The following is a 57,671-nucleotide window of genomic DNA, read 5'->3' on the forward strand; positions in this document are numbered from 1 at the left end:
AACATAGAAAAATATAGTGATTACAATTGATTGCTAACGCAACAATTGCATAAAAGCTACTAAAGATTAAAATCTAAGTTGCTTTAAAGGATTACAGTTATCACTATTTGTGCAACTGCATAGGGACCCAACACAGAAAAATTCTTAGCAAAGAATTTTTACAATAATGTGCAAGTTGGGCAAGAGCTAGTAAAGATTGTAAATCTAACTAGCTCTAAATGTGCAAGCTAGGGTACGAGGCTTGAAAAATTAATTATATATTAGTCCAATTTGTTAGAGAACCGACAATGATTAGTCCACTTTTTTAGAGAATCAAACAGTAAAGTTAAAAAAAACTTTAGGATTGAACACCTAAAGCTAAAAAACTTAAGACATCCATTTATAATAAACACTATATACAAAGCTTATAATGAATAACTACTTTAGCAAAATATCCTTGTTAATTTTGCTGAGATGAGTAAGTTATTTTTATTATAAAATTATTGTCTTCCTAACATTATTTTATTTGTCTTTGAAAAATTCATATAATAAACTACGAAAGTTTATGTTGACTTAAAGTAGTTAATCCTAAGCTTATAATTAAAGCATTATCTACTTCCTTCATTTTACTTTCTGATAAATACGTTAACTTTTCTTTTAATCGTTTCTTATCAAGCGTTCGTATTTGCTCAAGTAAAATAACTGAATCTTTATCAAGTTTATATTTCTTTTTTTCAATTTCTACGTGTGTTGGTATTTTGGCTTTATTTATCCTACCTGTTATTGCCGCCACAATAACAGTAGGACTATATTTATTACCAGTATCATTTTGTATAATGACTACAGGTCTTACTCCCCCTTGTTCAGACCCTTGAACTGGTGATAAATCCGCTAAATAAACATCGCCTCTTTTAATCATTCATTCGACGAGTTAGAAGATAAATATGATTCATTACAATCACATGCTTCGCACTCTATTGGGAAAGCTTCGTTCGCTAGGGAGAGATTTAAATCTGCCATTTGTGAATATCCTTCTTTTAAAGATTGTTCTAAACTATGACTTCTATTTTGGCTAAATGATAACATATGAGAACCTCCATCCGAGTTCAAAAGTTATTAATTGTACTTTAATTACTTTTATGATAACAAATTTTAATAATACTGACTATATTATTTTAATAATTCATTTGTCACATCTATGTCATCACCATCATGATAGACTCTTGGTAATCTTCTTGATAAATTACAAAGTACTTCATAAACAATTGTTTGCTGTTTATGAGCAGCTTGTTCAACAGACTGTTTACTGTCGCGATGATTATCAAATAAAATAACTGAATCACCCGTTTTAACATTTTCAGGTGCTTTAACAATCATTTGATCCATGCAAACTCGACCAATAACTTCGCATTGATGTCCATTTACGTTGACATAACTTCCTTGCATCACTCTCAAGTAACCATCAGCATACCCAATTGGTAAAACTGCTATTTTTGTTGCTGCTGTTGCAGTATAAGTGGCACCATAGCTAACTGATTCACCTGCCAATAAAGATTTAACTTGAACAACATTAGTTACTAGTTGAATACTAGGTCTTAAGTGTACTTTAACATTATCTTTCACATATTCAGATGGATAATATCCATATAAAGCTATTCCCGGTCTGACGGCATTACAAAATTGACCATCCATTAATAATGTTGCTGCTGAATTTTGACAATGTACATATTGAGGCTTTTCAAATTGATTCACCATATCTTTAAATAATTGATATTGTTCAGTCGTATATTCGCCTGGTTCATCGGCGCAAGCAAAATGAGTATATACACCTTCAAAGACAAGTTGTTCTTGTTGAGCAATTATATCAATCACTTCTTGATACTCATCACTCTCTTTAATACCTAGTCTACCCATACCCGTATCTACTTTGACATGTAACCAAAGTTTCTTAATTTGATCACTTGATATGTTCTTAATCATTTCTTTTAACCATTGTTTGGATGGTGCTGTTAATGCTACACGATGCTGAATAGCTTTATCAACGTCTTCTGGTGGAATAACTCCTAACACTAATATTTTTGCAGTGATACCATGCATGCGAAGTTCAATTGCTTCATCTAATGTTGCCACTGCAAAAAATGTTGCCCCATGGTTCATTAAATGCTGTGCTACTTTAACACTACCTAATCCATAAGCGTTGGCTTTAATTACTGCAATAACTGTCTTATTGTGGTGTAACGTGCTAATCGTATTAAAATTTGCAGCTACTGCATTTAAATCTACATTGATATATGCCGAACGGTAATATTTATCTGCCATAATTATTCCTCCTATTATTAATTATTCTATCTTCATCTGCTCAAGTTACTTAATATAGTTTGTTTATTTTTCTATTTCTAATAACACTTGGCTCATTGCGTAATTTTCTGTATGTGTAATACTAACATGTACTTTGTAACCAGGATAAGTAATACATGGTTTCCCTAAGTCATCGTTATAACAATCAATATCATTAAATGAGACTTGTTGTCCTAATCCTGTTCCTAAAGCTTTACTAAAGGCCTCTTTAACTGCAAAACGTCCAGCTAAAAATTCAATTTTACGTTGTTCATTGCTAAATTTATAAAATTTCTGTTGTTCATTTGACGTTAAAATACGTTCTACTAACTTTGGTTGTTTAGCGTACACTTTTTTTATTCTTGCTATTTCTATTAAATCAACACCTATGCCATAAATCATAATATATCCTCTTTTACTAAAAATTGTTTTGGATTATACAATTACATCTAACTTATTGTCCGCTTTTCGTTAATTACTTGTTTTAATATTTGTGCTTGCTTATTTTTAATCAACTCAATATGTGAATTTCCACCAGCTGTTGATAACGTTAATGTTGCTAATTGATAACGTCTCATTAACAAGCCTTCTTTTATATCAATATTTTGAATACGAAAATACGGAATGATATTTTCTTTCACAAAAAAGATACCTCTCCTGATGCGAATTTCATCTTCATCAATAATATAGCGAAAATAATGATAGCGATAATTCGGCATTATCAATAACATAACTATCATTATTAATAGCCATAATATAATACTTAATATTATTACTATCCTATTTGACATGATATGCCAAAGATAACCATTTAGTAAGTTAAAAGCAATTAATACTATCGTTATTAAGGTAACCCATATTAACAACGCACCTAATCTCATTACTTTTTTGGCATTGGGTGCCATAAAATTAATTTCTTTCATGACTTTCACCTCTTTCAAACCAATCTTTAAGTATGAGAACTTGCTTCTCTGTTGCAAACTTCAAACCTATTTTCTTCTTATCTAAACCTTTGGCAATAATCACTTTAAAGTTAATTAAATGACTACGTTTAAGTAGCGGATGTTGAAAGGTGTCAAATCCAATTATTTTATTTCTTTTTAAATAATATGTTCGACGATTGAATAAAGTTATAGTTCGTATAGTTAGTTCATTATTAGTTATTTTTAATCCAGCATTTTTAGTATAAATGATAGCTTTGACAATAAATAATAAAATCACGATTGTTGCCATAGACACTATTAACCATAAAAATTGTGACCAAAAATATAAACAGCATACTGTTACAGCTATAACAACAAGCGTTGGAATTAGAAAATGTCTATGAAACCCTTTCCTTGGCATCCCTGGTACTATCTGCTGAAATTCCATTTCTGGAATTAATTTTTGAATAACTTGATATGCGTGTTTTCTTTTTATAAAAGGAAGAACTATAATATTACCATTGTTATTACCGTCATCATTATCATTATTGATGTTAAAATCACTAGTTATTATAAAATGAATGGCTGTGTACCCAAATATTCTTCTTACATATGATTGCTGCTCAACGATAGCTTGAACTCTTTCTGTTGGAACCGTTATTTTCTTTTTGTTAAAAAGTCCATACGTAATTTTTAATTGCTTGGCATCATATGTAACACAGAAATCAAAGTATCTCATGATATTCAAAATTGTTCCGACAACATAGCTTATAGCGATAATACAAACAACTATCGCTATTATAGTGATAGTTAAAGCATGCGCAATCACTCCAAATGTCTCACCTAGTTTTGACCATGGGATAAAGTTAGAGAATACACCAAATGTAGGTCCGATTGTCGCAAATGCTAAGCCAATGGCACCACTTGTCAGTGACATAAAAAGTAACTGTTTAAATGGCATATGATAAATTTGCTGTTGTAAAAGCTTATCATTGGTATTGTATTTATCTTTGTCTTGGACCCTATCTTTATTAATTTCAATATCAACTTTATCTTGATTTATTTGGTTAACTTCTGTATTTTTACCGTTTAATATTTCTAACTGCAGATGATCGATTTGTTGTTCAATGAGTTCACTTTGTTTTTTAGTAATAACACTCAACTCAATACCATCACTCGGCGTCTTAATTTTAAGTTCAACCCCACCTATCAATTGATTAATAAGTGTTTGTGACGTATCAATTGATTGAATTCGTTCAATATTTAATTCTTTTCTTTCTTTATTAAATAATCCTTTAGTAAGGATAAATTTGTCGTTGTCAATCCAATATCTCGTCGTATATGCTTTAATAATTTGACTGCAATAAGTTATAACAAAAATAGTAAATAACAAGCCAGGCCATATGTATGATTTAGGATTTGAAAAATCAAAATCTTTCAACTGAAAGAATATAAAAACAATAAAAACAAAGAAATTTTGTTTAATGGCTGTAATTAAACCATTTACATATGAAATCGGGTGAAGTTTATTTGGACTAGACATCATCATCCACTCCCCTCAATTGTTTAAAAGTTACTTCTTGAATAATATTCGTTTGTTGTTCATCTAGAATTGGTAAGATGACTTCATGTCCTGCAGTCACAAAGACTATTTGATATAACTTAAACATTCTGCTTATAGGGTTTGTCTTTACTTGAAGATATTGTAATCTTTCTATTTTTGTAGCTTGTATGGTTTCTATAAAGCATTTAGAACGATATTGAATCATATTAGGAGCTACTGAATAAGAAAGACAGCGATACTTATATAATGGCGTAATTATAAGTTGACCTACACTTAATATAAATAATAATAGGAGAACATAAATCAAGTAAGGGTGCCAATCGAAATGTCGCCATAATAAATAAAATATGACATACCATGCCATATCTTGTAAAAATTTAATGATACTAATCACTATATAATATGATAAAGCTGATTTAGGACTTTTCTTAAAAGCGTGTACTGATGACATATTGACAACACTCCTAACTAAAAGATCACAATGTCATTCATTTTTCACTTCTTTTTCTTCACTATTACTTGATATTATAGCATATCTCATACATGTATCTTAAGAGGACAATGATGAACATAGCTTTCATTTTTAGTTCATTCAAACCTTCTAACAACTTATGATGATAAATTTCATTTACTACAACATTTATTGTCGAATATTAAATATAATAGTGTTAAATTTTATTGTAAGGTTTTTCCTAGTCATCGCTGTACTTTCATGAAAACAATGACGCCTTGATGTATCATTATAGTTTTAGTTATAGGCCATCAATAAAAAATCGGTTCTCTAACAAATTGGACTGATACATAATTATTTTTTAAGCCTCGCACCCCAGCCTGCACATTATAGTTAAAATTCTGTTGGCAGAATTTTTCTTTGCTGGGACCCCAATGCCCAACTTGTGCGTTACATTAAAAATTCTATTTATAGAATTTTTCTATGTTGGGGCCCAATGCTCAACTTGCATTTCTTGTAGAAACTGTTTCACAATTTCTCTGTGTTGGGTCCCTACCTCAGGAGTCTCGGCTTGAAAATAATTTATATTTTAAATTATTCACTTTTTATTTATCAGTCCTGAAAAATAGAGAACCTTTATCAGTCCTAAAAATAGAGAACCTTTATCAGTCCTAAAAATAGAGAACCTTTATCAGTCCTAAAAATAGAGAACCTTTATCAGTCCTAAAAATAGAGAACCTTTATCAGTCCTAAAAATAGAGAACCTAAAAAATCTCGGATACATTAGCATCCGAGATTTGAAAATATTATCTATTTTTGATGGTCAGCAAATGTGCGACCTTTCATTGATTTGTTACCGTTCTTATTGTCTTTACGGTCAAATTTTTTGTTAGATTTCTTTTTATTATTTGAATAGCCACCTTTTGAAGGTTTTCTTTTACTATCAAATTTATGGTTTCCACGTTTATTATTTCTTCCACGTGAACCACCATTTTTGCCGCCACGACCTTTACTAGCTAATGGCTTTTCAAAAGTTAACTGAACTTCAACTTCATCATTCGCTTCTACTAATTCTTGTAGTAATGCAGCTACTAAATCAACATCATTATATTCATTTAATAATTCAGTTGCGATGCGTTTTAAACGAGATTCAGTTTCTTTCGCCATCCAGCTTTCAACTTTTTCTTTAATGTCATCTTCACGTGCTTGTAATACTTCTTTACGATGCGGTGGGCGCAATGCTGTCATTCTTCTACCACTAGCATCCTCAATTTGTCTGATATAATCCATCTCAATTGGATTAACGAATGTTACAGCAATCCCTTCTTTACCCGCACGGCCTGTACGTCCAATACGATGAGTATAACTTTCTTTATCTTGTGGGATGTCAAAGTTATAAACATGACTAACACCTGAAATATCCAGTCCTCTTGCTGCTACGTCTGTAGCGACTAAGATATTAATTTGATCATTTTTGAATTTCTTCAAGACTTCTAAACGTTTCGCTTGTGTAATATCACCATGTAAGCCTTCAGCTTTATACCCTTTTGAAATTAACGCACTTGTTAATTCATCAACACGACGTTTAGTACGTCCAAATACGATTGCTAATTCAGGTTGATGAACGTCTAAGAAATTCGTAAATGTTTCAAATTTCTCTAACTCTTTAACAATTGTATAGTATTCTTCGATTTGTGGGTCAGACATTTCATTATTCATTGTCTTAATAATTTTTGGTGATTTCATAAATTGTTGTACTAAAGCTTGGATTGCTTTAGGCATAGTTGCAGAGAACAACATTGTTTGACGTTGTTGTGCTGGAATCTTATCCATAATAAATCTCATATCATCGATGAATCCCATATTCATCATTTCATCCGCTTCATCCAATATTAAGGTATGGATACCGTCTGTTTTTAATGTGCGGCGGTTAAGATGGTCGATGACACGTCCTGGTGTACCAACTACGATTTGTGGCCCTTTTTTCAAGGCTTTAATTTGGCGTTCGATAGGCATTCCACCAAATACAGTAACTACTTGAACATTTTGTCCACGGCTAAATTCTCTTAATTGTTCAGCAACTTGCATTGCTAATTCTCTAGTAGGTGCTAGAATTAAAGATTGAACCCCTTGTTTACCTACTACTTTTTCAATTAAAGGAATTCCGAATGCTCCTGTTTTACCTGTACCGGTTTGAGCTTGTCCAAGGATATCAATTCCTTGTAACGCATAAGGGATACTGTCTTTCTGGATAGGTGTTGGTTCCTTGAATCCCATAGATTCAAGTGTTTGAACCGTATTATCCGAAACCCCTAGTTCTTTAAAATTTTGCAAAATAATTCTCCTTTTTACCTGTTTATTTCTCAATATACTTTTGCATATAAGTTCATTAATATTTCATCAACTTCTTTATAGTACCACCAAAAATTTTTAATCGCAATAAAGCAATTCACGAATATAATGTCAAATTCGCCTTATTTTTTGTCATAATTTTGTCAAAAAGCTAGGGTTTAATTAGATGTAAGCGTTACTTTATATTATCGTTAAACGTTAGAAAAAATATTTTTACACTATCACCGATTTAACTATTATTTCAAATTTAAGTTTTACCTTTGTATCATCATTATCAGAAAAACTGTTTTATTACTATATAACGATGAATTGCTGCTTTTTAACATTGGGGCCCCAGCAAAGAAAAATTCTGGCAACAGAATTTTTACAATAATGTGCAAGCTGGGGTGCGAGGCTTAAAAAATAATTATGTATCAGTCCAATTTGGGAGAGAACCTAAATAAAAGCCCCAGATAAACAATCTAGGACTATAAGTTCATATATAATAATTTTTGTTATTTTAATAAAGCATTAACAATATCTTCTAATTTCATACCTCTTGAGCCTTTAACCAAAATATTATCTTGTGGTTGTAAAAGTTGTTGCAAATCATCAATCAATTGTTGTTTATCATGATAATGTGTTGCACTCGCAACATGATGTTGTCCTGTCTGATGAATAAATTGAGCATCATCCCCATAAGTGAATAGCATATCGATATGTTTATGTTTTAAATATTCTCCGACTTCTTTATGCATCATTTGACTATTAGGACCTAATTCTAGCACATCAGCTAAAATGATAATATTACGCCCATGTAATGCACTTAATGTATCAATTGCAGCTTTCATACTCGTAGGACTTGCATTATAAGCATCATTAATAATTGTAATATTATTAGCTAAAACATGCTGTTCCATTCTCATCCCTGTTAATGTTACATGTTTAATATTGTTATAAATCACATCATATGATAGACCTAACGTTTTACCTACTGCAATAGCAATAGTGGCATTCTTCATATTATGTACACCTAATATAGGTAGTTCATAACTTTCTTCATTATTAATAGTAAAAGCAATACCATTCATTTCTTTATCTTCAATATGACAAACTAAATCATTTTGGTTATTCAAACCGATACTTATACATTTGGCATTAGCTACTTTATCAACATGTGGCTTCAATAGTGGTTCGTCACCATCATAAATAAATGTGCCATTTTTTTTCAATCCAATCGTTATTTCAGCTTTAGCTTGAGCGATGCCTTCTCTCGATCCTAAATCTTGCATATGAGATTCACCGATATTTGTAATAATTGCTATATCTGGTTTAGCTAAATTTGATAATAACTCAATTTCATGGAAACCTGACATCCCCATTTCTAGAATAGAAATTTCAGTATCTTCATTAAGATCTAATATCGTTAATGGTAAACCAATTTCATTATTATAATTACCTTGTGTCTTTTTAACCCTAAATTCTGTATGCAAGACACTTTCTATCATATCCTTAGTTGTTGTCTTGCCATTTGAACCAGTCACTGCAATCACTTTAGGGTCAACATAACGTAAATATGCTTCAGCAAGTTGCTGTAAAGCCGTTAATGTATCTTCGACCCAAATAATTGGTCCTACCACATCATCTGATAATTCAGTTCCTTTTTGATAAAACGATGCACCAGCACCATCATTCAGAGCTTGAGCTACATATTGATGTCCATCGACGTTCTCACCTTTAAAAGGAATAAATAACATATCTTTGGCGATTGCTCTTGAATCAATTGTTACACCATTGATTGCTCTATCTAAAAATTGATTATCTATGTCGCAAGGTATCCATTCTTTTACTTGTTGTAATGTCACATTAATCATAATAACAACCTCAATTAGTCAATTTTATATTTGTTTTTCTGTTTATCTTCATAACGTTCTTTTGCTAGATCAATTAATTTAGTTATCAATTCTGAATATGATAATCCCATATTTTCCCATAATTTAGGATACATACTAAATGCTGTAAATCCAGGCATTGCATTTGTCTCATTAATGTAGATTTGGTTATCTTCAGTAACAAAGAAGTCTGCACGTACTAACCCAGAACAATCTGTTGCTTTAAATGCTTCTAGTGCCATATTACGTAAAGTTAACTGTACATCGTCATCTAATTCTGCTGGAATTTGTAATTGTACATTACCATCTTTATATTTTGATTTATAATCATAAAATGCAACGTCTTTGACCACTTCACCAGGCCATGTTGCTTCAGGATAGTCATTCCCTAAAACTGCTACTTCAATTTCACGTGCATTAACACCTTGTTCGATTACAAGTTTGCGGTCAAATTGAAATGCTTCATCAATACCTTGCTTTAGTTCTTCCTCATTATTACATTTACTAATACCAACACTTGAACCTAAATTGGCTGGTTTAACAAATACTGGATAGGTTAATTTATCGTTAACTAATTTCAAAATATTATGTTGATACTTCTCATATTCAGAACGTAAAAAGCTAATATATGGTAATTGAGGTAGCCCTCTATGTTCAAATAATTGTTTCATTACAAGTTTATCCATTGAACTTGCAGCCGATAATACACCATTACCAACGTATGGTACGTCTAAGACTTCAAATAGTCCTTGGATGGTGCCATCTTCACCGTTTGGTCCGTGTAATAATGGGAAGACAGCTACATACGGTTCACCTGAACTACTTTCTTTAATTAACTTAGAAATTTCGCCACTTTCCCCATTTGCTAATTGTAAATCATCAGTTGATTCAATATGTTCAGTGATATCACTTTGTTTTCGCCATTCTCCATCGTTCGTAATGTATATAATGTCAACGTGATATTTTTCTTTATCAATTGCGTTTAAGACATTTTGTGCAGTTAAAATTGACACTTCATGTTCTGCACTTTTACCACCAAAAACGATACATATATTTTGTTTGGTCATGTTAATTTCCTCCAATGATATATTAATAGCATAGCTATCATATATTAAAATTGATGTGGTTATTAATTATTTTCATTTAATCGACGCATCTTTGAACCTTAATAGTATCATATTTTATTGTTATTTTGCATTTCAAAATAAGCGCTATAATGTGAATATTTACCGTCCCTATCTAATTATGTTACAGTTCTCTTTAAGATTATCAATGTTATTTCGTTATGTATTCTAGTTGTTTTATCATCTGGATATTCTAGCTAATTTAGTAAAAGTCATGTAAAATTAAAATAACTATAAGTGTGGTTAAAAGGAGTAAGAAATGAACTATTCATCTCGTCAGCAACTGGATAAACATTGGTTACGAAAAATAGACTGGATATTAGTAGCAACGATTACAGTATTAGCTATATTTAGTGTATTACTCATTAATTCAGCAATGGGTGGTGGCCAATACAGTGCTAATTTCGGTACAAGACAAATTTTATATTATATATTAGGCACAATATTAGCAGTAATAATTATGCTAATATCACCTAAAAAAATTAAAAATTACACATATATTTTGTATATTATCTTTAATATATTACTTATTGGTTTATTGATAATTCCAGAATCTCCAATTACACCAATCATTAATGGTGCAAAAAGTTGGTATAGTTTTGGTCCAATTAGTATACAACCATCTGAATTTATGAAAATTATACTTATTTTAGTACTTGCTAGGGTTGTAGCTAAACATAATCAATTTACTTTCAATAAGTCATTTCAAAGTGATTTATTGTTATTCTTTAAAATTATCGGTGTGTCTTTAATTCCAAGTATGTTAATCCTATTTCAAAATGATTTAGGTACAACTTTAGTATTAGCAGCAATTATAGGTGGTGTCATGTTAGTTAGTGGTATAACTTGGCGTATACTTGCCCCTATTTTCATCACTGGTATGGTAATAGGTGCTACAGTTATATTAGGCATATTGTATGCTCCTTCACTAATTGAAAAGTTATTAGGTGTTCAAGTTTATCAAATGGGACGTATCAATTCATGGTTAGATCCATACACATACAGTAGTGGTGATGGTTACCATTTAACAGAATCGCTTAAAGCAATTGGCTCTGGACAATTAATTGGTAAAGGATACAACCATGGTGAAGTTTATATTCCTGAAAATCATACTGACTTTATTTTTTCAGTTATTGGTGAAGAAATGGGGTTTTTAGGCGCAGTATTATTAATCTTAGTCTTTTTATTTTTAATCTTCCATTTAATTAGACTCGCTACTAAAACTGAAGATCAATTCAGTAAAATTTTTATTGCTGGTTATGTAACTTTACTTGTATTCCATATTTTACAAAATATTGGTATGACGATTCAGTTACTACCCATCACAGGTATACCATTGCCATTTATCAGTTACGGCGGTAGCTCTTTATGGAGTTTAATGGCTGGTATTGGTGTCATATTATCTATTTATTACCACGAACCAAAAAAATATAAAGACCTATATTATGCTAAATCCTAGTAATTGAAACTTAGACAACATCATATATAATTATTTTTAATCCTAGATAGTCAGCAATTTTGTTGACTATCTAGGATTTTTTCGTTGCAAATTTTAAGTATTAAAGATAAATTGATAGGTTCATGAACACTTTGTACGAGTTGTTTATAAATCGAAAAAAGTGCTAATCATGACGCTCATATTAGGTCATTAATTAGCACTTACAAACTTTTGTATTCAACATAAAAAGTTATTTAATTATATTTCTCATATACAGTCAATTATTTTAATTCATGACTTACCTTATTAGATGCTGGTAGCGTATTAATAATATCTAAACGAGATTTAGTTTTTTTAATATTCACACCTAATGATGACAATAGTTTGACTACATTTTGAATCTTTTCTGGACGTTTCATTATTATCACCTCGTTTGGATAGCTTTCATTAATATCTTACCCCATTCATCCTACCTTTACTACATAATTTACAAATTTTTTAATAAATTTTACATTTTTGCAGTATATTGTATACTTTCCATTTAATAAATAACTTTATAGCCTGCGTCATAGATTTCTTTTTCAATGCTATCAAGATTTGATGGTGTTTCATATTCAACCTCAACACTGCCATCAACGATGTTAACATTAGCTGATTTTACACCTATCATTGCTTTTAGTATTGCAGATACATGTTGTGCCTGTTCTTCTGTTTCAATACCTGCAGTATGAATTACACTATTGTTTATCATATAACGTCTCCTAATCTTTCATTAATTTTTGAAATGTAACTAACAGTTCTTCCATTGCTTCTTCTTGAGCACCTTGATTGACTTTATTCATAATACAACTTTTCATATGCTGCTCTAACAATACTGTTGCAACACTGTTTAAAGCAGATCTAGTAGCCCTAATTTGTGTTAAAACATCATCACAATAGACATCATCTTCTATCATACGATTAATGGCACGTACTTGCCCTTCTATACGATTTAATCTTGATTTCAGATTTGTTTTAATTTGTTCAGAATGATGTGCATTATCTTGTTCTGTCATGATATTCACTCCCTATTCCATTCTTGTTAATAGTATATCGCACAAACTTAGTAGTCAACATGATTCATTTTTTAGTGATTCTATGCTTAATTAACATTACCATGATAATTCATGTACTTCATGATACAATTAATGAGATTTAGTCATTCAATTGTTAATTCAGAATTACGGAGGTTCCTAATGATAGAGTTATTATCCATTTTCTTTAGACACTCGAATATTATTTTAAACGTCATTTTATTAAGTGCATTTATTTTAAATTTAATTTTTGCATTTACTATCATATTTATGGAACGTCGTTCGGCTAACTCTATTTGGGCTTGGTTACTCGTTTTAGTCTTTCTACCTTTATTTGGTTTTATTTTATATTTACTATTAGGTCGACAAATACAGCGCGATCAAATATTCAAACTAGATAAAGCAGATAAGCAAGGTCTTGAACTTATCGTAGATGAACAATTAGTAGCATTACAAAAGAACAATTTTTCCAATTCTAATTATCAAATCGTTAAATTTAAAGAAATGATTCAAATGTTGCTATATAATAATGCAGCCTTTTTAACCACTGATAATGATTTAAAAATATATACAGATGGACAGGATAAATTTGATGATTTAATTCAAGATATTCGTAATGCCACTGATTATATTCATTTTCAATACTATATTATACATAGTGATGACCTTGGCAAAACCTTATTACATGAGCTTTCTCTTAAAGCAGAACAAGGTGTAGAAGTAAAAATATTGTATGATGATATGGGATCTAGAGATTTACGTAAAAAAGATTTAAAAGCCTTTCGTAACAAAGGTGGACACGCAGAAGCTTTCTTTCCGTCTAAACTACCTTTGATTAATTTACGTATGAATAATCGTAACCACCGTAAAATAGTTATTATTGATGGTCAAATTGGTTATGTTGGCGGCTTTAATGTAGGTGATGAATATCTCGGTAAATCTAAAAAATTCGGCTATTGGCGTGATACGCATTTAAGAATCGTTGGAGATGCTGTCAATGCGTTACAATTAAGATTTATTCTTGATTGGAACTCTCAATCTACACGTGACCATTTATCTTATGACGAACGCTACTTCCCAGATGTTAATTCAGGAGGTACCATTGGGATTCAAATTGCTTCAAGCGGACCGGATGAAGATTGGGAGCAAATTAAATATGGCTATCTAAAAATGATTTCATCAGCAAAAAAATCTATATATATCCAGTCTCCATACTTTATTCCCGATCAAGCTTTTTTAGACTCTATTAAAATTGCAGCATTAGGTGGGGTTGATGTCAACATTATGATACCTAATAAACCTGATCATATGTTTGTCTTTTGGGCTACTTTGAAAAATGCAGCTTCTCTTTTAGACGCAGGTGTTAACGTTTATCATTATAATGATGGGTTCTTACATTCTAAAACATTAGTTATTGATGATGAAATTGCTAGTGTCGGTACCGCGAATATGGATCATCGCAGTTTTACTTTAAATTTTGAAGTCAATGCATTCATTTACGATGAACAAGTTGCTCAAAAATTAAAACAGGCTTTCCAAAAAGATTTAACAGTATCCTACCAATTAACTAAAGAACGTTATGCTAAACGTAGTTGGTGGATTAAATTTAAAGAAGGTATTTCTCAATTATTGTCACCTATTTTATAATATTATATTTTTCAAGGAGTATTTATGAATAATCAAGAACGTATTAAATCTGCACAGCAATTTATGGAAAATATACATCAACATGACTTTTCAGGACATGATATTGCGCACGTTTATCGTGTAACTTCATTAGCTGAGTATATTGCTGAACATGAACATGTAGCGCAACCCTTGGTTATCACTTTAGCAGCTCTACTTCATGATACAGTTGACGATAAACTGGTTGACTCAAACATACAGTTACAGTCTTTAACACAATTTTTACAGACACTTGATTTATCACAAGACATGCAACAACATATTTTGCATATTATTCAACATATGAGTTACAACAATGGTCAAAATAATCATGTTACATTATCTATTGAAGGACAAATTGTTAGAGATGCAGATCGACTTGATGCTATAGGAGCCATTGGTATTGCTAGAACATTTCAATTTGCAGGACATTTTAATGAGCCAATGTGGACAGAGCAATTAACTGATGCTGAGATGGCTCATCAAGATGTTAATCAATTGCCACCTTCAGCAATCAAACACTTCTATGAAAAATTATTTAAATTAAAAGATTTAATTCACACTACAACAGCACGTCATATTGCTCAACAACGACATCAATTTATGGCGTCATTTGTTAAACAGTTTTTAACAGAATGGAACCATTCTAAGGATTAGTACACAATAGACATCTTTATTCTTTTTTTAAACTCATTGCCAAATTCGGTTGATAAAATAATGTGAACTTTTTCTTATCAACCGAATTTATTATAAAGCCTAAATAAAAGCACTTAGACAGTTCATCCGTCTAAGTGCTTTTATAATTAATGTCATCATTTTATTTCTTTTTCTTTTTTGACACAACTTGATTGCCTTTGGCTTTCTTTGCTTTACCGTGTTCTCTTTCATACTCTTCAATGAACGGTTGTACTTCTTTTTTAGCAACTTTTTCGTAATGAAGATTTGCAAAGTGAGTTTGTACAACTAAGAATGCGGCACTGACTGACCAATATAAGCCAAGTGCAGATGCTGAACTTAATGAAATCCAAATAATCATAATTGGAGATATAATCATCATCATGTAACCCATTTGACGTTGTTCTTGTGGCATTGTTTTACTAGATACATATGCTTGAACAAAGTATAGGATACCGGCAATAATTGTAATCCAAATATCTGGACGACCAAGATTAAACCATAAGAAATGTGGATACTTAAATAATCCATCTACTAATTGATCTTTTAATACAAAGTATAATCCCATAATGATTGGCATTTGAATTAACATTGGTAAACAACCCATCATGCTCTTCATTGGATTCATATCATATTTTTTATATACTTGCATTAATTCTTGGTTTGCTGCCATTTTTTCTTCTTGCGTACGTGCACGTTTAACTTTTTCTTGAATTGCATCAACTTCAGGTTTAGCAACCTTCATTTTTTGACGCATCATATGACTATTTTTATAGTTTGATAACATGAAAGGTAATAAGATAATACGAATTACTAATACCAAAATAATAATTGCCAAACCATAATTGTCATTTAATAAATGACTTCCTAACCAATCCAATACATTTTTCATTGGATCTACGAATGTATTGTAGAAAAACCCACTACGTTTTTCAGGTTTAGAATAGTCACACCCTGCTAAAAAGACCATAATACCCAAAAACAAAGGTAGTAACGCTTTTTTCTTCATTTTTCCACCTCTATCATCATATTCACATAGGATTTATTCTATCATATTAATGAGTACGTATGAAACAATAAGTGGAAAAATTTAACTAATTATTAAAATAACTTCTAAAATCTTTAACAGTTTGTGTGATGTTGTCACTCTTTGAGATGGCTGAAATAACAGAAATACCATCTGCACCTGCTTTAACAATATTTTGAGTGTTAGCTACTGTAATACCACCTATAGCTACAATTGGCATATGTGAATTGTAACTTTTCAATTTAGTAATCATTGCAGGACCCACTGGTGGATGTGCATCTTTTTTAGAAGGCGTATCATACATCGGTCCTACGCCAATATAATCAACTTCACTCAAGTCAGAATGCTGATATTCTTGTTCATCACTAATACTCAACCCTATAATCTTATCATCAAATCGCTCAATAAATGTTGAAATTGTGTCATCATCTTGGCCAACATGAATACCATCTGCATTAATACGTAGCGCTAACTCTACATCATCATTGACGATAAACGGCACCTTAAATTGATGACACAGGTGCTTCAATTCTAATGCTAAATGTTCTTTATCATCACCTTTTAGTGCTTTATCACCCTTTTCTCTAAATTGAAATAATGTAATGCCCGCTTCAAGTGCTTCTGTTAGGACATTTGTTAACGTGGTATCTTGTCTTACATCTTGTGTTCCACATATAAAATAGACTTGCAACATATTTGGTGAAAATGTCATGATTTAACCTCTTCTTGTTTTAAATTATTTTTATAATGTTCAGTTGTAAAGTGATAAATGGAATCTAGTAATAAAGGTAAAAATGTTCCTGGTCCGGTACAATGTGGGTGATGCTCAGCCATTTCTGCAGCAATATTATATACACTAACGGCTTCTACTAAAGCTTCGCTCGTCGGTTTATCATTTTTTAAAGTAAAACTTGCAATGATGCCTCCTAATAAACACCCTGCTCCAGTAATTTTAGCTAGTAAAGGGCTGCCATTAGATAAACGTATGACTTGGCCATCTTGCACAATGATATCTTCTTGTCCTGTAACTACAATAGCAGTACGATATCGTTCATATGCTTGTTGAGCAATATTTACTGTATCTAATTGACTGTCACTATCAGTCCCTTTCATAGTGGCTGTGTCATCTATAAGTGCCAATATTTCTGATGCATTACCTTTAATGACAGAAACATCAATTTCCTTTAAAAATGTTTGACAAAATTGTTTACGATATGTCGATGCTCCAACTGCTACAGGGTCAAAAACAATTGGTAACCCTACATCATTTGCAATATGTGCAACTTTTAATATATCTTGCTCATTGCTGTTAGTTAGCGTTCCAATATTAATTAATAGTGCACTGGCCACATTATAAAAGTCTTGTGCTTCCTCAGGTGCTTCACTCATTGCAGGACTTGCGCCTAAACTAAGTAAGCCATTTGCTGTAAAATTCTTTACTACATCATTGGTATAGCAAATAACTAAAGGTTGTTCACTTCTAATTTGATTAAGATATTTCATCATCTAACCCCACTTTCTTCATATAAGCAAAATGATTTACGGGACCTCTTCCTTGACCAATTTCTGGCGTATATTGAATACTTAATGAAATGTATTGTTTCGCTTTAGCAACAGCTTGCTCAATTGTTCGCCCTTTGGCAAGTTCTGCTGTGATTACTGCTGAAAATGTACAACCAGTTCCATGTGTATGTTGAGTAGCAAACCTTTCGTTTTCAAAAATTAGTACATTATCTTTAGTAAATAAATAATCTTTGGCGATATCCATATCGGAAGCATGTCCTCCTTTGATAACAACACCCTTACTACCAATGTCATTAATAAATACTTTACCTGCTTGGTATATTTGTTCTTCGCTGTCAATTTTTAAGCCCGTAATTTCTTCCGCTTCAGGCAAATTAGGCGTTACAACATCAGCAAGTGGTAATAATGTATGTTGTAATTTGTTTTTCGTAGTATCGTCCATTAGAGAATCTCCACTTTTAGCTAACATGACTGGATCAATGACATAAGGTATATCTGGATATGTCAATAAATATTGACGTATGACTTGCATAGTTTCATGAGTGGCAATCATGCCTGTTTTAATTGCATGTGGCAATTCGTCTATAAAGACGCTCGTTAATTGTTCTTCAACCCAAGAAGATTCTAAGTTATGTATATGTTGAACACCTAAAGTATTTTGGGCAACTATACTCGTTATCACGCCCATACCATAGACACCACAGGAATGAAATGATTTAAGATCTGCCATAACACCGGCACCACCTGTTGGATCCGTTCCAGCAATGGTTAAAGCTATTTTGGGTTTATTCATCATTTTGTCCTCCAAATCCCCATTGTTCGAGTGTATCAGCCATATTAAAGAAGTTTCGTTCATGGATACAACTTTCTAAAAATACACGTTTAACTTGTTCAATATCTGTACGCGATAGTGTTTGGCTTAAACGATCTATCAATTGATCAAATATGTCAATAATGTCATCCATTTCTGTACTATAAAATTCAAACCATTGTGCAGTCTGACTTTCCCTATTTAAATGTTTATCTTGTAATGCCCTTTTAGCAATTTCAGCATATATGTAAGGACAAGGTGCCATCGCTACAATTGTGTATACAGCATTTTCACGACTATAAGCTTGAAAATACATATGTTTTATATAATGATCCCCACTTGGCGGCCATACTTTTTGTTGAATAATATCTTCATATAGTTCACCAATAAACTGAGCCAAAATATCGTGTGCAGCAACTTCACCATCAACCATAAACTCAATTTGTTCTACTAAAAATTTAACATCTGTCATACTTGGCATTTTTGGTATTAATAAGGCATACAAATTAGTAAATTCTTTTAAGTAAGCTGCATCTGCTTGTAAATAATGACGCAACACTGCTGGACTAATTTCTCCCGTCAATAACTTTTGAACGAAGTTATCGTGATAAATATCATCAATGATTGGTTGTGCTAATTGTTTCAAATCTTGAGATAGTGTCAATGTTTATTCCTCCAATAAAAAAACTACTTCCAACAATTAGGAAGTAGTTATATGACAAAAAGACAGAATCGAATCTACCATCAACTACTTTCCTACGTTGGTATTAACCAAATCAGGTCATAAGGGTCTGATTACATCATCTCAGCCTAAATAGCTCCCCTAGTAGTATTTTATTTAATTTTAATGATGACTTAATTTTAGCAAACGTTTTCAATCTTTTCAAATATTGCAATTATTGATAAGAACAGTCTTTATATTTTTCTTCTTAATATATAATTCAGTAACAAATTGGAATGATGGTTAGGATTGCCATGCAGCGTTGTAAGTTGTAACGTCACGTGCACATTAAATTGTTTATTAATATACCTGGTAACAAAGAAAAAGTGATTGGACTTATCCAACCACTTCGTTATTTAAATTATGCAGTTACCCAATGACCAGGGCCGCCTGTGTTATATAATTTTACAGCTGCAGCATCTTGAACATGTTCTGGTGCTTTTGCTGGTGATACACCTTTATATGCTGCAGGTGCTACTGAATCCCAAGTTGATTGTAAGAATTGATATTTACCTGCCGCACCTGAACTTGGATTAATAGCATGAATGTTGCCACCAGATTCACGTTGTGCGATTTGTTGTAAATGACTGTTTACATTTACTGATGAACCACTGTCAGCTTTTGAATCATTTGAACTTGCTTGACTAGATTGTTGTTGCGTTGCTTGTTGTGTATTATTTGATGATTGCACTGATTGTTGTTGTGATGAACCTTGTTGTTGTGTGTCATTGACAGCTGTAGTTTGAGGTTCATTTATTTGTGATGTTTGTGGTGCTGAAACTTGTTGTGGTTGTGCGCTATTTGCTTGTTGCGTCGCAGACACTTGTGAAGGTGCAGTTTCATTTGTTGCTGTTGTTGCTTGTGCACTTACGTCAGCATTTGCTGCACCAGTTGCATGATATTCCCAACTAAAGTGCGTACCATCAGATTCAAAATGATAAGTAAATCCTTCATAGTCAAAAGTATAATTATAAGCGCCAGCTTCAATTGGATTTTCATTCAATGATTGATCATTTGATTGTGCCATCTGAGCTAAAGCTGCTTTATTCAAGTCTGCCTCGCTTGCATGTGCGTCATGACCAGCATTTCCAGCCACTACGCCTAAACCAACTGCTAATGATGAAGCAATTAATGTTTTTTTCATTATATAAAATCCTCCTGTGATTGCTTTGTTTTCTTTAAAAATTCTACAATGCATACCATAACATCTGTGATTTTATAGTAGGTTACAGTGAAATAAAAAAATAACCCCGAATTTTACACTGCATTTACAATAGATTTAAAGTTTGTACTGTTAAATATGACTTATACATTTGGCTATGAAAGTATTTTTTATAAAACATTTATTTTTGTTATGTAACATTCTTGAAATATTGTATGTATTTCACCTAAAAAATTACACAATCAAGTCGAAGTAGAACAGAAAGCAACATGTTATAAAATAGTTCTATTGTTCTACCTCGACTGAGAATGCATAGAATTAGTAGTGGGACATAAATAAATTTTTCAAATTCATTCATCTTGGCAAGACTATCTAAACTTATAAAACAATGATTTATCAACATGGTTTAATCCAGTCCATTACTGTCAATTGTAGCATATTAAGTATAAAATGCTTTCTGTCCCACTATGAGTATCACTGCCAAATTCATTATTAATCTTTAAAATGAATTAAATAATAGCAGCAACTTTATTGAGTATAATTGAAGTGAGTTAAGTTAAATTAGGATGATTTAAATGATTTAAGGTGGATTGGGAATATTAAATTTCTAGAAAGTCAGGATTGTCTATATTATTGGAGTTAATATCATAAGCATTATCTGAAAGAATTTCATTATTTTTAGATTTAGGGGACATAAATTTAATCGTTTCAACATATAATTCAGTTACAAAATGTGTTTGTTCATCTTTGACATATTTTCGTGAGCGCATTTGGCCGGTTATGCCGACTAATGAACCTTGGTTTGTATATTTTTCAATATTTACTGCCAATTTACCAAAAGCTTTACAAAAAATATAATCACTTACAAACTCATCGTTTTCGTCTTTATAATTTCTTTGAGTTGCAACACAAAATGTTGCTATTTTACTACCCTCCTTGTCGAATATTTGTACATCTTTGGTTAGTCTTCCGACTATGACGATTTTGTTTAACATATCGTGTGTTAATCACCTCCTTATCAAACATATTAAATACTTTCTTTTATAAGGTCAAAATAGCAATTTTACAAATATTGATAGCTTTAACACCTAAAAATTTGTTATATTTAAAGAAATTAATGATATTTTAGCTTCATTTTTCATGAATTTTTTAAAAATCATATAAATAAAACAATTTGGATGTGAAAATATGAAAACTTTTAAAGCCGTACGATTTCAGATTGTCAATGAACATGGCGGAATTATTGAATATGAACTAGAAGATGGTGTCATAATTAATAAAGAGCGTAGTGGTACTGGATGGCTGTTAGAAATTGTTATTTCAAATGAACATATAGATACCTTTAAAACATATCAACAAAACGATCAATTATTAGATATACGCGTTGTTATCACTAGACCATCTAATGATCCTGCTCTCTTTGAAGCTTCTGTTAAAAGTATACGAAATTTTACAACAACGATGTCTATTGTTTTTGAGTGTCATATCTACACTTTACGTCAACAATATGCTGAAGGTTTATTAGAACAATTAATTGATGATGGTTTATCTGGGGAAGAACTAAAAGTCACTTTTAATCGTATGATGCAGTCAAAACCAAAACTAAAAGAAGAAAAAATCGAACCATAAGTAAAAATTTAAAATTTTCCACAAAAAAAGAAGGAGCTTCGGCTCCTTCTTGTTATTTTACATCTTGTATAGCGAACGTTAATTCACAACTACAAGCTAATTGACCATCTACAGTTGCTTTGGCACTACCTTTGCCTATTGGTCCTTTAATTTTGGTAATTTCAACTTCTAATGTTAATGTGTCTCCAGGTACAACTTGTCGTTTAAAGCGACATTTATCTATGCCTGCAAATAAAGCAATCTTACCTTTATTTTCTTCGCTATTCAAAATAGCAACTGCACCTGTTTGCGCAAGTGCTTCAGTAATTAACACACCTGGCATAACTGCATAATCAGGAAAATGACCTTGGAAAAATGGTTCATTACCTGAAACTTGTTTAATAGCAACACAGCGTGTACCTTCTTCATACTCAACAACTTTATCAATTAATAAAAATGGTTGTCTATGAGGTATAATTTGTTTAATTTGGTTATAATCAAAAATTGTTTCCATTTTAAAAATGCCTCCATTAATTGAACTATGTTTGATTAATCGTTAATTCTGACGATATCTGCACCTAATTGCTTTAATTTACCATGTAAATCTACATAGCCTCTGTCTAAATGTTTTAATTCAGTAACTTGTGTTGTACCATCAGCAACTAAACCAGCTAATATTAATGCAGCCGCTGCTCTTAAATCCGTTGCTTTAACTTGAGCACCTTGTAAACTACTTTTACCTTCAATTTTTGCACTACGACCTTCAACATTAATATTAGCATTCATACGTTTAAATTCAGCGACATGCATGAAGCGATTTTCAAATACAGTTTCAGTAACAACTTTATGACCATTAGCTGTTAATAATAATGCCATCATTTGAGATTGCATATCTGTTGGGAAACCAGGATGTGGTAAAGTTTTAATATCAACTGGTTGTAGTTCATCATCTGCTGTAACACGAATTGCGTCTTCTAAGTATTCAAGTTGAACACCCATTTCTTCTAATTTATAAACTAAACTAGCCATATGTTCTTTGATCGCACCGTGAACTAATACATCACCACGCGTAATTGCACCTGCAATTAATAGCGTTCCTGCTTCAATTCTATCTGGAATAATCGCATGCTCAACACCAACTAATCTATCGACACCATTTATCGTAATCGTATCAGTTCCTGCTCCAGTTATACGACCACCCATTTCGTTAATATAATTAGCTAAATCAACGATTTCTGGCTCTTTAGCGGCATTTTCAATGACTGTTTTACCATTAGCTAAAGAAGCTGCCATAATTAAATTTTGAGTTGCTCCAACACTTGGGAAGTCCAAATGAATAGAGGTACCTTTTAGTCCATTTTTAGCATTAGCATAAATATTACCATTTTCAAGGTGAATATCTGCACCAAGTGCTTCAAAGCCTTTAATGTGTTGTTCAATAGGTCTACTGCCAATCGCACAACCACCTGGTAAAGCAACAATAGCGTGACCTAATCTTGCAAGTAATGGGCCCATAACTAAGATACTTGCGCGCATTTTACTTACATATTCATATGGTGCTTCTTCATTTAATGTACTTGTTGCATCAACAATAACGGCATTTTCTTCTTTTTTATATGTTACATCCGCATTTAACGTTGACAGCACATTGTTGATCGTTTCTACGTCACTTAAAGCTGGAACATTAACTAATTTACTAGGTTTATCAGAAGCCAATAATGAAGCTGTTAGTATTGGAAGAACAGCATTTTTAGCACCTTCAACTTTAACTTCACCTGTTAATCTATGTCCACCTTTAATTACTATTTTATCCATCATTTATCCTCCACTTATAACTCCTATTACTTTTACATTTCCCTAATTTAAATTCTATATAATTATTCGATTATTATTTAATTATAGCTATTTTTAATAATAAATAATAGAGTCTACTTTATTTTATTAAATATTTCACTTGCGTTGAGTATTGTAACAAATCTACAATAAAATTGCTTACTGCAGTACCTAACAATATTGCAATAAAAATCATACATACTTGCAATTGTAATGTATAGCCTTTTTTGAAAAATTGGTCTAATCTTACTGAATGTAAAGCCCAATATGCTATGCATATACATACTACATGTAATACTAAATGGATAACTGCAAATTGACCTAAATAATCCATTAATGTCACCTCTTATGATTACTGTATTACATTGTACATGAAATATTTAAATAATGATATAACATTTATACCCGTTTTTAGATTTCTTAACTTCAAAATTAGCTAAAAATAAATAAGTGAATGGTGAACTGAGCTGACCCAAATTAATGGTAATAAACGTATTAAGCATTATTCATTTAAATTTTGTCCATATTGAGATATTTGTGAGAATGCTATCAAACTAAATTTTCCAAACAACTTAGATTATAATATTCTTTGACAGCACTAATTACGCTTAAAAATACTGATTAAACAATATTTTTCAATCCTGATAGTTACTACTATTCATATCATATTAAGTATAAGATGATTTTGTCCTAGACTTCATTATTTCTTATGTTACCTTTACTCTAAATACCTTGTCTTTCGCTATATTTACATACAGCTATAATAGTTAAATATAGATGTAACGATAAATTTCACTATAACAAAAAAGGTCGAAGATGATCCTTGTCATCTCCGACCTTTTTAATTTGTTATGTTAATTCAGCCACACGCAAACGGTTATTTGCTCTTTGTAAAGCTCTTTCAGCTCTATTAATATCAGTATTATCGTCTTCATTTTCCAAATGAGACTCTGCTCTGGCTTTAGCTAATTTTGCACGTTCAACATCAATTTCTGCAGCAGTTTCAGCAGTTTGTACTATGATAGAAACTTTATGTTGTCTTACTTCTACGAAACCATCGCTAACTGCTACATATTCAGTTCCATTATGGAAGTTTACTTTTACATAGCCAGTTGTTAAAGCAGCTACAGTTGGAATATGTCCACTCATGATACCCATTTCACCAGCTGTTGTTTGCATAACAGTAAGTTCAACGTCATCGCGATCATAAACAGAACCATTAGGAGTGACAATATCTAGGTTTAATGTATTCATTATCCATTCCTCCTAATTTTATACTTCAACACCCATATCTTTTGCTTTTGCAATTACATCGTCCATACTTCCTACTAAACGGAAAGCATCTTCAGGAATATGGTCATATTTGCCTTCTAAAATATCTTTAAAGTTTTGTACTGTTGTTTTAACAGGTACATACGAACCTTGTTGACCTGTAAATTGTTCAGCTACATGGAAGTTTTGAGATAAGAAGAATTGAATTCGACGTGCACGTTCAACAGTTTGCTTGTCTTCATCTGATAATTCATCCATACCTAAAATAGCAATAATATCTTGTAATTCACGATATTTTTGTAATGTAGATTGTACATCACGTGCTACTTCATAATGCTCTTGTCCAACAATTGAAGGTTCTAGTGCTCTTGAAGTAGATGCTAATGGATCTACTGCAGGATAAATACCCATTTCAGTTAATTTACGCTCTAAGTTTGTTGTAGCATCTAAGTGCGCAAATGCTGTTGCAGGCGCAGGGTCAGTATAATCATCGGCTGGTACGAATACTGCTTGAATAGATGTTACTGACCCTTTAGTAGTAGATGTAATACGTTCTTGTAATTGACCCATTTCAGTTGCAAGCGTTGGTTGGTAACCTACGGCTGATGGCATACGACCTAATAAGGCAGAAACCTCAGAACCAGCTTGAGTAAATCTGAAAATGTTATCGATAAATAGTAAAACGTCTTGACCTTGTTCATCACGGAAATATTCAGCCATTGTTAAACCAGATAAAGCAACACGCATACGTGCACCAGGTGGTTCGTTCATTTGACCGAATACCATTGCAGTTTTCTTAATTACACCACTATCGCTCATTTCGAAGTATAAGTCATTACCTTCACGTGTACGTTCACCTACACCAGCGAATACTGAAATACCACCATGTTCTTGGGCGATATTATTAATTAACTCTTGGATTAATACAGTTTTACCTACTCCGGCACCACCGAATAAACCAATTTTACCACCTTTAATGTAAGGTGCTAATAAATCTACTACTTTAATACCAGTCTCAAGAATTTGAACTTCTGTTGAAAGTTCATCAAAAGCTGGAGCTTGACGATGGATAGGGTCACGACGAACTGAGTCAGGAACATCACCTTTTAAATCAATCGCATCACCTAATACATTAAATACTCGTCCTAAAGTTTCATCACCTACAGGAACACTAATTTCTTTACCTGTATCTTGTACATCCATGCCTCTTTGAACACCGTCAGTTGAGTCCATTGCAATCGTACGTACAACATCATCACCTAATTGAAGTGCCACTTCTAAAGTTAATTGAATTGTGCCTTCTTCTTTAGGGACTTCAATAACTAAAGCATTATTAATTTTAGGAACTTCATTATGTTCAAATCGAACGTCAATTACAGGACCCATAACTTGGGTTACACGGCCAATTCCCATGCTATTTTCCTCCTTTAAATATTACTCAAGTGCTGAAGAACCACCAACAATTTCAGTGATTTGTTGTGTAATTTCAGCTTGTCTTGCTCTATTGTATTGTAATGATAAATCATCAATAAGTTCAGTTGCATTATCAGTAGCATTTTTCATTGCAGTCATACGAGTAGCATGCTCACTAGCTTTTGCATCTAATATCGTTCCATAAATTAAACTTTCTACATATTGAGGAAGAATTACACTCAAAATAGATTCTTTATCAGGTTCAAATTCATATGAAGACATTTGTCCTTGACCTTTACTAGAATCTTCTTGAGATAATGGTAAAACTTGTCTCTTTGTAGGTTTATTTTCAAGAACACTTACATAATGACTATAGTATATATTTAATTCATCGATTTCCTCTTCACTATATAAATCTATTGCATGGTTAGCTATTGCTTGAATAGATTTAAATGATGGTTGATCAGGTACATCAACTTGAGAATACTCAACTTCATAACCTCTATTTTTTAGAAAATCAACACCTTGTTGACCTAAGACTACAATACTGTATTCACTGCTATCTTGGTGCTTAGCTTCAATGTCACTAATCATTTTCTTAAGAACATTGGCACTATATGCACCAGCTAAACCTTTGTCACTAGTGATGACTAAATAACCACTTCTAGTTATTGTTCTAGGTCTTAGCATTGGATGGTTAGTATTGCTACTTCCGCCTGCAATCGCAGTAATCGCATCTTGCATTTTATCCATATATGGTGTGAATTGTTTTGTATTTTTCTCAGCTCGACGAAGCTTTGAACTAGAAACCATGTTCATGGCTTTAGTAATTTGCTTCATTTTTTTGGTTGATTTTATTCGACTATCAATTTCTTTAAGAGAAGCCACTATCTCACCACCTTATACTAAACTTGTATATTATTCAGATTTGCTAAAGCTTTTTTTGAAATTATTTATAGCTGTATCAAATTTATCAGCATCTGGTAAGCTACCAGTTTCTCTGATTTCATTTAACAGTTCAGTAGCATTTTGATCTGCCCAGTGGTTTAATTCATCTTCAAAACGACTAATATCAACAACTGGAATATCATCTAAATATCCTTTAGTTAACGCATAAATAATTAATACTTGATACTCTACTTGTAAAGGTTTATTTTGATCTTGTTTTAAGACTTCAACTGTACGTTTACCGCGTTCAAGTTTGCTTGCTGTGAATTCGTCTAAATCAGAACCAAATTGCGCAAATGATTCAAGTTCTCTATATGAAGCTAGGTCTAAACGTAATGTCCCAGCAACCTTTTTCATAGCTTTAATTTGTGCAGAACCACCAACACGTGATACTGATTGTCCAGCATTAATGGCTGGTCTTACACCTGAGAAGAATAAGTCAGATTGTAAGAAGATTTGACCATCAGTAATAGAAATAACGTTTGTTGGAACGTAAGCTGAAATATCCCCAGCTTGTGTTTCAATGATAGGTAATGCCGTAATTGAACCGCCGCCTAAATCGTCATTAAGTTTTGCTGCTCTTTCAAGTAGTCTACTATGCAAGTAGAATACGTCACCAGGATATGCTTCACGACCTGGAGGTCTACGTAAAAGTAATGATAATTCACGATAAGCTGCTGCTTGTTTTGTTAAATCATCATAAACAATTAATACATGTTTACCATTAAACATGAACTCTTCACCCATTGTTACACCTGAATATGGTGCAATATATAATAATGGTGATGGCTCAGATGCTGATGCAGCTACGATAATTGTATAATCTAGTGCTCCAGCTTGTCTTAGTTTTTCTACGTTTGCTCTTACTGTTGAATCCTTTTGACCAATAGCAACATAAATACAAATAGTTCCTTGATCTTTTTGATTTAAAATTGTATCAATAGCAATAGTAGTCTTACCTGTTTGACGGTCACCAATGATTAACTCACGTTGACCTCTACCAATTGGAACTAAGGCATCAATCGCTTTAATACCTGTTTGTAATGGTTCATCAACAGATTTACGATCCATTACGCCAGTTGCTTTTTTCTCAACTGGACGTGTTTTTGTTGTATTAATAGGTCCTTGTCCATCTATAGGTTGGCCTAATGGATTTACAACTCTTCCAATTAATTCTTCGCCTACTGGTACTTCCATAATGCGGCCAGTACGTTTAACCTCATCACCCTCAGTAATATCTGTATATGGTCCTAAAATAACAACACCTACATTAGACTCTTCAAGGTTTTGTGCTAAACCTAAAACACCGTTATGGAATTCAACTAGTTCCCCAGCCATAACGTCATTTAATCCGTGTATTAATGCAATACCATCACCAATTTGTAATACAGTACCGACATCTGTTACGGACATTTCTGACTCATAATTTTCAATTTGTGAGCGAAGTAATGCACTGATTTCTTCAGCTTTGATGGCCATCTATGTCACTCCTCTTTAATATTAATTAGCTCTTTTAAATTTTCTTTGTAGTTGGACAAGATCATTTCTTACACTTCCATCTAAAACAGTAGTGCCAACTTTAACTCTAAAACCACCAATTAAATCTGGGTTTATTTTAGTATCTACAATCACTTTAGATAACTTTGTTTGTTGAGTAATAAGGTTAATAATCTTATCTAATTCTTCTTGACTCAATTCGTAAGTTGATTCAATTGTTGCATAATCTTGATTATAGTATTTATTATAGAATCCTTGAAATGCATTAAACACATCGCTTACTAATGCAATATGTCTATTATCTGCTAATACATATAGCATATTTTTAATGTATGGATTAACATCTACAAATACATTATCAATTAAGTTACGACGATCTTGTGCAGTTTGCGTCGGATTACTATCTACCATTTCTAAGTTTTTAATATTATCTGATACAGCTTGATTGATTATTTCAAATTGTTCATTAATGACTTCTAAGTTATTTGTATCTAGAGACACATCAAATAATGCTTTAGCATATTTATTAGCTACTTTAACCATTATTTATCGCCTGCCTCTTTTAAATACTTATCAACCAATTCTTTTTGATCTTGCTCAGAAATTTCTTTTCTAAGCACTTTAGAAGCTATTAATACCGATAATTCAGATACTTGATTATTGATATCAGCAATAGCACGCTCTTTTTGGCTATTAATTTCACTTTGTGCTGTTTCAATCATACCGTTTGCACGAACATTAGCTTCATGAATAATTTGTTCTTGCTGTTCACGTGCTTGAACTTTTGCATCTTCTAATATTCTTTGAACTTCTTCTTGCGTCTCTTTTAATTTTTGTTTGTTTTCTTCTTCAAGTTTTTGTGCATTTAATTTTGCTTGTTCAGCGTCATCGATATCTTTATTAATATCTCTTTCACGTTTGTCCATCACTTGTTTCAATGGACCCCATGCGAATTTTTTAAGTAACGCCAGTAAAACGATGAACGTTAGGACTTGTACGATAACAGTTCCCCACTCAACACCGCCAGCTGCACCAAGAACGAATAAGTTAGCTGTTTCAGTCACGGGTTCATGACACTCCTTTCATAAAAGTAATCGCTAGTGTTAAATAAAAACGAATGGCGAAAGTCTATTTGTATGAGACTTCGCCTTTATCTGTAAATTATCCAGCAAATGTCATGAAGGCAATAACTACACCGATGATAGGTAATGCTTCAACTAAACCTACACCAATAAACATAATACCCATTAATTGACCACGTGCTTCAGGTTGACGTGCAACACCTTCTACTGTTCTTGAAACGATAAGACCGTTACCGATACCTGCTCCTAATGCTGATAAACCAATTGCGATTGCTGCTGCTATTAAATTCATAATTTATTTTCCTCCTGTGATTGTATATAATTTTAAAATTTGTTAGTGTTCATCTGCCACTTTATGTGACATATAAACCATTGATAGCATAATAAAGATATATGCTTGGATAGTGCCTACAAATATTGAGAATGCTTGCCAAACGATAAGGCCTGGTATACTAATAATCCAACCCCATGCTGGTTCATTAAATACTAAACCTGCTAATAATGTTAACAGTATCTCACCAGCAAAAATATTACCGTACAAACGCAAACCAAGCGTTAACGTTGAAGTAAATTCTTCAAAGACATTAATAATTGCCAGTGGCCAGAATGGTTGAACATAACCTTTAAGATATTTCTTAGTACCTCGCATTTTAATACCATAAAAGTGAGTCAACAATATTACTGTCGTAGACAATGTTAAAGTTACTGTCGCATCAGCTGTAGGTGATTTCCACCATAATGTGTGATCTTTTGTCACAATTGAAAATGGAAGTCCTAACATATTAGCAACAAAGATATAAAGTATCAAAGTAACTGCTAAGAAGTGGAATTGACCACCTTTTTTCCAAGCCATGTTTCCTTCAATGATTCCCCTCACGAAATCAAAAATCCATTCAATGAAATTTTGTTTACCAGTTGGTCGTTTTTGTAAATTACGTGTACAGATGATAGCTATAAATAAAACAATAAGCGCAGTTACCACTATCATCAGTATACTAGCTAAATTAAAAACGATATCAAAACCGAATAAATTCCAACTCACTAGTGGGGATTTGTGATCCATAATCTCACCTCTTTCTTCCTTTATTTACTCACCTTTAGTAAAGGACGTATGATAACTACAACGTAAGAAATCATCAAACCAATAATAATACCAATAATATTGATAGATTCTTTGTTAAAATACCAAATAATACAAGCTAATATCGCAACTAAATATCGCCACATATTACCGGTAGAAATATGCATTGTGTCATCTTTTTTTGCATTATCTAAGTATATTTCAAAGATGTATGTATTGATCATAGAAGCTATAACGCCAATCATCAAACCTAATATAAAAGGAAGATGATTAAAAAAATACACAATCGCTAATATTAACAATAAATATAAATAATATTGGATAAATTGTTTGAAAATGTTGTAGAAACGACTCATTTTTATGCCTCCGTGTGACTGTAATCGATCATGAAAACCGTTCCACTCATACAATCTAAATGATAATATAGGCGATATACGGTGTCAATTCTATTCAAATGGTTGTCGAAAATTCGAAATATCCAGACACAATTTAGACATATTTTATTAATTTATATTATTTTTATTGAAAATCTACTGGTTTATCATCAATAAGTCCTAAATAAAACTTAATATGCTTTATTATCCGGTCAGATGCTTGACCATCTCCATACGGATTTTGTGCTTGACTCATTTGTTGATACAGTTTGTCATTTTCAATCAATTGTTTAGTTGCGTCATAGACATTGTGTTGCTCTGTACCTACGACTTTTAATGTGCCTGCTTCTACACCTTCAGGTCGTTCAGTAACTTCCCTAAGTACTAATACAGGTTTATGCAGTGATGGTGCCTCTTCTTGAATACCGCCAGAATCAGTCAAAATTAGAAATGCTTCCTTAGCAAAATTATGAAAATCAACAACATCTAACGGTTCTATAAGTTCAATGCGTTCATTATGTCCTAGATATTTATAAGCAAGTTCTCTCACTTTAGGGTTTTTGTGCATTGGATATACTAACGCTAAATCGTCAAATTCTTCAATTAATTGTTTAACTGCTTTGAAAATATTCACCATAGGTTGCCCTAAGTTTTCTCTTCTATGTGCAGTCATCAAAATATATTTCTTATGACTATATTTATCAATAATTGTAGATTGATAGTTATCAGCAATGGTATATTTCATTGCATCTATAGCAGTGTTCCCTGTTATAAAGACACTATTTTTATCTTTTTGTTCATCCAACAAGTGCTGCGCTGCATCCTTGGTAGGTGCAAAATGCAAATCAGCTAAAACACCAACCATTTGTCTATTCATTTCCTCAGGATAAGGAGAATACTTATCATAACTTCTTAATCCTGCTTCAACATGGCCAATAGGTACTTGATTATAAAAAGCTGCTAACCCTCCTGAGAAAGTCGTCATTGTATCTCCGTGTACAAGTACCATATCTGGCGCTTCTTGTTGAATTACATTTTCAAGCTGTGTCATAGCTTTAGTTGTCATTTCAGACAGTGTTTGGCCTTGTTTCATAATATTCAAATCATATTTTGGTTTGATGTCAAAGGTATTAAGCACTGAATCCAACATTTCTCTATGTTGCGCTGTAACTACAACAACAGGTTCAAGCATGTCATCTTGTTCTAGAGCTTTAACTAAAGGTGCCATTTTTATAGCTTCTGGTCTTGTTCCAAATACTGTCATAATCTTTTTCATCAAACTATCAATCTCCGATTCTTCTATTTAGTACCAAATAATCTATCTCCAGCATCTCCTAAACCTGGAGTGATATAAGCTTTTTCATTTAACTTATCATCTAATGCAGCAATATAAATATTGACGTCAGGATGAGCTTGTTGCATTTTTTCTACACCCTCAGGCGCTGCGATTAGACACATAAAGCGAATATTCTTAGCACCACGTTTTTTCAATGAAGAAATAGCTTCAATTGCTGATGCACCAGTTGCTAACATTGGGTCTACTACAATGATTTGTCTTTCACTAATATCTTGAGGTAACTTAACGAAATACTCCACAGCTTTAAGCGTTTCAGGATCACGATATAGACCGATGTGTCCTACTCTTGCTGCTGGAACTAAGCTTAAAATACCATCTGTCATACCTAAACCAGCACGTAAAATTGGTACAATAGCCAATTTTTTTCCAGCTAAGCGTTTGGCAGTCATTTTTGTAACTGGTGTCTCAATGTCAACGTCTTGAAGTTCTAAATCTCTAGTCACTTCATAAGCCATTAACATACCAACTTCATCTACAAGTTCTCTAAATTCTTTAGTTCCTGTATTAACATCTCTAATATAACTCAACTTGTGTTGAATTAATGGATGATCAAAAACGTGTACTTTACTCATAATATTACTCCTATCTTGTCTATATTTAATGATATAACGGATATTTTGTTGTTAATTTTGCCACGCGATCTTTAGCTTCTTGAAGTTTTGCTTCATCATCATGATTTTTTAAAGCTAAGCTGATAATTTTAGCCACTTCTTTAAAGTCTTCTTCAATAAAACCTCGTGTTGTTGCAGCAGGTGTACCTAAGCGAATTCCACTTGTGACAAAAGGTTTTTCTTGGTCAAAAGGAATTGTATTTTTATTACATGTGACACCAACTGCATCTAATGTTTCTTCTGCTACTTTACCTGTAAGTCCAATAGAACCTTTTACATCTACAGCTACTAAATGATTATCTGTCCCTCCAGAAACAATTCTAAATCCTTCAGCGATTAACGTTTCTGACAGCGCACGAGCATTATCAATCACTTGTTGTTGATATGCTTTAAAATCATTTTCTAAAGCTTCTCCAAATGCTACTGCTTTGGCAGCTATTACATGTTCTAAAGGTCCACCTTGAATACCTGGGAAGATTGTTTTATCTATGTCTTTTTTATATTGTTCTTTACATAAAATCATACCACCACGCGGACCACGTAATGTTTTATGTGTTGTTGTTGTTACAAAGTCTGCATATTCAACTGGATTAGGGTGTAATCCTGCTGCTACTAACCCTGCAATATGTGCCATATCAACCATTAGTTTCGCATTAACTTCGTCAGCAATTTCTTTGAACTTTTTAAAATCAATCGTTCTTGAGTATGCTGATGCACCAGCAACAATTAATTTAGGTTTATGTTCTAAAGCTAATTTGCGGACTTCATCGTAGTTAATTAATTCAGTATCTTTATCAACACCATATTCGACAAAGTTATAAAACTTACCACTAAAGTTGACTGGAGACCCATGTGTCAAATGACCACCATGACTTAAGTTCATACCAAGTACAGTATCACCCATCTCTAATGCTACTAAATACACAGCCATATTAGCTTGTGATCCTGAATGTGGTTGTACATTGACATGTTCTGCCCCAAATAAAGCTTTAGCACGATCAATAGCAATACTTTCTGTTACATCTACAAACTCACAACCACCATAATATCGTCGTCCTGGATAGCCTTCAGCATATTTATTTGTTAAAACTGACCCCTGGGCTTCCATGACTGCTTCTGATACAAAATTTTCTGATGCGATTAATTCAATGTTGGCGTTTTGTCTCTGAAATTCTCTTTCAATAGCTTCTGCGATTACTTTATCTTGCTTTGCGATATAAGACATAAAAATCTCCCCTTCTTTCAAAAAACTTATTGGTATTTAGCACGTTCGCCACCAATTTTTTTAGGTCTTGATGAAGCAATGGTTACATTTGCTTGACCAATTTGCTTAATAGTCGTCCTTACTGGCACGCAAACATGTCGAATATGCATACCAATAAGTGTCTGACCAATATCAATTCCACATGGAACCGTGATATGCTCCACAACTATTGGATCCTTCATATGCTGATAGGCAAAAGTCGCTAAACTTCCACCAGCATGTACATCAGGTACAACAGAAACTTCTTCCATTGTTAAAGGATTAAAATCAGCCCTTTCTATTGTGACAGCCCTATTGATATGTTCACATCCTTGAAAAGCAAATGATACACCAGTTTCTTCACTCACAACATCCAATGCTTTAAAGATTGTTTCTGCTACTTCCATTGAACCAACAGAACCAATTTCTTCACCAAGAACTTCTGATGTTGAACAACCAATAATACATAATTCACCTTTGTTAAAAAATGACATTTCTTTCAATTCATTTAGTAACGATGTCACTTCTTGCATTTGGAGCCCACCCTTCTGTAAAAATAAAAAAGGAATATAGCAAAGTGCTACACTCCTTTATTATAACTTATTTAATCTTTAACATATACTAATTATACAGAATTCATATTCGTTAATTTTTCTTTCAAATCTTTAATTAAAGATTCTAATTGTAGATATGTTTCTTTATATGTTTGTTCATCGCCTCCAAAAGGATCGTGAACTTCATAATCATTATTTACAAACTCACTCAGTGTATAGACATGTTCCTGGTTGCCATACTGGTGCTTAATTGTTTCTTTATGTTGAGAAGACATTGTTAATATTAAATCTGCATCTAAATCTGCTATTGTAAATTGTTGAGAACGTGTTGCTTTTGATAAACAATGAGCTGCAATAATTTGTTCTACATACATTGATACATTTTGACCATCCGAAGCAAATATACCTCTAGATTCAAATTGATGCTCTGGCATTGTCGTTTGTGCAATACTTTCTGCTAAGGGACTACGGCAAGTATTTCCTGTACAGACAAAAATGATGTTCATATTTCTCTTCCTTCTACACTTTGATTAGCAGCAGCTTTAGTTATTCTATTAATAATAGCTTCTGTTTGATCATTCAATTCAAAACGATAAATATAAGCTTCTTTTATATCATCATTCTTATCTATATCATGTAATATACTATACAGTCTATGATTTGCAGTTCGTATGTCTTGATCATTATTACATAATTCAATAAATTTGGCTTCTTTAGGCAAAAAGCGTTGTTTATCTTTAGGTACTATAAAAGCTACTGCTGAGAAATTTGTCATCGATGATTGTGCAATAGATGCCAAATCGGTAATCATCTTTAATGACGTCTCAGGTGAATAATGTTTGTATTTCATACCTGGTGCTATTGGCTGTGCCGCATCATTATAATTTGATTCAACTACACTGTTAGGTATCACTTGTTCAATCATCGATGCAGTAATTGAACCCGGACGAGCAATTTTAAATGGAAACGATGTACAATCTAAAACGGTACTTTCTAATCCTTCTGCACTTTGATTCGCTTGAATTATACCATCTATTCTACCATTCAAATCATGATATACATGTTCAAAAGTCGTTGGCGAAGGTCTCCCACTCAAATTAGCACTTGGTGCAGCCAAAGGTTCATTAATAGCTTGTAAAATTTGTCTTCCAACTGAATGACTCGGCATTCTAACAGCTACAGACTCAAGTCCACCAGTTACTTTTGAACACAGGTAACCTTCTTTTAACGGTAAAATAAATGATATAGGTCCTGGCCAAAACGCTGTCATTAATTCAATGACTCTAGGATCAATATTATAAGTAAAATCGTGTAATTGCTTCATGTCATGTATATGTACAATAAGTGGATTATCGGATGGTCTACCTTTAGCTTTATATATTTTGCTCACAGCTTGCTCATCTTTGGCATTAGCCGCTAAGCCATAGACTGTTTCAGTTGGCAAACCTATTAATCCACCTTGTTCAACAACATTTTTAATTTCCTTAATATCTGGGTGTTGCGTTACATCATTATGACATGCTCTCATATCCCATATTTTCGTTTCCATATATAGCCACACCTTTCTTTTCAATCATAATATAAAACAAAGAGGTTAAGACAATAAAGTTTTACGATTCAATACAAACAATATACAACAAAGTTGTTAAAAATTATTTGTTATACAAGTATACTCACAGAAATATACAGTATTTGTTACAAATTTAAAACACTGTAAAGAGCTACTTTTATTGTGAATCTAACTACCAGCGCACAGTATAGTGTACTAGAGTTTAACTTTTGTCCCAACCTCTTATTCATCGTCATTACCATCTGAATGACACAATTCTATCGTGCCCATTAATATCTTGTACGATGTGTACATCTTTATCAGGGTATTTCTGTAGAATCATATTTTTTAAAGTAGTACCTTGTTGGTATCCTATTTCAAAGACCACTACTCCGTTTGTCTTCATGACTAATGGCAGATCATCGATAATTGATTCATAAACAGCATACCCATTATGCTCAGCGAATAATGCTTGATGTGGTTCGAACTTTGTGACAGTTCTCGCCATGGATGACATTTCGCTTTTAGCAATATATGGTGGATTAGATATCAATCCATCAAGTTTAATACCTTCAGCAATTAATGGTTTCAGAGCATTCCCATGTAAAAATTGAATGTTCACTTTGTGCTTTTCTGCATTACATTTTGCAATTTGAAGTGCGTCTAAACTTACATCAGTTGCTATAATTTGCAAATCAGGTTGTTCTTTAGCCATTGAAACTGCTAATGCCCCACTACCTGTCCCTATATCTGCCACAGTTTGTCCATTTTTCATATTTTTTAAAAAATGTACCATAACTTCTTCAGTTTCAGGTCTTGGAATTAAACAATTGCTGTTCACTTCAAAATCTCTACCATAAAAGCTAGCAAAGCCAACAATATATTGAATGGGTTCACCAATAAGCATTCTTTGCAAAGCTAAATCAAATTTCATGATATCAGTTTTAGACATCTCATCATACATATGAACAACAAAATCAGTTCTAGTCCAACGAAATACATCTAGTAGTAACCATTCAGCTCGTGTTTGTTCATAACCTTTTTGCTGTGCTAATTGTATCGCTTCATCTAATTTATCTTTATAATTCACCATTATTAAGTTCTTTCAATTTCTCAGTTTGTTCAGATAAAGTTAATGCATCTATAATTTCTTCTAAATGACCTTCCATAATTTGATTTAATTTTTGTAAAGTTAAACCAATACGGTGGTCAGTTACACGACTTTGAGGATAGTTATATGTACGAATACGTTCTGAGCGATCACCAGTACCTACAGCTGATTTACGTTGAGAAGCATATTTTTGTTGTTCTTCTTGAACTTTCATATCATATAATCTTGCTTTCAATACTTTCATTGCTTTTTCTCTGTTTTGAATTTGTGACTTTTCAGAAGAGGTTGCAATGACACCTGTTGGTAAATGGGTAATACGTACAGCTGAGTCTGTAGTGTTAACGTGTTGTCCACCGGCACCACTTGAACGATACGTATCAATTTTCAAGTCTTCATTTCTAATTTCAATTTCAACATCTTCAACTTCTGGTAATACTGCAACAGTAGCTGTAGAAGTATGAATTCTACCACCTGATTCTGTTTCTGGGACACGTTGAACGCGGTGTGCACCATTTTCAAATTTCAATTTACTGTAGGCGCCATGTCCAGAAACTTGGAAACTGATTTCTTTATAACCACCGTGATCACTTTCAGAGGCTTCCACGATTTCTGTTTTAAATCCTTGAGATTCTGCATATTTTGAATACATACGCATAAGGTCCCCAGCAAAAATAGCGGCTTCATCGCCACCTGCTGCAGCTCTAATTTCTACAATAACGTCTTTGTCATCATTTGGATCTTTAGGAATTAATAAGAATTTAAGTTCTTCTTCAATTGATGGAATTTCATCTTTTAAAGCACTACTCTCTTCTTTTAACATTGCAATTTCTTCTTTATCATCTGTTTCATTTAACATGTCTTCTATATCTGCTAATTCTTCTTTTTTAGCTTTATAACTTCGATATACATCAACTGTTTTTTGTAAATCTGCTTGTTCTTTTGAATATTTACGTAATTTATCTGAATCATTTACAACATCTGGATCACTTAATAATTCATTTAATTGTTCATATCTCTCTTCTACTATATCTAACTGATCAAACACTATAATTCCTCCTTATTGTTGTCACTAGGTGCTACTATATGATGTGCACGACAACGTGGTTCATAACTTTCATTGGCACCCACTAAGATAATTGGATCATCTATTTTGGCTGGTTTACCATCTATCAATCTTTGTGTTCTACTTGAAGATGAACCACAAACTGCACAAACTGCTTGTAATTTTGTTACTTGTTCACTAACAGCCATCAATTTAGGCATTGGTTCAAAAGGCTCTCCTCTAAAATCCATGTCTAGTCCTGCAACTATTACTCGATGTCCATCTGACGACAATCTTTCAGCAATATTTACTATTTCATCGTCAAAAAATTGTACCTCATCTATCCCTATTACATCAACATCTGATAAATCATGCATCATTATTTCTCTTGCACTAGATATATTAACCGCTTCAATGGCATTACCATTATGAGAGACCACTTTTTCTTTATGATATCGATCATCTATGGCCGGTTTAAAAACTACAACTTTTTGTTTAGCGTAAATACCTCTTCTTAATCGTCTAATTAATTCTTCTGATTTACCACTAAACATACTTCCTGTGATACATTCAATCCAACCAGAATGGTAAGTTTCATACATTGCGAGTTCCACCTTTTTTCAAAACATAATCGTCTTATTATATCATATTTCAAATATTCATAAATGGCTTTTTACTAAATATCATTTGTAATATTCCTATATATTTACTATGTAATTTTTTAATCAAATTAGGTTATTTAATAAATTGGGCTGAAAACCTGAAAATAGAGGTTCTCTTCCAAATTGGACTGATACATAATTATTCGCTTTTTATTTACCAGTCCTGAAAAATAGAAAACCAAAATAGACAATCTCAAATAAAAAGATAATAACAATAAAAAAACTGCCTACATACCCATAATAGGTTGTAGACAGATCAAAATCCATATCATTAGTTGTCTGATTTAAGACCGAATTTTTTGTTGAAACGTTCCACACGTCCATCCGCAGCAGCGAATTTTTGACGTCCTGTGTAGAATGGATGTGAATCAGATGAAATATCTAAGCGAATAACTGGATATTCTTTACCATCTTCCCATTCCATCATTTCAGAAGACGTTTTTGTAGAACCACTTAAGAATTTAAAGTTTGTTGTAGTATCTAAAAAGATTACTTGATGATACTCAGGATGAATTCCTTGTTTCATTATTTTCAGCTCCTTTGCCCTGAACCATCTGGAACAGAGTTATTTGTGAGTTTTTACCCGATACTGTGTAATTATAATGGTAAATAATACAAAACGCAAGTCATTATCTAATGTTTCTTAAATTATTGGTCGACCTGTTTTTGTACTTTCTTCTGCAGATTTCTGTAACTGTTTAAAGAAGTCTGCGTTATTTTTAGATCGTTTAAGTTTACGAATAAATCTTTCTGTAAAATCGGTTGAATCAGTAAACAAATTACGTAATTGCCATAATGTATCCAGTTCAGCCTTAGTAATTAATAATTCTTCTTTACGTGTTGAGCTTCTACCGATATCAATTGCTGGGAATATACGACGTTCTGATAATTTACGATCTAAATGTAATTCCATATTACCTGTACCTTTAAACTCTTCGTAAATCATATCGTCCATTCGTGAGCCTGTTTCTACTAGGGCAGTCGCTAAAATAGTTAAACTACCACCTGCTTCGATATTTCTGGCTGCACCAAAGAATGCTTTTGGCTTGTGTAAAGATGCTGGATCCAAACCACCTGATAAAGTTCGACCACTTGGTGGTATAACTAAGTTGTATGCTCTAGCTAATCTAGTTATAGAATCCATTAAAATAATAACGTCTTCTCCAATTTCAACAAGTCTTTTTGCTCGTTCAAGTAATAATTCTGCAACTTTAACATGGTGTTCAGGTGGTTCATCAAACGTTGAATGTACCACTTCTGCAGATTCAACTGAACGTTCAATGTCAGTTACCTCTTCAGGACGTTCACCAACTAATAAAATGAACAACTTAGCATCCGGTTTATTAATACTTATCGCATTGGCAATTTCTTTTAACAGTGATGTTTTACCTGCTTTTGGTGGTGCCACAATTAAACCACGTTGTCCCAAACCAATCGGTGTCACTAAATCCATAATTCTTGTTGAATAGCTTGTTGAGTCCGTTTCTAATAGTATTCTTTCATCTGGATATAGCGGTGTTAACGCTTGGAAATGAGGTCGTTTTTTTACTTCCTCTGCATTATGATCATTAACAAAATCAACTTGTAATAGACCATAATATTTTTCATTATCCTTAGGCTTTCTTACTTTCCCTGTTACTTTATCACCGCGTTTGATTTCGAAACGACGAATTTGACTAGCAGAGATATAAATATCCTTTTCACCTTTAGAATAATTTACTGTGCGTAAAAAACCATAACCATCTGGTTGGATATCGTCTAAAATACCTTCCATATAATAGTTACCATCTTTTTCCATTTGCGCTTCCATAATGGCTAACACGAGTTCTTTTTTATTTAATTTACTGTAATTTGATAACTTAAGTGTCTTTGCTTTTTGAGTGAGTTCCTTAGTAGTGTAATTCTTGTACAGTTCGTGGAATGATTCATACTGAGGAGATGTACGTTCTCTTTCAGGCATATATTTTACACCCATTTCATTATTTTTTAGTTGGTAAGTAGTAAGATAAGCTAGAGTAAAATAGCACAATTCACCATTCTATAATATTTAGCTTAATCTGTTATAAATACATCAATAACTATAGCAAATTTTCATTTTAATTACAAAATAATTTTCAAAAGCCAAATAATTATAAGTTAATAATGAATTTTTGAGATATAGTGGTTCTCTCCCAAATTTGACTGATACATAATTAAATTTTCAAGCCTCGCACCCCAGCTTGCACATTATAGTAAAAATTCTGTTGACAGAATTTTTCTTTGCTGGGGCCCCAATGCCCAACCTGCATTGCATGTTAGAGTTTCTGCTATCTTGATAGCTAGAAACTCTTATGCAGTTTATTATGAATTAATAAACTGTAAACCTATTTCAGGCAACCAGTTTTTCTGTGTTGGGTCCCTTCCTAGGGTGCTGTCTCAGCCTACCCCAACTGGCACGTTACAGTAAAAATTCTATTTATAGAATTTTTCTATGTTGGGGCCCGGTTCCTCAGGAGTCTCGGCTTCAAATTAATGTGCGTTTTAAATTATTCTTTTTTTATTTATCAGTCCTAAAAAATAGAGAACCGATATAGTTTGTTACTAGCAAAACAAAAGCAAGCTACCGAAAGATGACTTCCATCTTTCAATAGCTTGTTATTATAAAATATATTTCAATATCTTATGACTACTTTAAAGACATCCTATTTGTAGTATCCAGCAATGGATTTAACTTCTAGGAATTCTTCGATACCATAGTCGCCCCATTCGCGTCCCAAGCCAGATTGTTTATATCCACCAAATGGTAAGTCAGGTTTTCTACCTGCCTCATTAATTTCAACTGTGCCCGCTTCAATTGAGCGTGCAACCTTACGTAATGTTTCTTGATCATTACCAATCACATAACCTGCTAAGCCATATTTTGTATCATTGGCGATTTCAATTGCTTCATCTACATCATTATATGTGATGACTGACATTACAGGACCAAATATTTCTTCTTGAGCAATAGTCATATGATTATCGACATTGATAAAAATCGTTGGTCTAGCAAAATATCCTTTTTCAAGTCCTTCTGGTTTACCAGGACCACCATAGAATAATTCAGCACCTTCTTGGATACCTTTATCTATATAACTTTGAACTTGATCAAATTGTTTTTTACTAATGATTGGACCAACTTGAGTTCCTTCTTGTCGTGGATCGCCAACACGTACTTGGCTAAATTGTTGTTTTAATTCAGTTAAAAATGCTTCTTTAATACTATTTGGTATTAATACACGTGTACCAGCTGTACAAACTTGACCTGTATTATTGACAACTTTACCAGTTGTTGCTTTAGCAGCTTCTTTAATATCTACATCATCTAAAACGATATATGGTGATTTACCGCCTAATTCGAGAGATACTTTTTTAAAGTCAGTTGCCGCTTTTTCCATAATTTTAGAACCTGTTGGACCTGAACCAGTAAATGACATCATACGTACTTTTGGATGTTCACTTAATGGATTACCAACACCTTCACCGTCACCATTAACTAAGTTGAATACACCTTTAGGTACTCCAACTTTATCAAATATTTCAGCTAATATAACTGCAGCAAATGGTGTTTCTTCTGAAGGTTTTAATACGACAGGACTACCAGAAGCAAATGCTGCTGCTAATTTTAATGAAGTTTGATTTGTAGGGAAATTCCATGGTGTAATTAGACCGGATACACCAATTCCTTCTTTAACAACTAAATCATCACCACGACGCTCTTCAAAATTAAATGTATCTAAAGCATCTCTTGCTGCTGCAAAATGATTTAACCCCATTTGATAATGCACACGTTCTGACATTTCTAGTGGTGAACCTAATTCATCTGTAATAGCTTGAACAATATCATCTTTTCTGTTTTCGTACTCTTTGACAATTTTATCTAATAATTGTTGTCTTTCTTTCACGGACGTGTGACGGAATTCTAAATAGACATTATGTGCCGCCTCTACTGCATCGTCAACATCTTGTTTATTACCTTTAGCAACTTTGCCAATGACTTCTTCATTCGCTGGATTAATGACGTCGATTGTATCATTACTATAACTATCGACCCATTCACCATTAATATATTGTTTAGTATAATTTCTCATTTATCTTTCACTCCTCAAGAATGATTTACTTTCTGTTTAACCATTATGCTGTTTATTCAAACATCATGGTCATTATCATACGTTTAATCTCTTGAATTTGAAAATAATATGACTTATCAAAATCATAACGTTTATATTTGCACTTAATTATTTTTCATAATAAAAAAGTTACTTCCGATTCATATTACTGAGTCGAAAATAACTTTCAAATTTATAGCATTATTTAGCAGTTTCTTCTTGTGTTTCAGATAAATCTACATAATTTTGTGCCCATTCTTCAATAGGCTGCAATGCTTGCGCAAGTGCTTGTCCTTTTTCAGTTAAAACATAGATAATTGCTACAGGACTTGTTGAAATGATTCTTTTTTCAACTAACTGCCAATCTGCTAATTCTGATAATTTGATACTAAGCGCACGTGGCGTGATTGTTTTTAAATCTCTCTTCATATCGGAAAAGTGTGCTGAATTGTCATTACATCTTGAGAGATAATTAATGATTAATCCATTCCAACTTCTACCAAGTATTTTGAAAGTTTCTTCAAGATACGGACATACTTCCATCATCTTCACCTCTCATACAAAATTGAAATTGAATATAATATGACATTCTTTTTCGAAGTATATTTATTATACCACAAAACACACAGTGATTTATACTGTTTCAGTCCAAATATCTGCACCAAGTGATTTTAAATGTTCAACAATGTCAGTGTATCCACGATAAATATGATTAACATTGTATATAGTAGTGATACCTTCAGCAATTAAACCAGCAATAATAAGACAAGCACCGGCTCTTAAATCACTAGCATATACATCTGCACCTTTAAGAGATGAAGGTTTAATTGTAGCAGTGCCTTCGTCTACTTCAATGTTGGCTCCCATACGTTGTAATTCATCTACATGCTTAAAACGTTCTGGATATATCGTATCCGTAACAAATGACGGGCCATCAGCCATAAATAATAATGGTGTGATAGGTTGCTGTAAATCAGTCGCAAAACCAGGATAAACTAAAGTTTTAACGTCAACATAGTGATAGGGAGTGTGTTTTTTGATGATCACTCGTTCATCTTCTACATCTACTTCAACGCCTAATTCAACAAGTTTTGCTATTAGTGTTTCAACATGTTTAGGAACGATGTTATTTAACACCATTTCTTCACCACTTGCAGCTGCTATACACATATATGTACCTGCTTCAATGCGATCAGGTATAACTTGATATTCAGAACCATGTAACTTTTCAACACCAGTAATTTTGATTGTTGATGTACCAGCACCTTTGATATTAGCACCCATACTAGTTAAGAAGTTCGCTACATCAACAACTTCTGGTTCTTTAGCTGCATTTTCTATTACTGTTTGTCCAGTGGCATGTACAGCTGCTAACATAATATTAATTGTTGCACCAACACTTACCATATCTAAAAAGATATGTGCACCTTTTAACTCTTTTGCTTCAATTTTCATTGATGTTTCACTAGATTCATCTATTTCTGCACCCAATGCTTTAAATCCTTTGATATGCTGATCTATAGGACGTGGCCCAAGTGGACAACCGCCTGGTAAACCTATAACACATTTCTTAAAGCGACCTAACATCGCACCCATCATATAGTAAGAAGCTCTTAATGATTCGACTTTATTATTAGGTAGAGGTGCATTCTCAATTTCAGTGGTATCTACATTTAATTCAGTACCATTTAGCTCGGTTTTGATGTTTAAATCTTCTAATAAACTTACTAATGTCTCAACATCAGATATTTGTGGTAAACCTTCAAGTTTAACTTGTCCATGAGCTAATAATGTTGCAGGTATAATTGCTACGGCACTGTTTTTGGCACCACTAATATTTACTTCACCATTAAGAGTACGTCCACCTCTTATTTTAATAACCTCTTGAGCCATATCATTTTCTCCTTTGCCCGTTACTTTTTTTAATTTTTGCATTATTAGCATTATAAATTAATTACACTTTGTTTGTAAAACACTTTATTTTGAGCTACAAAATTAACAATAAGTCATATAGTAATAAATATCATATTTTTAATATATGGTTTATTCTCATTTATTACCATAGTCTTTAGACTGATATTTAATAATAAGTACTTAAAACACCTTGAATTATTAGTAATTCTTTATTTATAACTAATATTTTTCACAATAATTATATCATAAAAAAATTATAGTATCGTAAATTGTGATAAAGAAAAGATGATTATGGCTACTTTGCTAGACAATACACCAATTAATTTGTCACTAATTTCATTTTTTGAAGCAATACCAATCATAAGTGTTTGGAATATTTAGGTTCTCTAACATAGTAAACTGATAGTTTTGATATCTACGCATTCCAAATTGCATTGTATAATAAAATGAATCAAAAATTAAAAAAGGCATTAAAATATATCAACTTGATACATTTTAATGCCTTAAATTTATTAAGAAATAATTAACTTAATATATTTACAATGTAATGAATGATTTATCATCCGATACAGTTGTAATATTTAAAAGTGATTATTTAGCACGGTTAGAAGTACCGAACTCTTTAATTTTACCTTTAACTGTTTCTTTGATTGCTTCACGAGCTGGTCCTAAGTATTTACGTGGGTCATAAACAACTTTGTCGTTGTCTAAAACTTCACGAACTGCTTTAGCTGAAGCAATTTGGTTTTCAGTGTTTACGTTAATTTTAGCTGTACCAAATGGAATAGCTTTTTGGATGTCTTTAGTTGGGATACCAGTACCACCATGTAATACTAATGGTAAACCAGTTGAAGCACCGATTTCTTCCATTTCTTTAAATCCTAATTTTGGTTCACCTTTGTAAGGTCCGTGTACTGAACCTAAAGCTGGTGCTAATGCATCAATGCCAGTTTTTTCAACTAACTCTTGACATTCTTTAGGGTCTGCATAAATAACGCCGTCAGCAACTACGTCATCTTCTTGTCCACCGACAGTACCTAATTCAGCTTCAACAGAAACACCTTTATCATGTGCGTAATCAACTACTTTTTTAGTAGTTGCTACGTTTTCTTCGAATGGGCTATGTGAAGCATCAATCATAACTGATGTGAAACCAGCGTCGATTGCTTCTTTACATTTGTCAAAACTTGAACCATGGTCTAAATGAATAGCTACAGGTACAGTTATGTTTAAGTCATGCATTAAACCTTCTACCATTTTAACAACTGTGTAGAAACCACTCATATAACGAGCAGCACCTTCAGAAACACCTAAAATTACAGGTGCATTTTCTTCTTGTGAAGCTTCTAAAATTGCTTGTGTAAATTCTAAGTTATTAATATTGTATTGTCCTACTGCATAACCATTTTCTTTTGCATCAATTAACATTTCTTTCATTGAAACTAAAGGCATGAAAGTTCCTCCTTGAGTGCTTGTGCACGTATTTTTCAAAGTAATTATAACAAAGATTATGCATGATTGCATTTAAATATACAATAATAAATTTGTATTTTTCAAAAAATGCGATAGCTATAATAAATGCAAACGTATACATTATTATAAAATTTAAGTCGTTGCATTATAAGTATCCTTTATTTACAATTATTGAGTGAATAGAATGGAGGATATAAATGTCAAAAATCTTACACACACAACTTATTGGTATTTTTAATAGACTAGAAGATCAGTCCTTAGAAATTCAAATGGCAGCACAATGTTTAATGCAAGCCATTGGCGGCGAAGGCTATGTTTACATCAAAGGTTATGATGATTTACAATTTTTCGAAACATTTATATTACACAGTCATGAAAAAATGGACTCAAGTCGCAAACTAAGAGATATTGAACACTTCAATACTATTGATTCAACAGATCGCGTATTACTATTTGCTCCAGAATATACTGATGACGTTGCTAATGATTTACAGCAACTCGTCGACCAAGATATTGACGTCGTATTAATTTGTAATAAACCTAAGTCTGATAACTTTCCTGACCATTTAGTTCATTTTATTAATTTATCTACACCAAGACCAATCGTTTATACAGAAGATTACGACAAAATTGTTCAACCTCATGCTATAGCATTAAATTATATTTATTACGATATTTATACGCAAATGATTGAAATGACTAGAGATTTAGAACTTTGAAATACTCTCTCTTGAGGTTATAACATCATTGTAATAACTTTCACTTCATGATTATTAAATACTAAAGACCGACATCATCACTATATCTATAACGATGAAGCCGGTCTATTTTTTATAAAATATTTTATTTAGATTGTTGGTGTTTTAATGATGCTTCAATAAATGCTTTGAAAATTGGGTGTGGACGATTTGGTCTTGATAAAAATTCTGGGTGGAATTGACAAGCAACAAAGAAGTCGTTAGCAGGAATTTCTATCATTTCTACAAGACGTCCATCTGGGCTTGTACCAGAAATAACCATACCGTTTGCTTCTAATTGTTCTCTATAGTCATTGTTAAATTCATAACGATGACGATGTCTTTCTTCTATTTCGCTTTTACCATAAATATCTTGTGCTAAAGTGTCTTCTTTAATTGAACATGGATATAAACCTAAGCGTAACGTTCCACCTAAATCTTCGATGTCTTTTTGTTCAGGAAGTAAGTCAATGATTGGATATGGTGTCGCTGGATCTAATTCTGCTGAATGCGCACCTTCAAATCCTAGGACATTTCTAGCAAACTCAACAGTTGCTAATTGCATACCAAGACAAATACCAAAGTATGGTACATTGTTTTCTCTAGCATACTTGATTGCGCTGATTTTACCTTCACTAGCACGATAACCAAATCCGCCAGGTACTAAAATGCCATCTACATCAGCTAAATAATCTGCTACATTTTCATCAGTAACATTACTTGAATCAATCCATCGTATTTCAATATCTTTAGCAAATGGATAACCAGCATGTTTTAATGATTCAACTACTGATAAATATGCATCTTGTAAGCTAACATATTTACCTACAAGTCCGATAGTAATTTTACCATCAAGATTATTAACAATATCTAATAAATGTTTCCATTCATCAAGTTGTGTATCGTATTTAGCGTTAAGTTGTAAACGTTTAATAACGATATCATCCATATTTTGTTGGCTTAATTGTAACGGAATTTCATATAGTGAATCTGCATCGCGACATTCAATAACACTTTCTTTATTAATATCACAGAATAATGCAATTTTATCTTTAAGATCTTGAGTCATTTCATACTCGGTTCTAACTACGATTAAATCTGGTTGAATACCTAAGCCTCTTAATTCTTTAACACTATGTTGTGTTGGTTTCGTCTTCATTTCACCAGCAGCTTTAATATATGGTAATAATGTACAATGCACATACATGACATTTTCTCTACCTAAATCACTGCGTATTTGACGAATCGCTTCAATAAACGGTAAAGATTCGATATCCCCTGTTGTCCCACCAATTTCAGTAATGACAACATCAGCATTTGTACTCTCTCCTGCTAATAACAAACGCTCTTTAATCTCATTTGTAATATGAGGAATTACTTGAACTGTTCCACCTAAATAATCCCCACGACGTTCTTTTTTCAATACGTGTGAGTATACTTTTCCAGCTGTCACATTTGAAAATTTATTTAAATTAATATCGATAAATCTTTCATAATGACCTAAATCTAAATCTGTTTCTGCACCATCATCAGTAACAAACACTTCACCGTGTTGATAAGGACTCATTGTTCCTGGGTCAACATTTAAATATGGATCGAATTTTTGAATTGTTACATTTAGACCTCTATCTTTTAATAATCTACCTAGAGAAGATGCTGTGATTCCTTTCCCTAGAGATGAAACTACGCCACCTGTTACAAAAATAAATTTTGTCATATCCTGACCTCCTAATTATTAAAGGGAATGCTTCCTCATCAATTGTAAAAATCATGTATTTCAGTTATTATCATTAAACTCAATACAATGCTATGTAATGGTTAATCATATTAATAACTTGTTTAACTTACATTATAAATTAAACAGCATATATTGAAATTCATCACAATACAATCTTAGCTACTGAGTTATCATAGAATGATTTACCCATTTAAATAAAAAAACGCTCCCTCTCACAAATGTTGTAAGGGGAGCGTATAAATTTTATACACGTGTCCTATTTAAAGGAGCCCGAATAAAATTTTATCATCTTTCGCTTAAAAGTCAATTATTAAATTTAATCGTTAAAATCTTCTTCGTCTTCAAATGCTTCTTCGTCTTCTTCTAATTCATCTTCATCGTCTTCTTCAATAACGATATCAGCATGATTAATTTCTTCTTCAACAGGCTCATCTTCCGGATCATTTAATGTTTCTTGATCATCTGTTTCAGCTGGTATATCATCATCGTCGTCTAATTCATCTTCACCTAATAATTTAAGATTTTGATCTTCTTCGTCATCATCTAAAATATCAAATTTTTGAATTGTAGGCGCTATTTTTTCTTCAATATCGTCAACTGAATACCAATCACGTAATCCCCATAAATTTTCACCAACATTTAAGAAGCGGCCATCCGTATTTAAGTCAGTGTAAAATTGTACGACACGTGTTTCGATATCTTCATATTCATAATCACCTAACGCTCTAAACTCATCGATGATATCATATAAGTTCATTGTTTCGCCTTTATCATTTAATAAAGTATAAGCCATATCGATAAATGATTTCTCATCAACCATTTCTTTTGTATAATCTTGAATTTTCATTGCCCAATACTTCCTTTCAAAGGATATTATCATAATTTATACGTTTTAATTCATTTATATATAGTAACAAAACTAAATTATAAATGACAATATGATATTTCGCAATCACTGTTAATAATTTAAATACTTTTCAAAAACGACATAATCTTCAGTTTGTTCTATTTCAACAAAATTACTGTTAATACATAATGCCTTAAATTCATTATTCTGTCCGAATAAAATCATAGACATGACTGTTAAGTTATCATAATTTTTTCGTAGATATGTAGGAAGTTGTCTCAAGGCGCTTGAACCAATGCCATTCAAGCGATATGTTCTATCTACTTCAATAGCTTCAATATTCATACGTGAACCGTCTTGTTTAAGTGCTATGAAACCAACCTTGCTGTCGTCGATAATTAAATTAATAATATGTACATTCGTTTTATCTGAGCGACTTTCTTCAACCAATCGTAAAGATGACACATGTTTAGAATCTAGATCTAAATAATATAATCTTTCTTTGCCAATTGGACCTTCTTCTTTAGTTGCTGTATGCATGAATCCGGCACGTTCATATAAATTCCATGCATTATCATTTTCAGCATCGACAACCAAATATAAATGATTAAAATCTGGAAATAATTGTTGAACATATTGTGGTAATGACATCATAATTTTCGTACCATAACCATATCCTTGATAACGTTCATTAATTGATAATGAACGAATATAAACTACATTTTCTGGTGTATCATACCCCTCATGTTGATAATATTGATGTAGCACGAAGAACCCTACAACATCCCCTTGATCATTTATGGCAACATTAGCTATTCTATCTGGATCTTGTAATGCATCTTCAATCACCGTTTTGGGCAGCGACGAATATATTTGTTGTCTGTCATTTAATTCAAATGCATTGATTTGAGCACGATACTGTTCATCAAACGCTTTTAAAGTTATACCTTCAAAATGTAATGTGTTATCCTTATTCATTGCAATTTCCCCTATCGTTTCAATTGTTTAAAATTTACCCCATTTAATTGTAACCATGTTAATAAAATATTACTATTACTTACCCATATTATTGAGTCTTTATACACCATAAAAGACTATGTCTGGGACAAAAAGCATTTTACATTTAATTTAACGTGTTTGGCAGTAACCTTCTAGTTTTAATACGTTGATTTATCAACATTTTAAAAAAACTAGTCACTCTTGCCGGTGTGGGATTACGAATTAAAATTTATTTCTATCCCACTCCCAACTTCTGTAAAAATTATCAACTTTCTCTTGTAATTTAGCTATATTACTATACTATTATTTAAGAATATAAATAATAAGGTGGGAATAGTATGAAAGTTGGCATTGATGCTGGAGGTACGTTAATCAAGATCGTTCAAGAGCAAGATAACCAACGTTTTTATAGTACTGAATTAACTAAAGATATAGATAAAGTTATTGAATGGCTAAACCAACAAACTATTGAACAAATAAGTCTAACTGGTGGCAATGCTGGAATAATTGCTGAAAATATATCTCAGCCTAGTCAAATTTATGTTGAATTCGATGCAGCATCTAAAGGTTTAAGTATGTTACTTAAAGATCAAGGTCATGATATATCACAATACATATTCGCCAATGTCGGAACGGGCACCTCATTACATTATTTTGATGGTCATGAACAACAACGTGTTGGTGGTATTGGAACTGGTGGTGGTATGATTCAAGGTTTAGGTTACTTATTAACACAATTGACTGATTACACTGAATTAACCAACCTTGCTCAACATGGCGATAGAAATGCCATTGATTTAAAAGTAAAACATATTTATAAAGATACAGAACCACCTATTCCTGGTGATTTAACCGCTGCAAATTTTGGTAATGTATTACATCACTTAGATGCTGATTTTAATGCAAGTAATAAACTAGCATCCGTTATCGGAGTTGTGGGCGAAGTTATCACTACTATGGCGATTACCGTCGCACGCGAGTTTAATACTGATAATATTGTCTATATTGGTTCATCGTTTAACAATAATCAATTATTACGCGAAGTAGTAGAAGATTATACAATCTTGAGAGGATGCAAACCATTTTATATTGAACATGGTGCATTTTCTGGCGCAATTGGGGCTTTATATTTGAATCAATAAAATCTTAGTGCATAGTAAAAACCATGACTAAACGATATACTTACGTAACATCGAGTCATGGTTTTATTTTCATAATATTAAAATGTTAGTTCATTAGAAAGTTTCTGTGCTGAAACAACTGTACCTACTACACCTGATTTCAAATCAATAGCTACTGCTTTATTATCATCTCGTAATTCATCTAACCAATCGCTAAATACAGAACCTTCTATTGTGATTAAGTCACACTCTTCAAAATCTTCATCACGAACTTTTGCTGCTCTATTTTTAATACTCCATACTGGCATAATATAAGGTTTTTCATTTTTATCATCATTCTCACTAATAAGAATAAATTGCTTATAACCTTTTTTGGTTAAACCATAGACTTCATCATATTTAGCAACATCTTGTACAAATTCTTTGATGCGAATTTTATCTAATTCAGTCATTAATTCTTGTGTTAAATTAACAACATTTATTAATATGCCATCATCTTCTGAAGTATGATTGATTAGTACTTTATCTTGATCATCAAACAAATCATCTAGCTCGTATGTCGCGAAACGATCGACATCCATTCTTACTACTTTATCAAATGGAACGTGTTCATTTGTCAGGTAAGATTTAGCCATTTCTTCATCTGTCCATACAGCAACATAAGATACACCTTCATAATCTAAACGGACTAGTCGTTTATTTTTAGAGGCAAAATAGATATATTCATTTATTAATATATCTCTAAAAAACGAATACGTTTTATATGACATCATAGACCCTCACTTTTTTTTATAATCATTACTTCAAATACTAAATGACACAATCTTTATAGTCAATGTTACGTTAAAACAATTTATTTCTGTTAACACCATATTGAAAGCAATAAAAATATCACATCAACTATCACGATAATAATTTTTAAAAATGTTTCAAAATAAATGAATAGCCAATCACCGTCATGAGTAACGTTTGATTGGCTATATGATTACTTGTTATTTGTAACATCTGCTAAAAATTGTTGTTCTTTGCGAATAATTTCATCTTTAGAATCCCCATGCCAAATACATCCAAATCTCGAATTGACTTTATCCTTACCATACCAATCACCATCATAATATGATAAAGGGTATAATACGCCCTGCTTAATATAACGTAAGATAGTTTGGAAAAAGTGTTCATTATCACCTTGAGAATGGTAACTATAAAATTTTTGATAACCTTGCTTTAATTCTTTAGATAACAACAACATACTTGTTGAACCATTCTGTCTAAAATTTAAATCAATAGCATAGACATTATCATTGTCGTCTACCAATAAATCGAAACCTGCTATACCAAAAAAGCCGTGACTAACACCAATTTCCATAATATGTCTTCCTGCTTCAATCACATGTTGCGGTACTTCTTGTGCATTTTCATTACCATTATAAAAGCCATAACGATCTGTTAATTGTGTCGCAGAACCAATGTATTGAATACCTATGTCTTCTGAATAAGCAAACTGTACACAGTAATTTTGTCGTTCATTAATTTTTTGTTCAATGATCAGTGACTCTGTTTCATCAGTTGCTTCTTGTATACGTTTAGTAGCTTTAGCTAAATCTTCGTCATTATAACAAATCATCACGCCATAACCACCAGCAGTTGGCAAATCATCACCTGGTTTAATAACAAATGGATAATCCCAATGCTTAATACGTTGTTCGAAATCTTCAATGGCTACGATTTCTCTATTAGGAAGATACTTGCCATCAGTCCATTCTGGAATTCGCGCTTTATTATTTAATGCTACAAAGACATCTTTATCAAGCGCATAATACTTTTTATTTAAAATAGTTTCGTCATGTATATATTGAAAATATAACTTTTTATGTTGTTTGTGTGCTAAATTTTGAATCAATTGCTCATATGATTGTTGATTATTAAATGTATATATCTGTTGTGGTACTTCTTTATTTATCGCTTTAAACAACATATCAAGTTTATCTGTAACACTTGCTTCATGAACAATGACAGGAAATTGATTGGCAATTAGTAATTCTCTGCCAGTCAAAAAGTTAGATTGATGTTCATCAGGTTTTAACCATGGATTAGATATATATGATGGTCTAGATGAATAAACAACATCGTCATTATATAAATCACTTAATGTTAATAAAGGCTCATAAATTGTATTAGTCATTACTTTCCATTCCCTTTCAAATGTGCATGTTCATCTTTTATTTCTTTTAATAATTGAGGGCGCTCAATTAGCTCCAAACTCATTAATGCCATTATTTTTGCACCATTGATTAAAGCTTGATCACCGTGTACACTAGCTGCCGCTTCTCTAAAGCGGTGCGTATGTCCAACTAAATTTCTAGAACCTATTTTAATATGTGGGTGTATAGTTGGAACGATATGACTAACATTACCCGTATCTGTTGAGCCATAACCAAAATCATCATCAATGACTGCTTCTCCAATCTCTACAGCATATTTTTCAAATAAATCATCAAGTTTTGGTGCTTTGATAAATTCATTTACTCCATTTTGAATTGGGCCAAATTCATAATCACATCCAGTTTGTATTGCTGCCCCTTTAGCAATTTGCTTAACCTTTTCAGTTAAGATATCCAATTCCTTTCTCGTCATTGCACGTGTATAAAAACGTGCATGTGTATAATCTGGAATAATATTTGCAGCTTGACCGCCATCAAGTATGACACCATGTACGCGTTGATCTCTTTTAATATGTTGTCTTAATTGTGCTACGCCATTAAAATAACTGATCATGGCATCAAGTGCATTTAAAGCTTCATCAGCATTTTCAGAGGCATGAGCACTTTTACCATAAAATTTAACGTCTAGAACATCTACAGCCAAAGTATTAATGGTCTTATATGTTTCATTGCCTGGATGTATCATTAAAGCAACATCAATTTGATCAATAATGCCAGCTTTAACATAGGATGCTTTAGCACTACCATTTTCTCCACCTTCTTCAGCTGGACAACCAAGTACGACAACTTTCCCACCTATGCGATCAATCACTTGCTTTAACGAAATACCTGCTAAGACACTTGCAGTACCAATAATATTATGTCCACATGCATGTCCTAAACCTGGTAATGCATCGTACTCAGCTAGAAAACCAATTGCTGGACCTGGCTTATCTGCTTCATATGTTGCAATAAACCCTGTTGCATGACCCGCAATATCTGTTTCAATATCAAAGTTGTTATCTTTAAGTTGATCAATTAAAATACGCGAAGCAAATATCTCTTCATTACCTAACTCTGGTCGTTCATGTATTCTATGACTTATTTCAATATACTTATATTTATTTGTCTCTATATAATCTAATAATTGTTGTTTTATTTCCATTTTACAAAATCTCCCTTTTTCGCCCTATATATCATTAAATCAATATGTCATTGAGTTGTTTAAAATTAATTATTACTTATTCTATCGGTTTTGTTCATAGATGTCATCTAATTTTTTATTTATTTACTAAATTTTCTAACAATTCAAAACCCTAAGGCACTTTTTAAGTATTCAAATTGTAAATTTAGATAGCTATTGATACAATCAACATATTATCAATACTTTAGTTTATTGCTTATTTATATAGGAGGAATTAACAATGACAAAAATGAACGTCGAAAGTTTCAACTTGGATCACACAAAAGTCGTTGCACCATTTATTCGCTTAGCGGGAACAATGGAAGGTTTAAATGGGGATATGATTCATAAATATGATATTCGTTTCAAACAACCAAATAAAGAACATATGGAAATGCCAGGCTTACATTCTTTAGAACATTTAATGGCAGAAAACATTAGAAATCATAGTGACAAAGTTGTTGATTTAAGTCCAATGGGTTGCCAAACAGGTTTCTATGTTTCATTTATTAATCATGATGACTATGAAGATGTCTTAAATATTGTTGAAGCAACACTAAAAGATGTCTTAAATGCAACAGAAGTACCAGCATGTAATGAAGTACAATGTGGATGGGCAGCTAGCCACTCATTAGAAGGTGCCAAAGAAATCGCACAAGCCTTTTTAGATAAACGCAGCGAATGGAACAAAGTATATGGTTAGAGTTTCTGCTATCTCGATAGCTAGAAACTCTTATGCAATTGTTGCGCTAGCAACCAATTGTAATCCTTTAGTTTTGATTTTCAATCTTTACTAGCTCTTGCCCAACCTTGCCCGTCTGGCACATTAAAGTAAAAATTTTAGTTATAAAATTTTTCTATGACGGGTCCCTGCATTGTCCGTAGAATTTCTTGGTGAAATTCTCTGTGTTGGGTCCCAATGCAGTTGTTAGAGTTTCTGCTATCTTGATAGCTAGAAATTCTTATGCAGTTTATTATGAAGTAATAAACTGTAAACCTTTTTCATTGCAACCAACTGTAATCCTTTAAAATTTTTCTATGGTGCTGCTCTATGTAATGTCATTCCATAAAAATAACGCAGAAGTTGAAACATCAAGTTTCGACCTCTGCGTTTAATTTTATAATTTTTTAATGATACCTATAAGTACAAATTGTAATGGCAGTCTTGCATATAATTGCCACGTAGGCAATTGTTTATCACCTAAAGGTAACTTTTTAACTGCCATATAAATATTGGCTGGAAATACTGCTAATAAGAATAAATTTATAGCTGTTTTTAACCATTGTGCTGGGCGTTTAACTAATAATGCGATACCAAAGAAAATTTCAAAAACACCCGTTACTAAAACTGCAGTCTTTCTTAAAGGCAAGCTCTTGGGAATAATATTTCTAAATTT

Annotated in this window: 60 protein-coding genes, 1 pseudogene and 1 riboswitch (1 of these 62 only partly in view); of the genes and pseudogenes, 7 read left to right on the top strand and 54 right to left on the bottom strand. The window is 32.5% G+C overall.

What is annotated here, in order from left to right; translation table 11 throughout:
- Positions 1-532: 532 nt before the first annotated feature.
- The 10 genes from CD113_RS08630 to CD113_RS08675 form a co-directional block, all read right to left on the bottom strand.
- Positions 533-898: a type II toxin-antitoxin system PemK/MazF family toxin gene (locus CD113_RS08630; protein ID WP_002465156.1), complete on the bottom strand. Its 366-nt coding sequence runs from the start codon at positions 896-898 to the stop codon at positions 533-535.
- Positions 895-1,065 carry a type II toxin-antitoxin system antitoxin MazE gene (gene mazE, locus CD113_RS08635; RefSeq protein WP_002465155.1) on the bottom strand — a complete coding sequence of 57 codons (171 nt, stop codon included), beginning with the start codon at positions 1,063-1,065 and terminating at the stop codon, positions 895-897. The genes CD113_RS08630 and mazE overlap by 4 nt, the downstream gene beginning before the upstream one ends.
- 84 nt (positions 1,066-1,149) lie before the next feature.
- Positions 1,150-2,298, bottom strand: a complete 1,149-nt coding sequence (alr, locus tag CD113_RS08640) for an alanine racemase (protein ID WP_002465154.1) — start codon at positions 2,296-2,298, stop codon at positions 1,150-1,152.
- A 63-nt stretch (positions 2,299-2,361) separates the two neighbouring features.
- Positions 2,362-2,718 carry a holo-ACP synthase gene (acpS, locus tag CD113_RS08645; protein WP_002465153.1) on the bottom strand — a complete coding sequence of 119 codons (357 nt, stop codon included), beginning with the start codon at positions 2,716-2,718 and terminating at the stop codon, positions 2,362-2,364.
- Between the two features lie 47 nt (positions 2,719-2,765).
- Positions 2,766-3,239: a PH domain-containing protein gene (locus tag CD113_RS08650; protein ID WP_002465152.1), complete on the bottom strand. Its 474-nt coding sequence runs from the start codon at positions 3,237-3,239 to the stop codon at positions 2,766-2,768.
- Entirely contained in the window at positions 3,226-4,782 is a 1,557-nt protein-coding gene (locus tag CD113_RS08655) for a PH domain-containing protein (protein ID WP_002465151.1), read from the bottom strand. Before CD113_RS08655 ends, CD113_RS08650 begins: the two co-directional genes overlap by 14 nt.
- Positions 4,775-5,254 carry a PH domain-containing protein gene (locus CD113_RS08660; RefSeq protein ID WP_002465150.1) on the bottom strand — a complete coding sequence of 160 codons (480 nt, stop codon included), beginning with the start codon at positions 5,252-5,254 and terminating at the stop codon, positions 4,775-4,777. Before CD113_RS08660 ends, CD113_RS08655 begins: the two co-directional genes overlap by 8 nt.
- 810 nt (positions 5,255-6,064) lie before the next feature.
- On the bottom strand, positions 6,065-7,588 hold the full coding sequence (cshA, locus tag CD113_RS08665; RefSeq protein WP_002464835.1) for a degradosome RNA helicase CshA: 1,524 nt from the start codon (positions 7,586-7,588) through the stop codon (positions 6,065-6,067).
- 512 nt (positions 7,589-8,100) lie between these two features.
- Complete coding sequence (locus CD113_RS08670) at positions 8,101-9,459, bottom strand: UDP-N-acetylmuramoyl-tripeptide--D-alanyl-D-alanine ligase (RefSeq protein ID WP_002464834.1); 1,359 nt, start codon at positions 9,457-9,459, stop codon at positions 8,101-8,103.
- Between the two features lie 14 nt (positions 9,460-9,473).
- A complete protein-coding gene (locus tag CD113_RS08675) occupies positions 9,474-10,544 on the bottom strand; it encodes a D-alanine--D-alanine ligase (protein ID WP_002464833.1) in 1,071 nt (356 codons plus the stop codon).
- A gap of 316 nt (positions 10,545-10,860) precedes the next feature.
- On the opposite strand from CD113_RS08675, the gene CD113_RS08680 reads away from it, so the two are divergent.
- Positions 10,861-12,060, top strand: coding sequence for an FtsW/RodA/SpoVE family cell cycle protein (locus tag CD113_RS08680; protein WP_002464832.1), 1,200 nt, complete (start codon positions 10,861-10,863; stop codon positions 12,058-12,060).
- Between the two features lie 260 nt (positions 12,061-12,320).
- On the opposite strand, the gene CD113_RS08685 is transcribed toward CD113_RS08680, so the two are convergent.
- The 3 genes from CD113_RS08685 to csoR all read right to left on the bottom strand — a co-directional run bounded on the left by CD113_RS08685 (position 12,321) and on the right by csoR (position 13,094).
- On the bottom strand, positions 12,321-12,458 hold the full coding sequence (locus CD113_RS08685) for an Lmo0850 family protein (RefSeq protein WP_000828354.1): 138 nt from the start codon (positions 12,456-12,458) through the stop codon (positions 12,321-12,323).
- A gap of 122 nt (positions 12,459-12,580) precedes the next feature.
- Complete coding sequence (gene csoZ, locus CD113_RS08690) at positions 12,581-12,790, bottom strand: putative copper chaperone CsoZ (protein WP_002464831.1); 210 nt, start codon at positions 12,788-12,790, stop codon at positions 12,581-12,583.
- A 10-nt stretch (positions 12,791-12,800) separates the two neighbouring features.
- Positions 12,801-13,094 carry a copper-sensing transcriptional repressor CsoR gene (gene csoR / locus CD113_RS08695; protein ID WP_002464830.1) on the bottom strand — a complete coding sequence of 98 codons (294 nt, stop codon included), beginning with the start codon at positions 13,092-13,094 and terminating at the stop codon, positions 12,801-12,803.
- Between the two features lie 180 nt (positions 13,095-13,274).
- On the opposite strand from csoR, the gene cls reads away from it, so the two are divergent.
- Both cls and CD113_RS08705 read left to right on the top strand, forming a co-directional pair.
- Complete coding sequence (cls, locus tag CD113_RS08700; protein ID WP_002464829.1) at positions 13,275-14,759, top strand: cardiolipin synthase; 1,485 nt, start codon at positions 13,275-13,277, stop codon at positions 14,757-14,759.
- A gap of 24 nt (positions 14,760-14,783) precedes the next feature.
- A complete protein-coding gene (locus CD113_RS08705; RefSeq protein WP_002464828.1) occupies positions 14,784-15,434 on the top strand; it encodes an HD domain-containing protein in 651 nt (216 codons plus the stop codon).
- Positions 15,435-15,594: 160 nt separating this feature from the next.
- On the opposite strand, the gene yidC is transcribed toward CD113_RS08705, so the two are convergent.
- The 7 genes from yidC to CD113_RS08740 all read right to left on the bottom strand — a co-directional run bounded on the left by yidC (position 15,595) and on the right by CD113_RS08740 (position 21,692).
- Positions 15,595-16,461 carry a membrane protein insertase YidC gene (gene yidC / locus CD113_RS08710; protein ID WP_002464827.1) on the bottom strand — a complete coding sequence of 289 codons (867 nt, stop codon included), beginning with the start codon at positions 16,459-16,461 and terminating at the stop codon, positions 15,595-15,597.
- Positions 16,462-16,546: 85 nt separating this feature from the next.
- On the bottom strand, positions 16,547-17,191 hold the full coding sequence (thiE, locus tag CD113_RS08715) for a thiamine phosphate synthase (RefSeq protein WP_002464826.1): 645 nt from the start codon (positions 17,189-17,191) through the stop codon (positions 16,547-16,549).
- Complete coding sequence (gene thiM, locus CD113_RS08720) at positions 17,188-17,982, bottom strand: hydroxyethylthiazole kinase (protein ID WP_002464825.1); 795 nt, start codon at positions 17,980-17,982, stop codon at positions 17,188-17,190. Before thiM ends, thiE begins: the two co-directional genes overlap by 4 nt.
- Positions 17,969-18,796, bottom strand: a complete 828-nt coding sequence (gene thiD, locus CD113_RS08725) for a bifunctional hydroxymethylpyrimidine kinase/phosphomethylpyrimidine kinase (protein ID WP_002464824.1) — start codon at positions 18,794-18,796, stop codon at positions 17,969-17,971. The genes thiM and thiD overlap by 14 nt, the downstream gene beginning before the upstream one ends.
- Complete coding sequence (gene tenA, locus CD113_RS08730) at positions 18,789-19,478, bottom strand: thiaminase II (RefSeq protein ID WP_002464823.1); 690 nt, start codon at positions 19,476-19,478, stop codon at positions 18,789-18,791. The genes thiD and tenA overlap by 8 nt, the downstream gene beginning before the upstream one ends.
- 72 nt (positions 19,479-19,550) lie before the next feature.
- A riboswitch (TPP riboswitch) is annotated at positions 19,551-19,649 on the bottom strand.
- Between the two features lie 247 nt (positions 19,650-19,896).
- Positions 19,897-20,679 (bottom strand): transglycosylase family protein, encoded by a 783-nt coding sequence (locus CD113_RS08735; protein ID WP_002464822.1) that lies wholly within the window; start codon positions 20,677-20,679, stop codon positions 19,897-19,899.
- A gap of 617 nt (positions 20,680-21,296) precedes the next feature.
- Positions 21,297-21,692 carry a single-stranded DNA-binding protein gene (locus CD113_RS08740; RefSeq protein ID WP_002464821.1) on the bottom strand — a complete coding sequence of 132 codons (396 nt, stop codon included), beginning with the start codon at positions 21,690-21,692 and terminating at the stop codon, positions 21,297-21,299.
- Between the two features lie 193 nt (positions 21,693-21,885).
- Between CD113_RS08740 and CD113_RS08745 the strand changes: the two genes are divergently transcribed.
- Complete coding sequence (locus tag CD113_RS08745) at positions 21,886-22,326, top strand: YwpF-like family protein (RefSeq protein WP_002464820.1); 441 nt, start codon at positions 21,886-21,888, stop codon at positions 22,324-22,326.
- A 52-nt stretch (positions 22,327-22,378) separates the two neighbouring features.
- Here the strand turns inward: CD113_RS08745 and fabZ are convergent, their stop codons facing one another.
- From fabZ to fdaB, 27 genes and pseudogenes are all read right to left on the bottom strand, one after another.
- On the bottom strand, positions 22,379-22,819 hold the full coding sequence (gene fabZ, locus CD113_RS08750) for a 3-hydroxyacyl-ACP dehydratase FabZ (RefSeq protein ID WP_002464819.1): 441 nt from the start codon (positions 22,817-22,819) through the stop codon (positions 22,379-22,381).
- A gap of 35 nt (positions 22,820-22,854) precedes the next feature.
- A complete protein-coding gene (murA, locus tag CD113_RS08755; protein ID WP_002464818.1) occupies positions 22,855-24,120 on the bottom strand; it encodes a UDP-N-acetylglucosamine 1-carboxyvinyltransferase in 1,266 nt (421 codons plus the stop codon).
- Between the two features lie 118 nt (positions 24,121-24,238).
- Positions 24,239-24,472, bottom strand: coding sequence for a DUF1146 family protein (locus CD113_RS08760; protein ID WP_002464817.1), 234 nt, complete (start codon positions 24,470-24,472; stop codon positions 24,239-24,241).
- 515 nt (positions 24,473-24,987) lie between these two features.
- Positions 24,988-25,392, bottom strand: coding sequence for a F0F1 ATP synthase subunit epsilon (locus CD113_RS08765; RefSeq protein ID WP_002464816.1), 405 nt, complete (start codon positions 25,390-25,392; stop codon positions 24,988-24,990).
- An 18-nt stretch (positions 25,393-25,410) separates the two neighbouring features.
- Positions 25,411-26,823, bottom strand: a complete 1,413-nt coding sequence (gene atpD, locus CD113_RS08770; RefSeq protein ID WP_002464815.1) for a F0F1 ATP synthase subunit beta — start codon at positions 26,821-26,823, stop codon at positions 25,411-25,413.
- A gap of 21 nt (positions 26,824-26,844) precedes the next feature.
- Entirely contained in the window at positions 26,845-27,711 is an 867-nt protein-coding gene (atpG, locus tag CD113_RS08775) for an ATP synthase F1 subunit gamma (RefSeq protein ID WP_002464814.1), read from the bottom strand.
- A gap of 30 nt (positions 27,712-27,741) precedes the next feature.
- Positions 27,742-29,250, bottom strand: a complete 1,509-nt coding sequence (gene atpA, locus CD113_RS08780; protein WP_002464813.1) for a F0F1 ATP synthase subunit alpha — start codon at positions 29,248-29,250, stop codon at positions 27,742-27,744.
- 21 nt (positions 29,251-29,271) lie between these two features.
- On the bottom strand, positions 29,272-29,811 hold the full coding sequence (locus tag CD113_RS08785; protein WP_002464812.1) for a F0F1 ATP synthase subunit delta: 540 nt from the start codon (positions 29,809-29,811) through the stop codon (positions 29,272-29,274).
- Positions 29,811-30,332: a F0F1 ATP synthase subunit B gene (locus CD113_RS08790; RefSeq protein ID WP_002464811.1), complete on the bottom strand. Its 522-nt coding sequence runs from the start codon at positions 30,330-30,332 to the stop codon at positions 29,811-29,813. The genes CD113_RS08785 and CD113_RS08790 overlap by 1 nt, the downstream gene beginning before the upstream one ends.
- A 97-nt stretch (positions 30,333-30,429) precedes the next feature.
- Positions 30,430-30,642, bottom strand: coding sequence for a F0F1 ATP synthase subunit C (atpE, locus tag CD113_RS08795; protein WP_001048816.1), 213 nt, complete (start codon positions 30,640-30,642; stop codon positions 30,430-30,432).
- Positions 30,643-30,684: 42 nt separating this feature from the next.
- On the bottom strand, positions 30,685-31,413 hold the full coding sequence (gene atpB, locus CD113_RS08800) for a F0F1 ATP synthase subunit A (protein ID WP_002464810.1): 729 nt from the start codon (positions 31,411-31,413) through the stop codon (positions 30,685-30,687).
- A gap of 20 nt (positions 31,414-31,433) precedes the next feature.
- Positions 31,434-31,885 (bottom strand): annotated as a pseudogene (locus CD113_RS08805) (ATP synthase subunit I).
- A 65-nt stretch (positions 31,886-31,950) separates the two neighbouring features.
- The gene (gene wecB, locus CD113_RS08810) at positions 31,951-33,081 is read right to left on the bottom strand and encodes a non-hydrolyzing UDP-N-acetylglucosamine 2-epimerase (RefSeq protein WP_002464808.1); all 1,131 of its coding nucleotides are present in this window, start codon (positions 33,079-33,081) and stop codon (positions 31,951-31,953) included.
- Positions 33,082-33,104: 23 nt separating this feature from the next.
- Positions 33,105-33,734: a uracil phosphoribosyltransferase gene (gene upp / locus CD113_RS08815; RefSeq protein ID WP_002464807.1), complete on the bottom strand. Its 630-nt coding sequence runs from the start codon at positions 33,732-33,734 to the stop codon at positions 33,105-33,107.
- A gap of 25 nt (positions 33,735-33,759) precedes the next feature.
- On the bottom strand, positions 33,760-34,998 hold the full coding sequence (glyA, locus tag CD113_RS08820; protein ID WP_002464806.1) for a serine hydroxymethyltransferase: 1,239 nt from the start codon (positions 34,996-34,998) through the stop codon (positions 33,760-33,762).
- Between the two features lie 26 nt (positions 34,999-35,024).
- Entirely contained in the window at positions 35,025-35,549 is a 525-nt protein-coding gene (locus tag CD113_RS08825; protein ID WP_002464805.1) for a TIGR01440 family protein, read from the bottom strand.
- 92 nt (positions 35,550-35,641) lie between these two features.
- Positions 35,642-36,076 (bottom strand): low molecular weight protein arginine phosphatase, encoded by a 435-nt coding sequence (locus CD113_RS08830; RefSeq protein ID WP_002464804.1) that lies wholly within the window; start codon positions 36,074-36,076, stop codon positions 35,642-35,644.
- Positions 36,073-37,119, bottom strand: coding sequence for an L-threonylcarbamoyladenylate synthase (locus CD113_RS08835; RefSeq protein ID WP_002464803.1), 1,047 nt, complete (start codon positions 37,117-37,119; stop codon positions 36,073-36,075). Before CD113_RS08835 ends, CD113_RS08830 begins: the two co-directional genes overlap by 4 nt.
- Positions 37,120-37,375: 256 nt before the next feature.
- Complete coding sequence (prmC, locus tag CD113_RS08840) at positions 37,376-38,212, bottom strand: peptide chain release factor N(5)-glutamine methyltransferase (RefSeq protein WP_002464802.1); 837 nt, start codon at positions 38,210-38,212, stop codon at positions 37,376-37,378.
- Complete coding sequence (gene prfA, locus CD113_RS08845) at positions 38,199-39,275, bottom strand: peptide chain release factor 1 (protein ID WP_002464801.1); 1,077 nt, start codon at positions 39,273-39,275, stop codon at positions 38,199-38,201. Before prfA ends, prmC begins: the two co-directional genes overlap by 14 nt.
- The gene (locus tag CD113_RS08850; RefSeq protein WP_002464800.1) at positions 39,275-39,874 is read right to left on the bottom strand and encodes a thymidine kinase; all 600 of its coding nucleotides are present in this window, start codon (positions 39,872-39,874) and stop codon (positions 39,275-39,277) included. Before CD113_RS08850 ends, prfA begins: the two co-directional genes overlap by 1 nt.
- A 331-nt stretch (positions 39,875-40,205) precedes the next feature.
- On the bottom strand, positions 40,206-40,460 hold the full coding sequence (locus CD113_RS08860; RefSeq protein WP_002464799.1) for a type B 50S ribosomal protein L31: 255 nt from the start codon (positions 40,458-40,460) through the stop codon (positions 40,206-40,208).
- A 117-nt stretch (positions 40,461-40,577) separates the two neighbouring features.
- Complete coding sequence (gene rho / locus CD113_RS08865) at positions 40,578-41,894, bottom strand: transcription termination factor Rho (protein ID WP_002464798.1); 1,317 nt, start codon at positions 41,892-41,894, stop codon at positions 40,578-40,580.
- A gap of 721 nt (positions 41,895-42,615) precedes the next feature.
- Complete coding sequence (locus CD113_RS08870; protein ID WP_002464755.1) at positions 42,616-44,043, bottom strand: aldehyde dehydrogenase family protein; 1,428 nt, start codon at positions 44,041-44,043, stop codon at positions 42,616-42,618.
- A 219-nt stretch (positions 44,044-44,262) separates the two neighbouring features.
- The gene (locus tag CD113_RS08875; protein ID WP_002464754.1) at positions 44,263-44,604 is read right to left on the bottom strand and encodes a winged helix-turn-helix transcriptional regulator; all 342 of its coding nucleotides are present in this window, start codon (positions 44,602-44,604) and stop codon (positions 44,263-44,265) included.
- A gap of 90 nt (positions 44,605-44,694) precedes the next feature.
- Entirely contained in the window at positions 44,695-45,954 is a 1,260-nt protein-coding gene (locus CD113_RS08880; protein ID WP_002464753.1) for a UDP-N-acetylglucosamine 1-carboxyvinyltransferase, read from the bottom strand.
- 612 nt (positions 45,955-46,566) lie between these two features.
- Positions 46,567-47,427, bottom strand: a complete 861-nt coding sequence (gene fdaB / locus CD113_RS08885; RefSeq protein WP_002464752.1) for a class IIb fructose-bisphosphate aldolase FdaB — start codon at positions 47,425-47,427, stop codon at positions 46,567-46,569.
- A 218-nt stretch (positions 47,428-47,645) separates the two neighbouring features.
- Between fdaB and CD113_RS08890 the strand changes: the two genes are divergently transcribed.
- Positions 47,646-48,167 (top strand): DUF2529 domain-containing protein, encoded by a 522-nt coding sequence (locus CD113_RS08890; RefSeq protein ID WP_002464751.1) that lies wholly within the window; start codon positions 47,646-47,648, stop codon positions 48,165-48,167.
- Positions 48,168-48,291: 124 nt separating this feature from the next.
- Here CD113_RS08890 and CD113_RS08895 read toward each other — a convergent pair whose 3' ends face one another.
- The 3 genes from CD113_RS08895 to CD113_RS08905 all read right to left on the bottom strand — a co-directional run bounded on the left by CD113_RS08895 (position 48,292) and on the right by CD113_RS08905 (position 51,748).
- A complete protein-coding gene (locus CD113_RS08895; protein ID WP_002464750.1) occupies positions 48,292-49,902 on the bottom strand; it encodes a CTP synthase in 1,611 nt (536 codons plus the stop codon).
- Between the two features lie 337 nt (positions 49,903-50,239).
- On the bottom strand, positions 50,240-50,770 hold the full coding sequence (gene rpoE / locus CD113_RS08900; RefSeq protein WP_002464749.1) for a DNA-directed RNA polymerase subunit delta: 531 nt from the start codon (positions 50,768-50,770) through the stop codon (positions 50,240-50,242).
- Between the two features lie 111 nt (positions 50,771-50,881).
- Positions 50,882-51,748 carry a GNAT family N-acetyltransferase gene (locus tag CD113_RS08905; protein WP_002464748.1) on the bottom strand — a complete coding sequence of 289 codons (867 nt, stop codon included), beginning with the start codon at positions 51,746-51,748 and terminating at the stop codon, positions 50,882-50,884.
- A gap of 359 nt (positions 51,749-52,107) precedes the next feature.
- On the opposite strand from CD113_RS08905, the gene coaW reads away from it, so the two are divergent.
- Positions 52,108-52,911 (top strand): type II pantothenate kinase, encoded by an 804-nt coding sequence (gene coaW, locus CD113_RS08910; protein ID WP_002464747.1) that lies wholly within the window; start codon positions 52,108-52,110, stop codon positions 52,909-52,911.
- Between the two features lie 77 nt (positions 52,912-52,988).
- Here coaW and CD113_RS08915 read toward each other — a convergent pair whose 3' ends face one another.
- The 3 genes from CD113_RS08915 to CD113_RS08925 all read right to left on the bottom strand — a co-directional run bounded on the left by CD113_RS08915 (position 52,989) and on the right by CD113_RS08925 (position 56,256).
- Positions 52,989-53,660 (bottom strand): DUF2750 domain-containing protein, encoded by a 672-nt coding sequence (locus CD113_RS08915; RefSeq protein WP_002464746.1) that lies wholly within the window; start codon positions 53,658-53,660, stop codon positions 52,989-52,991.
- 215 nt (positions 53,661-53,875) lie between these two features.
- A complete protein-coding gene (gene ldmS, locus CD113_RS08920) occupies positions 53,876-55,072 on the bottom strand; it encodes an L-aspartate--L-methionine ligase LdmS (RefSeq protein WP_002464745.1) in 1,197 nt (398 codons plus the stop codon).
- Positions 55,072-56,256: a M20 family metallopeptidase gene (locus tag CD113_RS08925; RefSeq protein WP_002464744.1), complete on the bottom strand. Its 1,185-nt coding sequence runs from the start codon at positions 56,254-56,256 to the stop codon at positions 55,072-55,074. The genes ldmS and CD113_RS08925 overlap by 1 nt, the downstream gene beginning before the upstream one ends.
- A gap of 259 nt (positions 56,257-56,515) precedes the next feature.
- Between CD113_RS08925 and CD113_RS08930 the strand changes: the two genes are divergently transcribed.
- Entirely contained in the window at positions 56,516-56,977 is a 462-nt protein-coding gene (locus CD113_RS08930; RefSeq protein ID WP_002464743.1) for an S-ribosylhomocysteine lyase, read from the top strand.
- Between the two features lie 415 nt (positions 56,978-57,392).
- Here the strand turns inward: CD113_RS08930 and CD113_RS08935 are convergent, their stop codons facing one another.
- Positions 57,393-57,671, bottom strand: the 3' portion of a protein-coding gene (locus tag CD113_RS08935) for a DoxX family protein (protein WP_002465353.1). The gene runs 72 nt beyond the window's last position; 279 of the gene's 351 nt are visible here — the last part of the coding sequence; its start codon lies beyond the right edge, outside the window; it ends in the stop codon at positions 57,393-57,395.

Origin of the sequence: Staphylococcus simiae (genome assembly GCF_002902085.1) — a bacterium.
GTDB lineage: Bacteria > Bacillota > Bacilli > Staphylococcales > Staphylococcaceae > Staphylococcus > Staphylococcus simiae.

What these genes read in the sequence shown, in the direction of transcription:
- csoR (WP_002464830.1), bottom strand. Translation starts at nt 13,094, where the DNA reads ATGACAGAACAAGATAATGCACATCATTCTGAACAAATTAAAACAAAT.
- thiE (WP_002464826.1), bottom strand. Translation starts at nt 17,191, where the DNA reads ATGACATTTTCACCAAATATGTTGCAAGTCTATTTTATATGTGGAACA.
- rho (WP_002464798.1), bottom strand. Translation starts at nt 41,894, where the DNA reads ATGCCTGAAAGAGAACGTACATCTCCTCAGTATGAATCATTCCACGAA.
- fdaB (WP_002464752.1), bottom strand. Translation starts at nt 47,427, where the DNA reads ATGCCTTTAGTTTCAATGAAAGAAATGTTAATTGATGCAAAAGAAAAT.
- CD113_RS08675 (WP_002464833.1), bottom strand. Translation starts at nt 10,544, where the DNA reads ATGACCAAACAAAATATATGTATCGTTTTTGGTGGTAAAAGTGCAGAA.
- CD113_RS08880 (WP_002464753.1), bottom strand. Translation starts at nt 45,954, where the DNA reads ATGGCTCAAGAGGTTATTAAAATAAGAGGTGGACGTACTCTTAATGGT.
- CD113_RS08870 (WP_002464755.1), bottom strand. Translation starts at nt 44,043, where the DNA reads ATGAGAAATTATACTAAACAATATATTAATGGTGAATGGGTCGATAGT.
- CD113_RS08705 (WP_002464828.1), top strand. Translation starts at nt 14,784, where the DNA reads ATGAATAATCAAGAACGTATTAAATCTGCACAGCAATTTATGGAAAAT.
- ldmS (WP_002464745.1), bottom strand. Translation starts at nt 55,072, where the DNA reads ATGACTAATACAATTTATGAGCCTTTATTAACATTAAGTGATTTATAT.
- CD113_RS08650 (WP_002465152.1), bottom strand. Translation starts at nt 3,239, where the DNA reads ATGAAAGAAATTAATTTTATGGCACCCAATGCCAAAAAAGTAATGAGA.
- coaW (WP_002464747.1), top strand. Translation starts at nt 52,108, where the DNA reads ATGAAAGTTGGCATTGATGCTGGAGGTACGTTAATCAAGATCGTTCAA.
- CD113_RS08630 (WP_002465156.1), bottom strand. Translation starts at nt 898, where the DNA reads ATGATTAAAAGAGGCGATGTTTATTTAGCGGATTTATCACCAGTTCAA.
- yidC (WP_002464827.1), bottom strand. Translation starts at nt 16,461, where the DNA reads ATGAAGAAAAAAGCGTTACTACCTTTGTTTTTGGGTATTATGGTCTTT.
- murA (WP_002464818.1), bottom strand. Translation starts at nt 24,120, where the DNA reads ATGGATAAAATAGTAATTAAAGGTGGACATAGATTAACAGGTGAAGTT.
- CD113_RS08735 (WP_002464822.1), bottom strand. Translation starts at nt 20,679, where the DNA reads ATGAAAAAAACATTAATTGCTTCATCATTAGCAGTTGGTTTAGGCGTA.
- CD113_RS08745 (WP_002464820.1), top strand. Translation starts at nt 21,886, where the DNA reads ATGAAAACTTTTAAAGCCGTACGATTTCAGATTGTCAATGAACATGGC.
- CD113_RS08925 (WP_002464744.1), bottom strand. Translation starts at nt 56,256, where the DNA reads ATGGAAATAAAACAACAATTATTAGATTATATAGAGACAAATAAATAT.
- CD113_RS08850 (WP_002464800.1), bottom strand. Translation starts at nt 39,874, where the DNA reads ATGTATGAAACTTACCATTCTGGTTGGATTGAATGTATCACAGGAAGT.
- CD113_RS08915 (WP_002464746.1), bottom strand. Translation starts at nt 53,660, where the DNA reads ATGTCATATAAAACGTATTCGTTTTTTAGAGATATATTAATAAATGAA.
- CD113_RS08685 (WP_000828354.1), bottom strand. Translation starts at nt 12,458, where the DNA reads ATGAAACGTCCAGAAAAGATTCAAAATGTAGTCAAACTATTGTCATCA.
- CD113_RS08830 (WP_002464804.1), bottom strand. Translation starts at nt 36,076, where the DNA reads ATGAACATCATTTTTGTCTGTACAGGAAATACTTGCCGTAGTCCCTTA.
- CD113_RS08785 (WP_002464812.1), bottom strand. Translation starts at nt 29,811, where the DNA reads ATGGTTAAAGTAGCTAATAAATATGCTAAAGCATTATTTGATGTGTCT.
- CD113_RS08760 (WP_002464817.1), bottom strand. Translation starts at nt 24,472, where the DNA reads ATGGATTATTTAGGTCAATTTGCAGTTATCCATTTAGTATTACATGTA.
- upp (WP_002464807.1), bottom strand. Translation starts at nt 33,734, where the DNA reads ATGAGTAAAGTACACGTTTTTGATCATCCATTAATTCAACACAAGTTG.
- CD113_RS08680 (WP_002464832.1), top strand. Translation starts at nt 10,861, where the DNA reads ATGAACTATTCATCTCGTCAGCAACTGGATAAACATTGGTTACGAAAA.
- cls (WP_002464829.1), top strand. Translation starts at nt 13,275, where the DNA reads ATGATAGAGTTATTATCCATTTTCTTTAGACACTCGAATATTATTTTA.
- mazE (WP_002465155.1), bottom strand. Translation starts at nt 1,065, where the DNA reads ATGTTATCATTTAGCCAAAATAGAAGTCATAGTTTAGAACAATCTTTA.
- CD113_RS08930 (WP_002464743.1), top strand. Translation starts at nt 56,516, where the DNA reads ATGACAAAAATGAACGTCGAAAGTTTCAACTTGGATCACACAAAAGTC.
- glyA (WP_002464806.1), bottom strand. Translation starts at nt 34,998, where the DNA reads ATGTCTTATATCGCAAAGCAAGATAAAGTAATCGCAGAAGCTATTGAA.
- CD113_RS08875 (WP_002464754.1), bottom strand. Translation starts at nt 44,604, where the DNA reads ATGGAAGTATGTCCGTATCTTGAAGAAACTTTCAAAATACTTGGTAGA.
- fabZ (WP_002464819.1), bottom strand. Translation starts at nt 22,819, where the DNA reads ATGGAAACAATTTTTGATTATAACCAAATTAAACAAATTATACCTCAT.
- CD113_RS08765 (WP_002464816.1), bottom strand. Translation starts at nt 25,392, where the DNA reads ATGAATACATTAAACCTAGATATTGTCACTCCTAATGGTTCTGTTTAT.
- atpE (WP_001048816.1), bottom strand. Translation starts at nt 30,642, where the DNA reads ATGAATTTAATAGCAGCAGCAATCGCAATTGGTTTATCAGCATTAGGA.
- CD113_RS08890 (WP_002464751.1), top strand. Translation starts at nt 47,646, where the DNA reads ATGTCAAAAATCTTACACACACAACTTATTGGTATTTTTAATAGACTA.
- CD113_RS08655 (WP_002465151.1), bottom strand. Translation starts at nt 4,782, where the DNA reads ATGTCTAGTCCAAATAAACTTCACCCGATTTCATATGTAAATGGTTTA.
- acpS (WP_002465153.1), bottom strand. Translation starts at nt 2,718, where the DNA reads ATGATTTATGGCATAGGTGTTGATTTAATAGAAATAGCAAGAATAAAA.
- CD113_RS08905 (WP_002464748.1), bottom strand. Translation starts at nt 51,748, where the DNA reads ATGAATAAGGATAACACATTACATTTTGAAGGTATAACTTTAAAAGCG.
- wecB (WP_002464808.1), bottom strand. Translation starts at nt 33,081, where the DNA reads ATGAAAAAGATTATGACAGTATTTGGAACAAGACCAGAAGCTATAAAA.
- CD113_RS08835 (WP_002464803.1), bottom strand. Translation starts at nt 37,119, where the DNA reads ATGGAAACGAAAATATGGGATATGAGAGCATGTCATAATGATGTAACG.
- rpoE (WP_002464749.1), bottom strand. Translation starts at nt 50,770, where the DNA reads ATGAAAATTCAAGATTATACAAAAGAAATGGTTGATGAGAAATCATTT.
- CD113_RS08825 (WP_002464805.1), bottom strand. Translation starts at nt 35,549, where the DNA reads ATGCAAGAAGTGACATCGTTACTAAATGAATTGAAAGAAATGTCATTT.
- CD113_RS08860 (WP_002464799.1), bottom strand. Translation starts at nt 40,460, where the DNA reads ATGAAACAAGGAATTCATCCTGAGTATCATCAAGTAATCTTTTTAGAT.
- atpA (WP_002464813.1), bottom strand. Translation starts at nt 29,250, where the DNA reads ATGGCCATCAAAGCTGAAGAAATCAGTGCATTACTTCGCTCACAAATT.
- atpD (WP_002464815.1), bottom strand. Translation starts at nt 26,823, where the DNA reads ATGGGAATTGGCCGTGTAACCCAAGTTATGGGTCCTGTAATTGACGTT.
- alr (WP_002465154.1), bottom strand. Translation starts at nt 2,298, where the DNA reads ATGGCAGATAAATATTACCGTTCGGCATATATCAATGTAGATTTAAAT.
- CD113_RS08740 (WP_002464821.1), bottom strand. Translation starts at nt 21,692, where the DNA reads ATGTTAAACAAAATCGTCATAGTCGGAAGACTAACCAAAGATGTACAA.
- thiM (WP_002464825.1), bottom strand. Translation starts at nt 17,982, where the DNA reads ATGAAATATCTTAATCAAATTAGAAGTGAACAACCTTTAGTTATTTGC.
- atpB (WP_002464810.1), bottom strand. Translation starts at nt 31,413, where the DNA reads ATGGATCACAAATCCCCACTAGTGAGTTGGAATTTATTCGGTTTTGAT.
- prmC (WP_002464802.1), bottom strand. Translation starts at nt 38,212, where the DNA reads ATGGTGAATTATAAAGATAAATTAGATGAAGCGATACAATTAGCACAG.
- thiD (WP_002464824.1), bottom strand. Translation starts at nt 18,796, where the DNA reads ATGAATAAACCCAAAATAGCTTTAACCATTGCTGGAACGGATCCAACA.
- CD113_RS08895 (WP_002464750.1), bottom strand. Translation starts at nt 49,902, where the DNA reads ATGACAAAATTTATTTTTGTAACAGGTGGCGTAGTTTCATCTCTAGGG.
- csoZ (WP_002464831.1), bottom strand. Translation starts at nt 12,790, where the DNA reads ATGATAAACAATAGTGTAATTCATACTGCAGGTATTGAAACAGAAGAA.
- CD113_RS08660 (WP_002465150.1), bottom strand. Translation starts at nt 5,254, where the DNA reads ATGTCATCAGTACACGCTTTTAAGAAAAGTCCTAAATCAGCTTTATCA.
- CD113_RS08670 (WP_002464834.1), bottom strand. Translation starts at nt 9,459, where the DNA reads ATGATTAATGTGACATTACAACAAGTAAAAGAATGGATACCTTGCGAC.